The organism is Bacteroides gallinarum DSM 18171 = JCM 13658, assembly GCF_000374365.1.
Classification (GTDB): Bacteria; Bacteroidota; Bacteroidia; order Bacteroidales; family Bacteroidaceae; genus Bacteroides; species Bacteroides gallinarum.
In genome coordinates, this window is record NZ_KB894121.1 from 1 (window position 1) to 57,671 (window position 57,671).

45 protein-coding genes (1 of these 45 running past the window's edge) are annotated in these 57,671 nt (G+C 48.9%); 27 read left to right on the forward strand and 18 right to left on the reverse strand.

The genetic code is table 11. The features are described from left to right. On the reverse strand, nucleotides 1-254 hold a 254-nt coding region (locus tag C233_RS0105325; RefSeq protein WP_018666478.1), incomplete at its 3' end, for an ISAon1 family transposase N-terminal region protein. 885 nt (nucleotides 255-1,139) lie between these two features. Between C233_RS0105325 and C233_RS0105335 the strand changes: the two genes are divergently transcribed. The 9 genes from C233_RS0105335 to C233_RS0105375 all read left to right on the forward strand — a co-directional run bounded on the left by C233_RS0105335 (nucleotide 1,140) and on the right by C233_RS0105375 (nucleotide 13,599). Further along, complete coding sequence (locus C233_RS0105335) at nucleotides 1,140-1,730, forward strand: hypothetical protein (RefSeq protein ID WP_018666482.1); 591 nt, start codon at nucleotides 1,140-1,142, stop codon at nucleotides 1,728-1,730. Between the two features lie 14 nt (nucleotides 1,731-1,744). After that, a complete protein-coding gene (locus C233_RS0105340) occupies nucleotides 1,745-2,584 on the forward strand; it encodes a DUF2764 domain-containing protein (RefSeq protein WP_018666484.1) in 840 nt (279 codons plus the stop codon). A gap of 18 nt (nucleotides 2,585-2,602) precedes the next feature. Further along, entirely contained in the window at nucleotides 2,603-4,357 is a 1,755-nt protein-coding gene (locus C233_RS0105345; protein WP_026314743.1) for a V-type ATP synthase subunit A, read from the forward strand. Between the two features lie 143 nt (nucleotides 4,358-4,500). After that, nucleotides 4,501-5,829: a V-type ATP synthase subunit B gene (locus tag C233_RS0105350; protein WP_018666488.1), complete on the forward strand. Its 1,329-nt coding sequence runs from the start codon at nucleotides 4,501-4,503 to the stop codon at nucleotides 5,827-5,829. Between the two features lie 26 nt (nucleotides 5,830-5,855). After that, complete coding sequence (locus C233_RS0105355; RefSeq protein WP_025068647.1) at nucleotides 5,856-6,461, forward strand: V-type ATP synthase subunit D; 606 nt, start codon at nucleotides 5,856-5,858, stop codon at nucleotides 6,459-6,461. After that, nucleotides 6,458-8,272 (forward strand): V-type ATP synthase subunit I, encoded by a 1,815-nt coding sequence (locus tag C233_RS0105360; RefSeq protein ID WP_018666492.1) that lies wholly within the window; start codon nucleotides 6,458-6,460, stop codon nucleotides 8,270-8,272. The genes C233_RS0105355 and C233_RS0105360 overlap by 4 nt, the downstream gene beginning before the upstream one ends. Before the next feature lie 96 nt (nucleotides 8,273-8,368). Beyond that, on the forward strand, nucleotides 8,369-8,833 hold the full coding sequence (locus tag C233_RS0105365) for a V-type ATP synthase subunit K (protein ID WP_018666494.1): 465 nt from the start codon (nucleotides 8,369-8,371) through the stop codon (nucleotides 8,831-8,833). Nucleotides 8,834-9,330: 497 nt separating this feature from the next. Further along, entirely contained in the window at nucleotides 9,331-10,995 is a 1,665-nt protein-coding gene (locus C233_RS0105370) for a glycogen/starch synthase (RefSeq protein WP_025068648.1), read from the forward strand. A gap of 39 nt (nucleotides 10,996-11,034) precedes the next feature. Beyond that, nucleotides 11,035-13,599: a glycosyltransferase family 1 protein gene (locus tag C233_RS0105375; RefSeq protein WP_018666498.1), complete on the forward strand. Its 2,565-nt coding sequence runs from the start codon at nucleotides 11,035-11,037 to the stop codon at nucleotides 13,597-13,599. A 144-nt stretch (nucleotides 13,600-13,743) separates the two neighbouring features. Here C233_RS0105375 and C233_RS0105380 read toward each other — a convergent pair whose 3' ends face one another. Continuing rightward, complete coding sequence (locus tag C233_RS0105380) at nucleotides 13,744-14,112, reverse strand: DUF2023 family protein (RefSeq protein ID WP_034777427.1); 369 nt, start codon at nucleotides 14,110-14,112, stop codon at nucleotides 13,744-13,746. A 30-nt stretch (nucleotides 14,113-14,142) separates the two neighbouring features. Next, a complete protein-coding gene (gene fldA, locus C233_RS0105385; protein ID WP_018666503.1) occupies nucleotides 14,143-14,649 on the reverse strand; it encodes a flavodoxin FldA in 507 nt (168 codons plus the stop codon). 253 nt (nucleotides 14,650-14,902) lie between these two features. Between fldA and gpmA the strand changes: the two genes are divergently transcribed. After that, nucleotides 14,903-15,649 (forward strand): 2,3-diphosphoglycerate-dependent phosphoglycerate mutase, encoded by a 747-nt coding sequence (gene gpmA / locus C233_RS0105390; RefSeq protein WP_018666506.1) that lies wholly within the window; start codon nucleotides 14,903-14,905, stop codon nucleotides 15,647-15,649. Between the two features lie 257 nt (nucleotides 15,650-15,906). Here gpmA and C233_RS0105395 read toward each other — a convergent pair whose 3' ends face one another. Continuing rightward, the gene (locus C233_RS0105395) at nucleotides 15,907-16,629 is read right to left on the reverse strand and encodes a DUF6064 family protein (RefSeq protein ID WP_018666508.1); all 723 of its coding nucleotides are present in this window, start codon (nucleotides 16,627-16,629) and stop codon (nucleotides 15,907-15,909) included. A gap of 195 nt (nucleotides 16,630-16,824) precedes the next feature. Between C233_RS0105395 and C233_RS0105400 the strand changes: the two genes are divergently transcribed. Then, a complete protein-coding gene (locus tag C233_RS0105400; protein ID WP_018666509.1) occupies nucleotides 16,825-18,156 on the forward strand; it encodes a threonine/serine exporter family protein in 1,332 nt (443 codons plus the stop codon). A gap of 242 nt (nucleotides 18,157-18,398) precedes the next feature. Here the strand turns inward: C233_RS0105400 and C233_RS0105405 are convergent, their stop codons facing one another. The 3 genes from C233_RS0105405 to C233_RS0105415 all read right to left on the reverse strand — a co-directional run bounded on the left by C233_RS0105405 (nucleotide 18,399) and on the right by C233_RS0105415 (nucleotide 21,549). Further along, nucleotides 18,399-19,691: a S28 family serine protease gene (locus C233_RS0105405; protein ID WP_018666512.1), complete on the reverse strand. Its 1,293-nt coding sequence runs from the start codon at nucleotides 19,689-19,691 to the stop codon at nucleotides 18,399-18,401. Between the two features lie 105 nt (nucleotides 19,692-19,796). Further along, the gene (locus C233_RS0105410) at nucleotides 19,797-20,516 is read right to left on the reverse strand and encodes a hypothetical protein (RefSeq protein WP_025068651.1); all 720 of its coding nucleotides are present in this window, start codon (nucleotides 20,514-20,516) and stop codon (nucleotides 19,797-19,799) included. 259 nt (nucleotides 20,517-20,775) lie between these two features. Continuing rightward, nucleotides 20,776-21,549, reverse strand: a complete 774-nt coding sequence (locus C233_RS0105415) for a glycerophosphodiester phosphodiesterase family protein (RefSeq protein ID WP_018666516.1) — start codon at nucleotides 21,547-21,549, stop codon at nucleotides 20,776-20,778. 301 nt (nucleotides 21,550-21,850) lie between these two features. Here C233_RS0105415 and C233_RS0105420 point away from each other — a divergent pair, with 301 nt between their 5' ends. The 5 genes from C233_RS0105420 (at nucleotide 21,851) to carB (ending at nucleotide 29,070) form a co-directional block, all read left to right on the forward strand. Further along, on the forward strand, nucleotides 21,851-22,120 hold the full coding sequence (locus C233_RS0105420; RefSeq protein WP_018666518.1) for a YtxH domain-containing protein: 270 nt from the start codon (nucleotides 21,851-21,853) through the stop codon (nucleotides 22,118-22,120). Nucleotides 22,121-22,494: 374 nt separating this feature from the next. Then, complete coding sequence (locus tag C233_RS0105425) at nucleotides 22,495-22,728, forward strand: hypothetical protein (RefSeq protein WP_018666520.1); 234 nt, start codon at nucleotides 22,495-22,497, stop codon at nucleotides 22,726-22,728. 24 nt (nucleotides 22,729-22,752) lie between these two features. Continuing rightward, nucleotides 22,753-24,636, forward strand: coding sequence for an amidophosphoribosyltransferase (locus tag C233_RS0105430; protein ID WP_018666523.1), 1,884 nt, complete (start codon nucleotides 22,753-22,755; stop codon nucleotides 24,634-24,636). 2 nt (nucleotides 24,637-24,638) lie between these two features. After that, entirely contained in the window at nucleotides 24,639-25,715 is a 1,077-nt protein-coding gene (gene carA / locus C233_RS0105435; protein ID WP_018666526.1) for a glutamine-hydrolyzing carbamoyl-phosphate synthase small subunit, read from the forward strand. A gap of 67 nt (nucleotides 25,716-25,782) precedes the next feature. Then, on the forward strand, nucleotides 25,783-29,070 hold the full coding sequence (gene carB, locus C233_RS0105440; protein ID WP_018666528.1) for a carbamoyl-phosphate synthase (glutamine-hydrolyzing) large subunit: 3,288 nt from the start codon (nucleotides 25,783-25,785) through the stop codon (nucleotides 29,068-29,070). Nucleotides 29,071-29,194: 124 nt separating this feature from the next. On the opposite strand, the gene C233_RS0105445 is transcribed toward carB, so the two are convergent. Then, nucleotides 29,195-30,079, reverse strand: coding sequence for a helix-turn-helix domain-containing protein (locus tag C233_RS0105445; RefSeq protein ID WP_018666530.1), 885 nt, complete (start codon nucleotides 30,077-30,079; stop codon nucleotides 29,195-29,197). A gap of 170 nt (nucleotides 30,080-30,249) precedes the next feature. Here C233_RS0105445 and C233_RS0105450 point away from each other — a divergent pair, with 170 nt between their 5' ends. From C233_RS0105450 to C233_RS0105475, 6 genes are all read left to right on the forward strand, one after another. After that, the gene (locus C233_RS0105450; protein ID WP_018666532.1) at nucleotides 30,250-31,518 is read left to right on the forward strand and encodes a TolC family protein; all 1,269 of its coding nucleotides are present in this window, start codon (nucleotides 30,250-30,252) and stop codon (nucleotides 31,516-31,518) included. A gap of 226 nt (nucleotides 31,519-31,744) precedes the next feature. After that, complete coding sequence (locus C233_RS0105455; protein ID WP_025068653.1) at nucleotides 31,745-32,638, forward strand: HlyD family secretion protein; 894 nt, start codon at nucleotides 31,745-31,747, stop codon at nucleotides 32,636-32,638. Between the two features lie 35 nt (nucleotides 32,639-32,673). Beyond that, nucleotides 32,674-34,134, forward strand: a complete 1,461-nt coding sequence (locus C233_RS0105460; RefSeq protein WP_018666535.1) for an ATP-binding cassette domain-containing protein — start codon at nucleotides 32,674-32,676, stop codon at nucleotides 34,132-34,134. 36 nt (nucleotides 34,135-34,170) lie between these two features. Next, nucleotides 34,171-35,274, forward strand: coding sequence for an ABC transporter permease (locus C233_RS0105465; protein WP_018666537.1), 1,104 nt, complete (start codon nucleotides 34,171-34,173; stop codon nucleotides 35,272-35,274). A gap of 60 nt (nucleotides 35,275-35,334) precedes the next feature. Next, nucleotides 35,335-36,450, forward strand: a complete 1,116-nt coding sequence (locus tag C233_RS0105470) for an ABC transporter permease (protein WP_018666539.1) — start codon at nucleotides 35,335-35,337, stop codon at nucleotides 36,448-36,450. A gap of 174 nt (nucleotides 36,451-36,624) precedes the next feature. Continuing rightward, complete coding sequence (locus C233_RS0105475; RefSeq protein ID WP_018666541.1) at nucleotides 36,625-37,776, forward strand: acyltransferase family protein; 1,152 nt, start codon at nucleotides 36,625-36,627, stop codon at nucleotides 37,774-37,776. A gap of 68 nt (nucleotides 37,777-37,844) precedes the next feature. On the opposite strand, the gene C233_RS0105480 is transcribed toward C233_RS0105475, so the two are convergent. The 9 genes from C233_RS0105480 to C233_RS0105520 all read right to left on the reverse strand — a co-directional run bounded on the left by C233_RS0105480 (nucleotide 37,845) and on the right by C233_RS0105520 (nucleotide 48,543). Continuing rightward, complete coding sequence (locus C233_RS0105480; RefSeq protein ID WP_025068654.1) at nucleotides 37,845-38,288, reverse strand: Hsp20/alpha crystallin family protein; 444 nt, start codon at nucleotides 38,286-38,288, stop codon at nucleotides 37,845-37,847. 245 nt (nucleotides 38,289-38,533) lie between these two features. Then, complete coding sequence (locus tag C233_RS0105485; RefSeq protein ID WP_018666546.1) at nucleotides 38,534-39,001, reverse strand: alanyl-tRNA editing protein; 468 nt, start codon at nucleotides 38,999-39,001, stop codon at nucleotides 38,534-38,536. Nucleotides 39,002-39,069: 68 nt separating this feature from the next. Beyond that, nucleotides 39,070-40,365, reverse strand: coding sequence for a GNAT family N-acetyltransferase (locus C233_RS23475; RefSeq protein ID WP_018666547.1), 1,296 nt, complete (start codon nucleotides 40,363-40,365; stop codon nucleotides 39,070-39,072). Nucleotides 40,366-40,719: 354 nt separating this feature from the next. Next, on the reverse strand, nucleotides 40,720-42,387 hold the full coding sequence (locus tag C233_RS0105495; RefSeq protein ID WP_018666550.1) for a long-chain fatty acid--CoA ligase: 1,668 nt from the start codon (nucleotides 42,385-42,387) through the stop codon (nucleotides 40,720-40,722). Nucleotides 42,388-42,494: 107 nt separating this feature from the next. Continuing rightward, nucleotides 42,495-43,949, reverse strand: a complete 1,455-nt coding sequence (locus C233_RS0105500) for a potassium/proton antiporter (RefSeq protein WP_018666552.1) — start codon at nucleotides 43,947-43,949, stop codon at nucleotides 42,495-42,497. Between the two features lie 93 nt (nucleotides 43,950-44,042). After that, nucleotides 44,043-45,455 carry a sensor histidine kinase gene (locus tag C233_RS0105505; protein WP_018666554.1) on the reverse strand — a complete coding sequence of 471 codons (1,413 nt, stop codon included), beginning with the start codon at nucleotides 45,453-45,455 and terminating at the stop codon, nucleotides 44,043-44,045. Next, on the reverse strand, nucleotides 45,445-46,794 hold the full coding sequence (locus C233_RS0105510) for a sigma-54-dependent transcriptional regulator (RefSeq protein ID WP_018666556.1): 1,350 nt from the start codon (nucleotides 46,792-46,794) through the stop codon (nucleotides 45,445-45,447). The genes C233_RS0105505 and C233_RS0105510 overlap by 11 nt, the downstream gene beginning before the upstream one ends. Nucleotides 46,795-47,018: 224 nt before the next feature. After that, nucleotides 47,019-47,759, reverse strand: coding sequence for a hypothetical protein (locus C233_RS0105515; protein ID WP_018666558.1), 741 nt, complete (start codon nucleotides 47,757-47,759; stop codon nucleotides 47,019-47,021). Beyond that, on the reverse strand, nucleotides 47,734-48,543 hold the full coding sequence (locus C233_RS0105520; protein WP_034777419.1) for a metallophosphoesterase family protein: 810 nt from the start codon (nucleotides 48,541-48,543) through the stop codon (nucleotides 47,734-47,736). Before C233_RS0105520 ends, C233_RS0105515 begins: the two co-directional genes overlap by 26 nt. 2,036 nt (nucleotides 48,544-50,579) lie before the next feature. Here C233_RS0105520 and C233_RS0105525 point away from each other — a divergent pair. Then, nucleotides 50,580-52,895 carry an ABC transporter permease gene (locus C233_RS0105525; protein WP_018666562.1) on the forward strand — a complete coding sequence of 772 codons (2,316 nt, stop codon included), beginning with the start codon at nucleotides 50,580-50,582 and terminating at the stop codon, nucleotides 52,893-52,895. A gap of 29 nt (nucleotides 52,896-52,924) precedes the next feature. Further along, nucleotides 52,925-53,608 carry an ABC transporter ATP-binding protein gene (locus C233_RS0105530; protein WP_018666564.1) on the forward strand — a complete coding sequence of 228 codons (684 nt, stop codon included), beginning with the start codon at nucleotides 52,925-52,927 and terminating at the stop codon, nucleotides 53,606-53,608. Between the two features lie 19 nt (nucleotides 53,609-53,627). Here the strand turns inward: C233_RS0105530 and C233_RS0105535 are convergent, their stop codons facing one another. Next, nucleotides 53,628-54,986, reverse strand: a complete 1,359-nt coding sequence (locus C233_RS0105535; protein ID WP_018666566.1) for an MATE family efflux transporter — start codon at nucleotides 54,984-54,986, stop codon at nucleotides 53,628-53,630. A gap of 96 nt (nucleotides 54,987-55,082) precedes the next feature. Here C233_RS0105535 and C233_RS0105540 point away from each other — a divergent pair, with 96 nt between their 5' ends. From C233_RS0105540 to C233_RS0105550, 3 genes are all read left to right on the forward strand, one after another. Then, on the forward strand, nucleotides 55,083-55,730 hold the full coding sequence (locus C233_RS0105540) for an HAD family hydrolase (protein ID WP_018666570.1): 648 nt from the start codon (nucleotides 55,083-55,085) through the stop codon (nucleotides 55,728-55,730). A gap of 307 nt (nucleotides 55,731-56,037) precedes the next feature. Then, on the forward strand, nucleotides 56,038-56,859 hold the full coding sequence (gene panB / locus C233_RS0105545; RefSeq protein ID WP_018666571.1) for a 3-methyl-2-oxobutanoate hydroxymethyltransferase: 822 nt from the start codon (nucleotides 56,038-56,040) through the stop codon (nucleotides 56,857-56,859). Further along, a protein-coding gene (locus tag C233_RS0105550; RefSeq protein WP_026314745.1) for an MFS transporter crosses the window boundary here: on the forward strand, nucleotides 56,840-57,671 show its 5' portion. It continues 146 nt past the right edge of the window; 832 of the gene's 978 nt are visible here — the first part of the coding sequence; it begins with the start codon at nucleotides 56,840-56,842; its stop codon lies beyond the right edge, outside the window. Before panB ends, C233_RS0105550 begins: the two co-directional genes overlap by 20 nt.

The following is a 57,671-nucleotide window of genomic DNA, read 5'->3' on the forward strand; positions in this document are numbered from 1 at the left end:
CCCTCGTCTTTCAAAATCCACCGGCGACGGCGGATATTCAGGAAAAGATGCTTGCCACGGACGGGGAAGTCCTGAACCACCACAGGAGCGTAGAAGCCTTTGCTTTCCACTTTGACATTCGAATACTCACCGGGAAGCTCATTTTTCTCTTCCAGGTAAATCACGATTTCACTACTGCTTTCCTTTACATCGGAAATGTTGAAATAATCCAAGGTCCCTTCGGGAAGAAGGAGACGGTAACCGTTAGCTTCCATTATTACTGTGCTGTTGTTGCAGGCAAAGATAAGATTTTATCAGATATACTCCTCAGATTTTTACGTTGACCCTTTAAATCTGTCTTGACGACTGGCATAGCCTGAGTGCACGACAGTGTAATTCTTGAAAAATCTTTGCCTTACCTGAAACTACGGTTCGCTTTGTCGGATTTTATCCGGTTTATGGTATAGGGCATAGAGTATGATAAGAGGGTTCCTACACGGTTTGTTTCAGTAGCTGCTCTTGCCTGTGGGATGTTGTTACGTTGCAGTCTGTTCCTTTCTTGTATATGAGGAACAACAGGGACAAACTCGCTGTTGGGGTTATAGGGAACTGTGTGGTATTACGGTTTCAGTGTTGTTCATTTTATCTTCTTTTGTATGTCTTGTGGGGACAGACCTTTAAATCTGTATTGATGACCGGCATAGCCTGAGTGCACGACAGTGTAATTCTTGAAAATCTTATCTTTGCCTGAAACTACGGTTCGCTTTGTCGGATTTTATCCGGTTTATGGTATAGGGCATAGAGCATGGCGGGAGGGTTCCTACATGGTTTGTTTCCGTAATGCTTTTTTATCTTTGAGCTGCTTCTTTTCACACAGTAGTTTCCTATACGGTTTCTTTTTGCATAATTGATTTTGTTTCTGTGTCATTTTTTGCACAGTTTCCATGCTCTTATATTACGCTTTCTTTTGTAACATCATCTTGTTATTTTTCAAGAGAAAGTGGTGAAAAATGATATTTTTTTAGAAAATAGGCTACTTTTATTTCATTCTTCTTGTCTAATATCAAATGCTTTTTCGTAATTTTGGCGTGAATCTAATAAGGACGGAAAAAATCATGCAATTAATATTGTAATAAATCATATAATAACTCCTGTAAAATATGGAAAACAAGATTCAAGAGTTGACCGATAAGATTTATCGTGAAGGGGTGGAAAAAGGTAATGAAGAAGCCCAAAAACTTATCGTAAAAGCTCAGGAAGAGGCCAAGAAAATTGTAGAGGATGCTCAGAAAGAGGCGGATTCTATTGTGGCTACTGCTCGTAAATCTGCTGATGAGTTGGCAGAAAACACTAAGTCAGAGTTAAAACTGTTTGCAGGTCAGGCAGTAAATGCCTTGAAATCTGAGGTTGCTACTTTGGTAACGGATAAGATTGTGAATGCCGATGTGAAAGTATTTGCTGTAAACAAAGATTTCCTCAATGCTTTTATTGTGGCGTTAGCGTCCAAATGGAGTGTAAACGAACCTATCGTAATTTCTACATCGGATGCGGAGAATTTGAAGAAATACTTTGCTGCCCAGGCAAAAGAGTTGTTGGATAAGGGGGTGAAGATTGAACAGGTGAATGGCATCAAAACACTCTTTTCTGTTTCGCCGGCTGACGGTTCTTATAAAGTGAACTTCGGTGAAGAAGAATTTATGAATTACTTCAAAGAATTCCTGCGTCCGCAATTAGTGGAAATGTTGTTTTAAATCCCCACAGGATTATGAGTAAATATTATTACTTGGTAGCCGGTTTGCCCGAACTCACCTTAGAGGATAGCAAATTGAGCTATACGGTAGCCGATTTCAAGACGGAACTGTATCCGGCTTTGTCTAAGGAAGATAGAAAGTTGATAGACTTATTTTATCTTCAATTTGACAATGCGAATGTCTTGAAATTATTGAAGGATAAGGATGCTGCTGTCGATTCACGGGGAAATTATTCGGCAGAGGAGCTGGCTGAGTATATTTCATTGCTGAAAGAAGGCGGTGAGGTATCCGACTGTATATTCCCGTCTTACCTGTCTACTTTTATTTCCGAATACTTCAATTTGTCCGCTGAAGATGATTTTTTGTATGAAGACCGTCTGGCAGCACTTTATTATGCCTATGCCATGAAATGCAAAAATAAGTTTGTATCTGCATGGTTCGGCTTTAATCTTATTATTAATAATGTATTGGTTGCATTGACGGCACGGAAGTTTAAAATGGATGTGGCTCCACTGATAGTAGGAGATACAGAAATTTGTGAAGCCTTGCGTACATCCGGTGCCCGTGATTTCGGATTGAGCGGTGAAGTGGAGTGGCTGGACCAACTGGTGAAAATCAGTGAAACGGAAGAACTGGTGGAACGGGAAAAGAAGATAGACCAGTTACGGTGGAATTGGATGGAGGAGATGACCTTTTTCGACTATTTCACGGTAGAGCGCCTTTTTGTCTTCTTGCTACAGCTTGAGATGATAGAGCGTTGGATTTCATTGGATAAAGAAAAGGGTAGCCAGTTGTTCCGCAGTATTATTGCTGCGTTGAAAGACGAAGTGCAGATACCCGCAGAATTCAGATAAAATAAATTACATAATTATATGGCAACAAAAGGAACTGTTAGTGGCGTAATAGCCAACATGGTAACCCTCGTCGTTGACGGCCCTGTGGCACAGAACGAGATTTGTTATATCTCGACCGGAGGAGACAGGTTAATGGCGGAGGTTATTAAGGTGGTAGGTACCCAGGTTTACGTACAGGTGTTTGAAAGCACCCGTGGGCTGAAAGTAGGAGCCGAAGCCGAGTTTACCGGACACATGCTTGAAGTGACATTGGGACCCGGTATGCTTTCTAAGAACTATGACGGTCTGCAAAACGACCTTGATAAAATGGACGGTGTCTTCCTGAAACGCGGACAATATACGTATCCGCTGGATAAAGAAAGGAAATGGCATTTCGTACCTTTGGCAAAAGCCGGCGACCGAGTGGAAGCTGCTGCGTGGCTGGGACAAGTGGATGAAAACTTCCAGCCGTTGAAAATCATGGTTCCTTTCGAACAGAAAGGCATATGTACCGTGAAGTCAATCGCAGAGGAAGGTGATTACGGCATTGAAGATACGATTGCCGTCCTGACTGACGGAGAAGGTAATGATATTAAGGTGAATATGATTCAGAAATGGCCTGTGAAACGTGCCATGACGAACTATAAGGAAAAACCGCGTCCTTTCAAATTGCTGGAAACCGGTGTACGGGTAATCGATACCGTCAATCCGATTGTGGAAGGTGGTACGGGATTTATCCCCGGTCCGTTCGGTACAGGTAAAACGGTGCTTCAACATGCTATCTCCAAGCAGGCGGAAGCCGATATCGTAATTATTGCCGCCTGCGGTGAGCGTGCCAACGAGGTTGTGGAAATCTTTACGGAGTTCCCCGAACTGGTTGACCCGCATACGGGACGTAAACTAATGGAACGTACCATTATTATCGCCAATACCTCTAACATGCCGGTAGCTGCCCGCGAAGCGTCCGTGTACACAGCTATGACAATTGCGGAATACTACCGTAGTATGGGGTTGAAGGTGTTGCTGATGGCCGACTCCACTTCCCGTTGGGCTCAGGCATTGCGCGAGATGTCCAACCGTATGGAAGAGTTGCCCGGTCCTGATGCATTCCCCATGGACTTGTCTTCTATTATTTCCAATTTCTATGGCCGTGCCGGCTATGTGAAACTGAATAATGGCGAAACCGGTTCCATTACTTTTATCGGTACGGTGTCCCCTGCCGGCGGTAACTTGAAAGAGCCTGTAACGGAAAATACCAAGAAAGTAGCCCGCTGTTTCTACGCACTTGAGCAAGACCGTGCAGACAAGAAACGTTATCCTGCCGTAAATCCTATTGACTCGTATTCCAAATACATTGAATATCCAGAATTCGAGGACTATATATCCAAACGTATCAACGGTGAATGGATTGGTAAGGTAAATGAGGTTAAAACCCGCTTACAGCGTGGTAAGGAAATTGCGGAACAAATCAATATCCTGGGCGATGACGGCGTACCCGTAGAATATCACGTAATCTTCTGGAAATCTGAATTGATTGACTTCGTAATCCTGCAACAAGATGCCTTCGATGAGATTGATGCCGTAACCCCTATGGAGCGTCAGGAAGAAATCCTGAACATGGTAATCGACATCTGCCATACGGAATTTGAGTTCGACAACTTCAACGAGGTAATGGATTATTTCAAGAAGATGATTAATATCTGCAAGCAGATGAACTATTCGAAATTCAAATCGGAAGAATACGACAAGTTCTACAAACAGTTGCAGGAGTTGGTGGCAGAACGCAAAGTCTAAGAGGATATACTATTGTACTATTTACAATTTACTATTTTATCTTGCGGATGCAAGTACATGAAGTGAAGTTGTAGATAGAAAATAGTAAAACCCAAGCGGAGATTAAATTGTAAATAGTAAATTGTCAAATAGTAAATAAGTAAATGGCAACAAAAGCATTTCAAAAGATATATACCAAGATTACTCAGATTACGAAAGCCACGTGTTCGCTGAAGGCTACGGGGGTAGGGTATGATGAGTTGGCAACCGTAAACGGCAAGCTGGCCCAGGTGGTTAAGATTGCCGGTGACGATGTGACTTTGCAAGTTTTCGAGGGTACAGAAGGTATTCCTACTAATGCAGAAGTCGTGTTCTTGGGCAAGGCTCCTACGATTAAAGTGAGCGAACAGCTTGCCGGACGTTTCTTCAACGCCTTTGGCGACCCTATCGACGGTGGTCCGGCTATTGAAGGACAAGAAGTGGAAATCGGCGGTCCGTCGGTAAATCCGGTGCGTCGTAAACAACCTTCCGAACTGATAGCGACCGGTATCGCAGGTATCGACCTGAACAATACGCTGGTGTCCGGACAGAAAATCCCATTCTTCGCCGACCCCGACCAGCCTTTCAACCAGGTTATGGCAAACGTAGCCTTGCGTGCGGAAACAGACAAGATTATCCTCGGCGGTATGGGTATGACGAACGACGACTACCTGTACTTCAAGAATGTATTCTCCAATGCCGGTGCGCTCGACCGTATCGTCAGCTTTATGAATACAACCGAGAATCCGCCAGTGGAACGTCTGTTGATTCCGGATATGGCACTGACTGCCGCTGAATATTTCGCGGTGAATAATAATGAAAAGGTATTAGTGCTGTTAACGGATATGACCTCTTACGCCGATGCGCTGGCTATCGTATCCAACCGTATGGACCAGATTCCGTCCAAAGACTCCATGCCGGGTTCGCTCTATTCCGATTTGGCAAAGATTTACGAGAAAGCAGTGCAGTTCCCCAGTGGCGGTTCTATCACGATTATCGCCGTAACCACTTTGTCCGGCGGTGATATTACACATGCTGTACCTGATAATACGGGTTATATTACCGAAGGTCAGTTATTCCTCCGTCGCGATAGCGATATAGGTAAGGTTATCGTTGACCCGTTCCGTTCGTTGTCTCGTTTGAAACAGCTTGTTACCGGTAAGAAAACGCGTAAAGACCACCCGCAAGTGATGAATGCTGCCGTACGTTTGTATGCCGATGCCGCCAATGCCAAGACTAAACTTGAGAACGGTTTCGACCTGACGAACTACGATGAACGTACCCTTGCCTTTGCTAAAGATTACTCCAACCAACTATTGGCTATCGATGTAAACCTCGATACCACGGAGATGCTCGATGTAGCCTGGGGCTTGTTCGGTAAGTATTTCCGTCCGGAAGAAGTGAATATCAAGAAAGAGCTTGTGGACGAATTTTGGCCTAAAGGAGATAACTGAATCACTAATCATTAATTATTAACGAAGTGGCTATTAAGTTTCAATATAATAAAACGTCGCTCCAGCAGTTGGAAAAGCAACTGAAAGTACGTGTGCGAACGCTTCCTATCATTAAGAATAAGGAGAGTGCCCTACGTATGGAGGTGAAGCGCTGCAAGGCCGATGCTGCCGCGCTGGATGCGAGGTTGGAAAAGGAAATCCAAGCTTATGAAGCCATGTTCGCCCTTTGGAATGAGTTCGATGCCTCATTGATAAAGGTCAACGATGTTCATCTTGGCGTGAAGAAAATTGCCGGAGTAAGAGTGCCGTTGCTCGAAAACGTAGATTTCGAGATACGCCCTTACAGTTTGTTCAATGCACCCAAATGGTATGCAGACGGGCTGCACTTGCTCAAAGAGCTGGCACATACAGCCATTGAACGGGAATTTACCGTTGCCAAGCTGAACTTGTTGGAACATGCGCGCAAAAAGACCACCCAAAAAGTGAACCTTTTTGAGAAAGTACAGATTCCGGGCTATCAGGATGCACTGCGTAAAATCAAACGGTTTATGGAAGACGAGGAAAACCTCTCCAAATCGTCGCAGAAAATCATGAAGTCCCACCAAGAGAAAAGGAAGGAGGCAGAAGCATGATTACGAAAATGAAGAAGCTCACGTTCCTTGTATATCATAAGGAGTACGAAGCATTCCTGAACGGTGTGCGCGACCTCGGTGTAGTGCACATAGCCGAAAAGCAACAAGGCGTTGCCGACAATACGGAATTGCAGGATAGCATTCGCCTGTCCGGTCGCCTGCAAGCAACAGAGAAGATGTTGCAGGCGTTGAAACCTGCCAAGCAGGCGGTAGCAGAAACACCGGCTTCGGCTGCCCGCGGCATGGAAGTGCTGGACGAAGTAGACGGATTGCAAGCTGAAAAGAACAAGTTGCAACAACAGTTGCAGGCCTATCAGAAAGAGAAAGCAGCGTTGGAGCCCTGGGGCAATTTCGAACCGGAAAGCCTGTCGCGCCTGCACGATGCCGGACTGACAGTAGGTTTTTATAGCTGTTCGGAAGGTAACTACGACACTACATGGGAAGATACCTATAATGCAATGGTCGTTAGCCGTTTGTCCTCCCGCGTCTATTTTGTTACCGTAACCGGAAATGCAGAGGAGGTGGATTTGGATGCAGAGCAGGCAAAACTACCGCCTTATTCATTGGAACGCGTGCAAATCCTTTGCGACGAAACAGAACAGGCCTTGGCGGATAATGAGGAGAAGCTGAAAGTACTTGCCGAGAAAGAACTCCCTTCGTTGCATGCCGCTTTGAAAGAGGTGAATACCGACATGGAATTCTCTAAAGTAATGCTGAATACAGAATCTACGGCAGGAGAGAAGCTGATGTTGCTGCAAGGTTGGGCGCCGGTTTCCCAGGTCGGGAAGATTTCCGCATGGCTCGATGCGCAGCATGTATATTACGAGGTTTCCTCACCGGTTCCGGGCGACAACGTACCTATTCAGTTGAATAACAAAGGCTTCTTTGCATGGTTCGAGCCGATATGCAAGCTCTATATGCTGCCGAAGTACAACGAACTGGACTTGACACCTTTCTTTGCACCTTTCTTTATGGTGTTCTTCGGCTTATGCCTGGGAGACTCCGGTTACGGATTGTTCCTGTTCCTGGGAGCAACCCTGTATCGCCTGTTTGCCAAGAATATCAGCGCAACGATGAAGCCCGTCCTCTCGTTGATACAAGTGCTGGCAGCATCCACCTTTTTCTGCGGATTGCTGACGGGCACGTTTTTCGGGGCGAATATCTACGATATAAACCTGCCGTTCTTCCAGAAGATGAAAGCAACCCTATTTATGGATAATAACGCAATGTTCCAGTTGTCGCTGATACTCGGCGTGATACAGATACTGTTCGGTATGGTGTTGAAAGCGGTGAACCAGAGCATTCAGTTCGGGTTCAAATATGCCGTGGCTACGATTGGCTGGATTATCCTGCTGATTTCCTGCGGAGTAGGAGCCCTATTACCGGAAATCATGCCGTTGGGCGGTACGGTGCATCTGTGCATCCTTGCTGTGGCGGCAGCCATGATATTCCTCTACAACAGTCCGGGCAAGAACATATTCCTTAATATCGGACTCGGTTTTTGGGATTCCTACAACATGGCTACGGGGCTGCTCGGCGATGTGCTGTCGTATGTGCGCTTGTTTGCCCTCGGACTCTCGGGAGGTATCCTTGCAGGAGTGTTCAATAGCCTTGCAGTGGGCATGAGCCCTGATAATGTCATTGCCGGACCGATTGTAATGGTGCTGATATTCGTTATAGGCCATGCTATCAATATCTTTATGAATGTGCTCGGTGCAATGGTACATCCCATGCGTCTGACCTTTGTAGAGTTCTTCAAGAATTCCGGATATGAAGGCGGAGGCAAGGAATACAAGCCGTTTAAGAATTAAAAATTAAAAAATAAGAATTAAAGCTACGCGTGAATGGACGCAGGCTTCATCAAGAGAAACAAATAAAAATATAAACAATAAAAAACGAATAAGATTATGGAAATGAATTTATTGATTGCCTATATTGGCATTGCTGTGATGGTTGGTTTGTCGGGTATCGGTAGTGCCTATGGTGTGACAATTGCAGGTAATGCAGCTATCGGTGCATTGAAAAAGAATGATGGCGCGTTCGGTAATTTCCTGGTGCTGACAGCACTTCCCGGTACTCAGGGATTGTACGGTTTTGCCGGTTACTTTATGTTCCAGACCATTTTCGGTATTCTTACTCCGGGCATGACTGCTATTCAAGCTGCCGCTATCCTGGGTGCAGGTATCGCTTTGGGACTGGTAGCCTTGTTCTCCGCTATCCGCCAGGGACAGGTTTGCGCCAATGGCATCGCCGCTATCGGCCAGGGACACGACGTATTCAGCAATACGCTGATTCTTGCCGTATTCCCCGAGCTTTATGCTATCGTAGCCCTGGCTGCTACCTTCTTGATTGGTAGTGCACTGACTGCATAAAGAATATCCGAAATGAAATAAGGGGGCAAAACTCATTTTTTAAGAAGATGAGCTTTTAATTTGAAACCTGATAGCCCCCGGCAACGATAAAAAAGAACCGTATCATTACTCGAAAATGGAGTGAAGTGCACCCCAAAAGTTAGACACAAAACTTTTGGGGGTCACTTCAGTACTCGAAAATAGAGTCCGATACGGTTCTTTTATGTTTGTTCGTTACAATCTGCAACTTTCTTGTATACCCCGTTTAGCTTTGATATACCCTCTTGGGATATTCAGTCCTTGTTTTTTTCTTACGCATCTTTTCTCTTCGGTATTTTTTTCGCCGGGGGGTTATTCTTCTTTATCCCGGTATTGGCGGGGCTTTCGTGGTTAACGATAACATTTATGCAAACGGTTGTTTATGCACATTTAATCAGTTTTTTCGATTAAAAGGCTATTTTTCAAAGAATAATATGTACTTTTGCAACCGTAATTATGATAAAGAGATTATAACATATATGGTGAAAGAACTACTTACCCCCAATTACATCTTCGAAGCGAGCTGGGAAGTATGTAATAAAGTAGGCGGTATCTACACAGTTTTGTCTACCAGAGCAAACACACTGCAGACAAAATTCCGTGATAGAGTATTTTTTGTAGGGCCGGACTTCTGGCGAGGACAAGAGAACCCCTTATTCATAGAGTCCGATAACCTTTGTGCCGCATGGAAAAAATACGCTGTCGAAAAAGATAACCTCTCCGTTCGCGTGGGTCGCTGGAATATTCCGGGCGAACCTATCGTCATATTGGTTGACTTCCAGCCCTTCTTCGCACAAAAGAATGAGATTTATACAGAAATGTGGGAGCATTACCAGGTAGACTCGTTGCATGCCTACGGCGATTACGATGAAGCCTCCATGTTTGCGTACGCCACCGGAAAAGTGGTGGAAAGCTTCTACCGGTATAATCTGACGGAAACGGACAGGGTAGTGTTCCAGGCACACGAATGGATGACGGGTATGGCTGCACTCTATTTGCAGACCGCCGTACCAGAGATTGCTACGATATTTACCACACATGCCACCTCGATAGGACGTTCTATCGCAGGCAACAACAAGCCGCTATACGATTACCTTTTCGCTTACAACGGCGACCAAATGGCGCGCGAGCTGAATATGGAGTCCAAGCACTCCATTGAAAAGCAGACGGCGCATTACGTGGACTGCTTCACTACCGTAAGCCAAATCACCGATAACGAATGCAAAGAACTGCTCGATAAGCCTGCCGACGTAATCCTTATGAACGGTTTCGAAGATGACTTCGTACCGAAAGGCTCTACATTCACCGGCAAGCGCAAGCGTGCACGCTCTACGATGCTGCGTGTGGCGAACTGCCTTTTAGGGCAGGAGTTCGGCGACGATACGCTCATTGTCGGAACCAGCGGGCGCTACGAATTCAAGAACAAGGGCATCGACGTCTTTCTGGAATCGTTGAACCGCTTGAACCGCGATAAGAACCTGAAGAAAAAGGTACTGGCTTTCGTGAATGTTCCCGGTTGGGTGGGAGAGCCCCGCAACGACCTGCAACAGCGGTTGAAGAAGAAAGAAGAAACCTATACGACTCCGCTCGAAGTACCTTTCATCACCCACTGGCTGCACAATATGACGCACGACCAGGTATTGGATATGCTGAAATACCTCGGTATGGACAACGGCCCCGAAGATAAAGTAAAGGTAATCTTCGTTCCCTGCTACCTGGACGGTAAAGACGGCATCCTCAACAAGCACTATTACGACCTGATATTGGGAGAAGACCTGAGCGTCTATCCTTCCTACTATGAGCCGTGGGGATATACCCCGCTGGAGAGCGTGGCTTTCTATGTGCCCACCATTACGACCGACCTCGCCGGTTTCGGACTTTGGGTAAACGGTTTGAAGAACCGGCACGGCATCGACGACGGAGTAGAGGTGCTGCACCGTTCGGACTATAACTATTCCGAAGTGGCAGACGGCATCAAGGACACCATAGCCCTGTTCTCTACAAAGACGGATGCGGAAATCAAAGGAATCCGGAAGCGTGCAGCCCAGGTGGCGGAGCAGGCTTTGTGGAAGCATTTCATACAATATTATTATGAAGCCTACGACCTGGCATTGCGCAATGCGATGAAACGCCAGTTAGGCTGACAGGAAAAGAATTATATTAATCAATCAAGTAATCATACAATGAAGATTAAAGTTAGTAATGTAAACACTCCGAACTGGAAAGATGTGAACGTTAAATCTCACATCCCTGCTGAATTGGAGAAATTATCCGAACTTGCACGAAACATTTGGTGGGCATGGAACTATGAAGCCACCGAACTGTTTAGAGACCTTGACCCTGCACTCTGGAAAGAAGTAGGACAGAACCCTGTCCTGCTGTTGGAACGTATGAGCTATGCCAAGCTCGAAGCTCTTGCAAAAGATAAGGTTATCTTGCGCAGAATGGAAGACGTATACGCCAAGTTCCGTAATTATATGGACGTGAAACCAGACAGCAACCGTCCCTCCGTTGCCTATTTCAGTATGGAGTATGGATTGAATCACGTACTTAAGATATATTCCGGTGGTCTGGGCGTACTTGCCGGCGACTATTTGAAAGAAGCTTCCGACAGCAATGTAGACATGTGCGCCGTAGGTTTCCTGTACCGTTACGGCTATTTCACCCAAACACTGGCTATGGACGGACAGCAGATTGCCAACTACGAAGCCCAGAACTTCGGCCAGTTGCCTATCGACCGCGTATTGGATGAAAACGGCAAGCAGGTCATTGTAGACGTACCTTACCTGGATTACTACGTACACGCCTACCTTTGGAGAGTGAACGTAGGACGTATCTCCCTCTACCTGCTCGATACGGATAACGAGCTGAACAGCGAGTTCGACCGTTCTATCACCCACCAGCTTTACGGCGGCGACTGGGAGAACCGTTTGAAGCAGGAAATCCTGCTGGGTATCGGCGGTATCCTCACTTTGAAGAAATTAGGTATCAAGAAAGACGTATATCATTGCAACGAAGGACACGCGGCGTTGATTAACGTACAGCGCATCTGCGACTACGTAGCCGAAGGCCTGACATACGACCAGGCTATCGAATTGGTGCGTGCCTCTTCTTTATATACCGTACACACTCCGGTTCCTGCCGGCCACGACTACTTCGATGAAGGCCTCTTCGGTAAGTATATGGGCGGCTATCCTGCCAAAATGGGCATCACTTGGGACGACCTTATGGACCTCGGCCGCAACAATCCGGGCGACAAGGGCGAACGCTTCTGTATGTCCGTATTCGCCTGCAACACTTCCCAGGAAGTGAACGGCGTAAGCTGGCTGCACGGAAAAGTATCCCAGGAAATGTTCGCTCCTATCTGGAAAGGCTACTTCCCGGAAGAAATGCACGTAGGTTACGTTACCAACGGTGTACACTTCCCCACATGGAGCGCTACGGAATGGAAACAGCTCTATGCCGCACACTTCGATGAGAACTTCTGGTACGACCAGTCCAATCCTAAGATTTGGGAAGCAATCTATAATGTAGCCGACGAGGAAATATGGAAGACGCGTATGGCTATGAAGAACAAACTGATAGACTACGTTCGCAAGGAATACCGCAAGACATGGTTGAACAACCAAGGTGACCCTTCGCGCGTGGTATCACTGTTGGACAAGATTAACCCGAATGCGCTCCTGATAGGTTTCGGACGCCGTTTCGCCACTTACAAGCGTGCACACCTGCTGTTCACCGACCTGGAACGCCTGTCCAAGATTGTGAACAATCCCGATTATCCGGTACAGTTCCTGTTCACCGGTAAGGCTCACCCGCACGACGGCGCAGGCCAGGGGCTGATTAAGAGAATTATCGAAATCTCCCGCCGTCCCGAGTTCCTGGGCAAGATTATCTTCCTCGAAAACTACGATATGCAGTTGGCACGCCGCCTCGTATCGGGCGTGGATATCTGGCTGAATACCCCGACACGTCCGCTCGAAGCATCCGGAACCTCCGGCGAGAAAGCGCTGATGAACGGTGTCGTAAACTTCTCCGTACTCGACGGCTGGTGGCTGGAAGGCTACCGCGAAGGCGCAGGCTGGGCGTTGACGGAAAAGCGTACCTACCAGAACCAGGAATACCAAGACCAACTGGATGCCGCTACCATTTATAGCATACTCGAACAGGAAATCCTGCCGTTGTTCTATGCACGTAACAAGAAGGGATATTCCGAAGGCTGGATAAGAACTATCAAGAACTCTATCGCACAGATTGCACCGCATTACACAATGAAGCGCCAACTGGACGATTACTATAACAAGTTCTACATCAAGGAAGCTAAACGCTTTAAGACACTGGCTGCCAACGACTATGCCAAGGCAAAGGAAATTGCCGCATGGAAGGAAGAAGTAGTAGCCAAGTGGGACAGCATCGAAGTCGTATCTTGCGAAAAGACGGAAGAACTGGTGAAAGGCTCTATCGAAAGCGGTAAGGAATACACCATTACATACGTTATCGACGAGAAAGGACTGAACGATGCTATCGGTCTGGAACTGGTAACTACCTATACCGCACAGGACGGCAAGCAACACATTTATTCCGTTGAGCCGTTCAGTGTAGTGAAGAAAGAGGGCAACCTCTACACATTCCAGGTGAAACACAAACTGGAGAATGCAGGTAGTTTCAAGGTAGCCTACCGTATGTTCCCGAAGAATGCAGACCTGCCTCACCGTCAGGACTTCTGTTATGTTCGCTGGTTCATCTGAGAACATATAAAAACAGATGATGCGTTCGCTTGAAACGCATCATCTGCCAGTACTGAACGCATCATCCGTATGATGCAGAAAGACCGTCCGTTTCGGGTAAACGGACGGTCTTGTTTTTTGTGCCCGGATTATGGCTATTTTCGCTCACGCACTTGTGGCGCACTTGTTTTTCCGGGCACAATAGCGTTCGCACTGGGCACAAATATCATACCCCAACATTGCTCCGAGTATAAAGTCCTCTTCGGGTGTCAACTGGTTCAAAGGCCTTGTCACCATACACCGGATAGCGTGTATACACTCCGGCCTGCCAAAGAACAGATTGATTTTATACTTGTCTACAGGCTGAATCAGGAACTCAATCTTCTGGCTTTTCAGACGGGCTATGGCGAATTCTTCGTATTTACGGTTTACCGTGTATAGAACCATTTGACGGACTCCTTTCTTGAACTCATAAACATGGTTGAGAAAAACTTTCAGGTCTGCGGGCAAAATGTCGGGGGATGATATTCTCATAAACACATGCAATAAAAATCAGGTTGAAATTTAAATTTTACTTTTAAGCTCTGCTGTCCAGGCGTCGATACGTTCGGCTGTTTTGTCGCTCTCGTTCACTTCGTCGAGGGCGAGGCCTACGAATGCACCGTCGACTACGGCGATAGAAGAAGAATACGAGTAACCGTCCGTGCTGACCTTGTTGCCTATGAAGCTGCATCCGCTGTCTTTCAAATCTTCGTAAAGGATTCCCATGCCGTCGCAGAAAGTATCGCAGTAAGACTCGGAATCGCCGCAACCGAACAGAGCAACGCTCTTGAACGACAAGTCGGCTGCCTTCAGTACTTTTACACCGTCGTACCAGTCGTCCTGCAACTCACCGTCGCCCCAGGTGGAAGTACCTATAATCAGCAGGTCGTATTCTTTCACTAAATCCGCAGTGAGTTTGTCTGCACTATATACATCGGATTGGGAAACCCCCATTTTATCGGCTATCTGATTAGCCAAATCTTCGCATGTTCCGGTACTGGAACCATAAAAAACACCTATTTTCTTCATTGTAACTAATGTAATTAAGTTTGTTTGCTGCAAAGTAAAGGCTTTGCAGGCTATGGTGAAATACCTATTTGTAGGGCTTTTAGGCTGGTGCGTCTCCCTATTTCCGGTTAGCTTGCAGTGACTATATAGATGTTAAATCTACCTATAAATGGGGAGGCGGAACGCTTCCCGGCTGTTGTAGCGTTGCCGCCGGATATGAACAAGGTACGGCGGATAAGTGTTTCCAATAGAAACAGAAAGGAGATAATAGGATATGAAAAAAATTGTTTTGCTTCGCCACGGCGAAAGCGAATGGAATAAAGAAAACCGTTTTACCGGGTGGACGGATGTAGACCTTACGGAGAAAGGCATTGCCGAGGCTTTGAAAGCCGGGGAACTGTTGGCGGAAAAAGGTTTCCGCTTCCGGAGAGCTTATACCTCGTACTTGAAGCGTGCCGTAAAGACGTTGAACTGTGTGCTCGACCGCCTCGGCCAAGACTGGATTCCGGTGGAGAAGTCGTGGCGGCTGAATGAAAAACATTACGGGCAACTGCAAGGGCTGAACAAGGCGGAGACTGCTGCCGAATATGGAGACGAGCAGGTATTGGTGTGGCGTCGCAGTTATGACATCGCCCCTCACGCGCTGGCGGAGGACGACGTGCGCAACCCGCGGTTTGAAGACCGCTACCGGGAAGTACCCGATGCAGAGCTGCCCCGTACGGAATCGCTGAAAGATACGATTGAACGCATCCTGCCGTATTGGAAATGCGTTATCTTCCCGAACCTAAAGACAGTCGACGAGCTGTTGGTAGTGGCTCACGGCAACAGCCTGCGCGGTATCATCAAGCACCTGAAACACATTCCGGACGAAGAAATCGTACATCTGAACCTGCCTACGGCCGTACCGTACGTATTCGAGTTCGATGATGAACTGAACCTGGCGAACGATTATTTTCTGGGCGACCCCGAAGAAATCAGGAAGCTAATGGAGGCTGTTGCCAATCAGGGCAAAAAGAAATGACAGGTGGGCAGGATACGGAGAATCCGTCCCACGGGATGAAAGTATTTGCCTCACGAGATGAAAAAATCCGTTCTATGAGATGAAAATATTTGTCTCACGGGATGAAAACATCCGCCTCGTGAGATGAAAATAGCTATCTCACGAAACGAAAATAACTGCTTCATAAGATGCAAAAAACTATCCCGCGATATGAAACCAATCATATTCGCGGGATAGTTGGTATCGCAGGACGAATGGCATATTACGCACCGGTTTGCCTATTTCCCTAATTCATGGAAAAGGGTCATGCTCAGTAAGACCCCGATAACGATGCAAATCAGAATGAGGAACCAGTTCATGAGGCGGGCGCCCGGTTTCGTTTCCTTATGCAGGTTCTGGGCTACGTAATTCTTGAAGAACAGGTAAATGGCAGGTACGGTAGCGCTTGCCAACAACAGGTCTTCGGGTATCTTGTACACATATACCTTGGAGAAAGCGATAAGCGCCCAGTGGCATAGGAAAAGGATAACGAGCAGGTTGACCTTGCGGGAGAAAGCCAGCAGCAGCCCGATAGTGAATACGGCTACCGAGCAAGGCATCACCGTTGTCGTCATCATGGGGAACTCCATGCCGCGCGCCCACGAAAGGAGGGGGTAGAGGAAGGGCATCGCATAGAGCACTCCCACCAACACCCGGTATCTGGAATTGCGCTCGAACGGAGTGTAGCCGGCAAGCAAGTCCCACAGCCAAATCAAGGCGATTAATCCCCAGAAAAGGGCGAGGATATGGTGGTAGCTGCGTGTGTCGCAGTACATCAGGTAGTACACCAGGGCTATCCAGCCGTTGAGGAATACCATGTATATCTTCATGGAGCGTTTTACCCCTACGGTGGGTCTGCGGTATAACAGCACGGTCAGTACGATACCCGCTATGGTGATGATAATCTGTGCCCACCAGGTGTTCTCATTATACCGTGCGATAGTGTTCCAGAATGTTTCCATTGTAACCGGTTTCCGTTTTTTCGAATTCGTTTTCTAATAGGGGCTGTTTGTTCCCCTTCTTTAAAAATGCGTGCAAAGGTATGGGTTTCCGGCGAGATATGAAATTCTTTTCTATATTTTGCCTATCTTTGCACGCCCTTTCGGACACGGGTAAGATTAAGATATTAGTAAGTAGAAAGTTTGAAGGATAAAACAATGGTTGAACAAGAAATTATCTTGCGCAGGAAGCTTGATTTGTTGCTTCGTACAGGAAAAATATTAGTGGAGAGTGCAGCCGATACCAATCGCATCGTACGCAATATGAATCGCGTTGCGGCCTATCTGGGATTACCCGAGGAAAACCTTCATATCGACGTAACCTATACGATGCTTATAGTGAACCTGAGCGACGAATCGCATTCCTATTCCAAGTTCCAGAAGTGCGAGAAGCACGGAATCAATATGACGGCGATATCCGAAATCAGCAAGCTCTCCTGGCGGGCTATCGAGGAAGACTATTCGCTCGACCGGTACGAGGAGGAACTGGAAAAGATAAGGAACAAGAAGCGGAACTATGCCCCTTACCTTGTAGCCATTGGAGCGGGGTTTGCCTGCGGCGGCTTCTGCAAGCTGTTCGGTAGCGACTGGATTGCTTTTCTATTTGCATCCGTTGCAGCCTTTGCCGGTTTCCGCGTTCGTGCACGTTGCATAGAGTTCGGTATCAACCTCTATATGAGTATTGCCATTGCGGCGCTGGTGGCTACCTGCCTTGCCTATATCACTACTTTTACGGGGCTGTCCGTCACTCCGTATCATCCGTTGCTGGCTTGTGCGCTGTTCATTGTGCCGGGTGTTCCTATCATAAACTTCGTAGACGATATGATAGACAACTACATACAGGTGGGCATCGTACGCGCCGTCAATACGGTACTGATGGTATGTGCCATGGCTTTCGGCATTGTAATGGCCATGCGCCTGCTTGCTATGGAAGATGTGGTGATAGACAAGAAGTTCAGCGAGCTGAGTATGGTTCCCCATGACCCCTACTATATATATGCCATTGCGGCGGCCATATCCGCTATGGGGTTCTCCATGATATTCAATATCCAGCGCCGCCTGCTGTGGGTGGTAGCTGTGGGCGGTATCCTTGCCGTATGTACGCGCAACTTCGTCAATTTCGAGCTGGGACTCGGACCGGTCATCGGTTCGTTCATGGGAGCTATGGTGGTGAGCCTGGTGGCGGTGAAGGCAGTCCATTGGTTTCATGTACCCAACCATGTGCTCACTATTCCTTCCGTTATCCCGATGATTCCGGGGGTGCTGATGTACCGTGCCCTGGTTGCCCTTATCAATATGCACGGGGTGGTAGGTGAGGTTACGGTTGCCGTGTCGAACGGTATCAACGCTTCGCTGATTATCCTCTGTATCGCGTTGGGGGTAGCGGTTCCCAATATCTTTGCCCGCCGCTATATCGCTAAAGACCGGCAGCGTTTCCTGAAAGAAGAATTGCAGAAGCGCAGGGAAAGGGGAAAGTTCCTGGAATGGTGACTGCGATGCGTTGGCTGAAAACCACGACTGAAACGAGAGGGATGCAAGCCCGTTTCTCATAGGCAGCCGGATATGTAAATCCCCTTGTTTTTGTCCCGTATTGTAATAAGCGGGGCAAGAACAAGGGGATTTACTTTAAGGCGGTTTCCGATACAGGATTTTCAGCTTCCGGTTTCTCTCCCGGTACGGCGGTATTTACTATCCGTTTTTATGCGGAACGGTAACAAAGGAGATGTGCGCATTTACTGCAACCACTCGTTCAGCAGCTTTATAACTTCCGCTTTCTCCTTTTCGGGCAGCGTACCGATACGTGCCAGGTGGCTGCCACCGGGTTGGATAAATACACGGGTGTTCTTTTTTCCTTTGAGCCATGTAACTCCTGCTGCCGTCCAGGGGTCGTTTTCTCCGTAGATGAATATCATTTTGGGGGCGTTCTTTTTCAGGAATTTCGTAATTTTCTTGCTTAATGTCTTGTCGAAGGGCATGTCTTTCAGCTCTTCGGGAAGCATCAGGCGGTGCAGGTAACCTTTGGCGGACTTGATAGAGAGGTATTTCTTGAAAGGGTGGATGTCGTATCCGTAGTAACCCAGTTCGCGTGCCGCCTGTACGAAGAAAGAGACGTTGGAACTGTCTGCTGTGAAATAGGACGGGTCGCTGATAGCCAGCAGATGTGCCATAAGCGCCTCGTCGGTAGCCGTAACCGGCGGGATGTTGTCTACCGGAGTACCCCATTGCCAGAGTGCAAACGAGTATTCCAGTACCGAATAGTCGTATATCTCGTCGATAGGGGCATGGAACTTATATCCTTGTTCGGTACAATATTTCTCGAAGCGCGGTAGCAGGGATGTTTTCCGTTTCAGCACTTCCAACTGAAAGTCCGTAATCTTTCGGCGGTCTTTGCCGGTAGATACTTTCCTGAGGAACGGTTCGTGACGCCCGTCCTCCACCGCATAGCAGAGAGGGGCTACGTAAGGAACGGATACATCGACATCGTCCGGATAAAACGTACGGTACAGCAGGGCGGTCTGTCCGCCTTTGCTGATGCCGGTGGCAATCCACTTGCCGGGATAGATGTCCTTGAATGCCGTTGTTACTGCATGCAGGTCGCCGGCAGAGTTTTCGGCGGTGAGGTATTGCCAGTCCTTGGGTTCGGGGGTGGATTCGAGGAAATAACGGTGTTCCACGAATATCATATTGGCATCGAGCAGCTTGGACAGCTCTTCGCGATACTTGGGATTGAGCGCATAGGCGGCTCCGTATCCTTCGGTAACGATAACCGTGGGGCGGTCGAAGCCTACGTGCGAAACAATGACCCGCTGGCAGAAGTTGCCTTTTCCGGGTTGGCGGTGGTCGAGCGGCTGGGTGAAACGGGTTACATACTTTTCGGAAAACTCGGTGGACTCCAACGGTTTTACTTCCGTTATAGCGGAAATCTTACTCAGTTTTTGCTGCAAAGCGGTCTGTGCGGACAGAGATGCCGGTAGCAGCAATGCAAACAGCAGGAGTGCTGTACAATGGGTACGTAGGCTTTTCATAATGCGTTTGTTTAGAATCGGGCACAAAGATAGCCCATTTTCTTCCTCCGCCAACTATCGGCAGGACAAAAAACAGCCCTGCCCTGCCGGGTGTGCACCCCTTCCTCAAAAGCTCAGCCCCACTACCAGGTATGCACCTTCCGAACACGGGTTCCACGTTGCCTTGGCAAACAGCGGCAGGGAGAACGACCGGGTAATGCGGATGTCTTTTGAGGCTCCTAAGCTGATGTCGCATACGGCAAATCCGCTGGCGCCGTAGAAATCCGTTTCCCACGGGGTAGCGCCTGCCTCGGCTGTCCACTCCAGCCCGCCCAGCCGGAAGGGAGCGGCTATGGAGATATAAGATGAATAAGCCCTGCGGCCATTCTCCCTGACACCGTCGGCTCCGGCAAAATTCGTGTACCAGTTTACTGCTACTACGCCGAAGTCATAACCCGCCTGGACTTCGTACAGGTGGGCGGTATTGCGGGCGCCGTAGTGGAAATAGCCTGCTCCGGTATTGAACCAGTAGTCGGTGACCGATATACTGAATCCGCCGGCAGAGTACCCCAAAGCCAAGTCGAACTCTTTGGCATCGTAGCCGTCGGCATCCGTCTTTCCGATACCTGCCGAGCCCCATGCTTCCAGGTAAAAGCCTTTATAGGCAACCGATACGCCGGGTTGCAGGCTTACACCGCCCAAATCCTGGCCGCGCCACACGTAGCCGCTTACGATGTCTACACCTACCGATGCCTCTACTTTGTCCTGCGCCTTGATTGTGAAAGGCATTGCTGCCGATAATAATGTTATTGCCGCTATTCCTGACTTTATGTTTATCGTTTTCATATATTCTTACCCTTGGGGCTGTTCCTTATGTATACTTGTCCGGATTTTTATCCGGTGCAAAGATACACGATTTCATTTCCGGTTAAAAATATATGGTACTATATTCGTAAAGGCGATGACATGCCGACCGTCGTTTCCGTGTGAGAAACGGCAGTGACGGCGGGCTTGCCTGCATCTTACCGCTTTTTTGAAACAAGAAAACCGCTTCGTCATTTGCATGATGAAACGGTTGGTTCCTGTCACTTTTATATACTGCCGCTTAGGGCTTCTGCCGTAATATTTCCTGCAATTTCACGGGTTCGTTGGTGGTGATGAAGTCTATACCCCGGCTTATCAGCCATTTCATGTCTTTGGTGTCGTTTACAGTCCAGGCATTTACTTTCATGCCTAAGTCGTGGCATTCTTCAATCCATTCGGGATGTTTCCTGAATACGCTGAAATGATAGTCGGGTCCGGCGCAGCCCCATTCTTTCAGTTCTTTGGGCGAGAGGTCGCCTTCCAGGTAATATACCGGCGTCCCTTGGGGAGCGAGGCGGATAAACTCTTTGGTGGCATGGCGTGAGAAGGTGATGTATTCCATTCGCTCCTCCAGCCCCATGCCTTTCACCATTTTTACGATACCTTCTACGGCACGTGTCTCCTGCTCGGGCGTTTTGTGCGCTTTCAGTTCCAGGATAAGGCGTGTTTTCAGCCCTTTGGCTTTTTCCAGGTATTGTTGCAGGGTGGGGAGCCGCTCGCCGTTATCCAGTACGACGGCGGTACATTGCCGGGCGGTGGATTTCTGCATGTTCACTCCTTTGAAGATAGCGTCGTGGTTTACTACCAACCGGTTGTCGGCGGTGAGCCATACATCGAACTCGGAGCCGTAGCAGTCTATGGAGTCGGCTTTCACCAGCGAGGCGACGGAATTCTGTGCCGAGCCGCCGGTTTTCCAGAAACCGCGGTGGGCAATGACTTGGGTGGACTGTGCCTGCATATAGCCGCAAACGGCGAGTAGCATGGCGGAAGCGATGATAAGGCTTTTTGATTTCATTGGTTTTGGAGTTGGTTATTCTTTTCAAAGATAGCATAAGCGTTGCAAATATGAAATAGGAGGCGTATTAAAATACTGTTGCATTTATGGTACTACAGCTTTTTTTAATACCGGATTGCCATGTTACGGTGAATGATGAATAGTTGTTAATAATAAAATCCGTGTCCGAACCATATTCCGCCGGCTACGTTGTCTTACCTGCAAGTAGCTTGCGGTAGCGTGTTCCTGCACATGGTACGGTACGGGGCATGCGGCTGCAACCGTAACTCGAATATTTAACCCTAAAAACAGAAACTTGATTATGGAAAGATGTTCTCATTTCTGGATTGGCCTGGGAGTAGGCACAGTCCTCGGAGCAGTAGCTTATCGTTTTTCGTCCTCGGCAAAAGCCGGACGGTTGAAAGAACGGGTAGACCGCGCTTTGCACAAAGTAGGCGGAGAAGCGGAAGAGATGCTGGATGCGGCGAAGGAGAAAGCCCTGAAAGCCGGAACTAAGGTGGCGGATAAGGTGGCGGAAAAAGCGGACGATATGAGGAACAAGGCGCATACGCTTGCCGGCGACGCCAAGTAGCGGGTGCTTTTTCCCGATGTCACGAAAACGGTGCAGCTCCATAACGGGCGGTGGTGCATCCCGTACGGTTACGGGGGGATGTGCCACCAGCTCTGCGGCTGCACTTGTGTTTTGTATACTATCTGCATGTAGCGGATGTGAAGTTATGATTCGATAGGGAATTCCCTCTGTTTTCTTCCGATTTCGCGTTGTATTCCGTCCGTTTGCTTTGGAATTATAAACTATTCCTTTTGTTTCTAAAAGAATGCTTTCCTTGTCTTTTTGATAAAGATACATCTTTTCTCTATTCTTTTGATAAATAAATAGGGAAAAGATTAACTTTATGTTCTCGAGAATATATATCTTTGCAACGCAAAATCAAATATGGATACCTTATGTATGGAATAGCAGGTTATATAGCTCCCGAAGATATTTTCCTTTCTGCAATATCCGTTCTAATCCACTACCTTATCATCGAAAGTAATGCTCCTCCTGCAATGGCTTGCCCGCCGCATGACTGCATGCGGAAGTACGGATACAGTCCGGCCGCACACCCTTGCCGGGAGGGTAAGCAGGCAAAAGCAAGCCCTTTGCAGCCGGGTTTCCTTATAAAGCATTTTAAATTGTAAATCGTCAAATAGTAAATAGAGTAAATGGAACAACTGAAGCATGAATGTGGCGTTGCCATGATACGCCTGCTGAAGCCGCTGGAGTATTACGAAGAAAAGTACGGTACATGGATGTACGGGCTGAACAAGCTCTATCTTCTCATGGAGAAACAGCACAACCGGGGTCAGGAAGGAGCCGGGTTGGCTTGTGTAAAGTTAGAGGCCAATCCCGGCGAGGAATATATGTTCCGCGAGCGGGCACTCGGTTCGGGCGCCATTACCGAGATATTCGGTACGGTGCAGGGCAACTTTAAAGACTTGACGAAGGAGCAACTGCACGATGCCGGTTACGCAAAGCGTGTATTGCCCTTTGCGGGTGAGGTGTATATGGGGCATCTGCGTTACTCCACTACCGGTAAGTCGGGCATCTCGTACGTGCATCCGTTTCTCCGGAGGAATAACTGGCGCGCCAAGAACCTCGCCCTCTGCGGCAACTTCAATATGACGAACGTAGACGAAATATTCGCACGCATTACCGCTATCGGCCAGCATCCGCGCAAGTATGCCGATACTTACATCATGCTGGAGCAGGTAGGGCATCGGCTGGACCGCGAAGTGGAGCGTCTTTTCAATCTTGCCGAGGCGGAAGGGCTGACGGGCATGGACATTACGCACTATATCGAAGACCATATAGACCTTGCCAATGTGCTGCGCACGTCGAGCAGGGATTGGGACGGGGGATACGTGATGTGCGGGCTTACCGGCAGCGGCGAGACATTCGCCGTCCGCGACCCGTGGGGCATCCGCCCGGCATTCTGGTACCAGGACGATGAGATAGCGGTGCTTGCCAGCGAACGTCCCGTGATACAGACGGCGCTCAACGTACCGGTGGAGAGCATTAAAGAGCTCCAGCCGGGGCAGGCCGTACTTATCAATAAGTCGGGCAAGCTCCGTACGGTGCAAATCAACAAGCCGCGCGGGGTGAAGCCCTGCTCTTTCGAGCGTATCTACTTCAGCCGCGGCAGCGATACGGATATCTATAAGGAGCGTAAACTGTTGGGCGAGAAGTTAGTGCCCAATATCCTGAAAGCCATAGATTACGATGTGGACAATACGGTCTTTTCCTTCATTCCCAATACCGCGGAGGTAGCTTTCTACGGAATGTTGCAGGGGTTGGACGACTATCTCAATGAAGAAAAGGTGCAGCAGATTGCCGTTTTGGGGCATAATCCCAGCCATGAAGAGCTGGAACGTATCCTGTCCCGCCGTATACGGAGCGAAAAGGTAGCTGTAAAGGATATCAAGCTGCGTACCTTCATTGCCGAGGGCAACAGCCGCAATGACCTTGCCGCCCATGTGTACGACATCACCTATGGCAGCCTTGTGCCCGGTACGGACAACCTGGTTATCATCGACGACAGTATCGTACGCGGCACTACGCTGAAACAGAGCATCATCGGTATCCTCGACCGCCTGGGTCCCCGGAAGATAGTGATTGTAAGTTCGTCGCCGCAAGTACGCTATCCCGATTATTACGGCATCGACATGGCGAAAATGAGCGAGTTCATCGCTTTCAAGGCGGCTATCGAGTTGCTGAAAGAACGCGAGATGCGCGATGTCATTGCCTCCGCTTACCGTAAGTCCAAGGCACAGGCGGGGTTGCCGAAGGAACAAATGGTGAACTATGTGAAGGAAATCTACGCTCCCTTTACCGACGAGGAGATTTCCGCCAAAATGGTGGAACTCCTGACGCCGAAGGGTACGAGGGCGAAAGTGCAGATTGTGTACCAGCCTCTCGAGGGATTGCGCGAAGCCTGCCCCAAGCACCGGGGCGACTGGTACTTCAGCGGCGATTATCCCACGCCGGGCGGCGTGAAGCTGCTCAATACGGCTTTTATCGATTATATAGAACAAGTATATCAATTCTGAATATGAGAAATGTAACTTTACTCCTCGACGACGGGAGCCGCTTTCACGGCAAGTCGTTCGGTTATGATAAGCCGGTGGCAGGAGAGGTGGTCTTTAACACAGCCATGTCGGGCTATCCCGAAAGCTTGACCGACCCTTCGTATGCCGGGCAGTTGATGACGCTCACTTATCCGCTGGCAGGTAATTACGGCGTGCCGCCTTTCACTATGGAGCCGGACGGGTTGGCTACATTCATGGAGAGTGGACGCATCCATGCCGAAGCCGTTATCGTAAGCGATTATTCCGCGAATTACAGCCATTGGAATGCCGTGGAGAGCCTCGAAGACTGGCTGAAGCGTGAGCAAGTGCCGGGCATTACGGGTATCGATACCCGCGAACTGACGAAAGTACTGCGCGAGCATGGGGTAATGTTGGGTAAAATCCTCTTCGACGACGAGCCGGACAACGTACCCGAAGCTGCCTATGCCGGTGTGAACTATGTGGATAGGGTGAGTTGCAAGGAGGTAATCCGCTATAATGCGGGGGCAGGCAAGAAGGTGGTGCTTGTGGACTGCGGTGTCAAGACAAATATTATCCGCTGCCTCCTGAAACGTGGTGTGGAGGTTATCCGTGTGCCCTGGGATTACGACTTCAACGGACTGGAGTTCGATGGGCTGTTCATTTCCAACGGTCCCGGCGACCCCGATACCTGCGATGCCGCCGTACAGAATATCCGCAAGGCGATGAAGAACGAAAAGCTGCCTATCTTCGGTATCTGTATGGGTAACCAGTTGCTTTCCAAAGCCGGAGGAGCCAGGATATACAAGCTGAAGTACGGACATCGCAGCCATAACCAGCCTGTGCGCATGGTGGGTACGGAACGGTGTTTCATCACTTCGCAGAATCATGGCTATGCAGTGGATAACGATACGTTGGGGGAAGATTGGGAACCACTTTTCATCAATATGAACGACGGTTCCAACGAAGGTATCCGCCATAAGCGTAATCCTTGGTTCTCTGCACAGTTTCATCCCGAAGCTGCCAGCGGGCCGACGGATACGGAGTTCCTGTTCGACGAGTTTGTGAAATTATTAAGGTAAAACATGTTTGTCGGTGATAGCTGTTTTCTGATAATACTATCACCATATCTTTAAAAACGGATATATAATGAAAGAAAACAATATAAAGAAAGTCTTGCTGCTCGGTTCCGGCGCACTGAAAATCGGTGAGGCGGGAGAGTTCGACTACTCCGGTTCGCAGGCACTCAAAGCATTGAAGGAAGAAGGTATCCATACCGTCCTTATCAACCCGAATATCGCTACGGTGCAGACTTCGGAAGGCGTTGCCGACCGGATTTACTTTCTGCCCGTTACCCCTTATTTCGTAGAGAAGGTTATCGAGAAAGAGCGTCCCGACGGTGTCATGCTCGCTTTCGGCGGGCAGACGGCGCTGAACTGTGGTGTGGCGCTCTATAAGGAGGGAGTTTTTGAGAAATACGGAGTAAAAGTGCTCGGTACTCCCGTGCAGGCTATCATCGATACGGAAGACCGTGAGATATTCGTGCGGAAGCTGAACGAAATCGATGTAAAGACTATCCGGAGCGAGGCGGTGGAGAATGCTGCGGATGCCCGTCGTGCCGCCGCGGAGTTGGGTTATCCGGTCATTGTACGCGCCGCCTATGCGCTCGGCGGACTGGGTTCCGGTTTCTGCGACAACGAGGAGGAGTTGAATGTGCTGGTAGAAAAGGCTTTCTCTTTCTCCCCACAAGTACTGGTGGAGAAGTCGTTGCGCGGTTGGAAGGAAGTGGAGTATGAGGTTGTCCGCGACCGTTTTGACAACTGTATCACGGTATGCAATATGGAGAACTTCGACCCGCTGGGCATCCATACGGGAGAGTCTATCGTGATTGCCCCTTCGCAGACATTGAGCAATACGGATTATCATAAACTGCGCGAACTGGCTATCCGAATCATCCGCCACATCGGTATCGTGGGAGAGTGCAACGTGCAGTATGCCTACGACCCGGAAAGCGAGGATTACCGGGTAATCGAGGTGAATGCCCGCTTAAGCCGTTCGTCCGCACTCGCCTCTAAAGCAACGGGTTATCCGCTGGCATTCGTTGCTGCAAAGCTGGGGTTGGGCTACGGGCTTTTCGACTTGAAGAACTCCGTTACCAAGACTACCAGTGCGTTCTTCGAACCGGCACTGGACTATGTGGTCTGTAAGATTCCCCGCTGGGATTTGGGTAAGTTCCACGGGGTAGACAAGGAATTGGGGTCGAGCATGAAATCCGTGGGCGAGGTCATGGCTATCGGGCGCACCTTTGAAGAGGCTATCCAGAAGGGGTTGCGCATGATAGGGCAGGGTATGCACGGTTTCGTGGAGAACAAAGAGCTCGTTATCCCCGACATCGATAAGGCGCTGCGCGAGCCTACCGATAAGCGCATCTTTGTTATTTCCAAGGCTTTCCGAGCCGGATATACCGTAGACCAGGTACACAGGTTGACGAAGATAGACCGTTGGTTCTTGGAAAAGCTGATGAACATAATGAATACCAGCAGGGAGTTGCATGAGTATTCGGAGCGAAACGGGGAAACTGCTTCCTTGAAAACGCAAGGGGCAGACATTCTTCGCTCCGTTCAGAATGATAAAACAGCGCAAGAACTGTTGCGCAGAGCCAAGATACAGGGTTTCTCCGATTTGCAAATAGCCCGCGCTCTCGGTTTGGAACGTTATATGGATAGCGAGGACGGTATCCTTGCCGTACGTGCGTTGCGTAAGAGCATGGGTATTCTGCCCGTAGTGAAGCAAATAGACACGCTTGCCGCCGAATATCCCGCCCAGACCAACTATCTGTACCTGACGTACAGCGGCATTGCCAACGATGTGCATTACCTGGGCGACCGCAAATCTATCGTTGTCCTCGGTTCGGGGGCTTACCGCATCGGTTCTTCGGTGGAGTTCGACTGGTGCGGCGTACAGGCTCTGAATGCTATCCGCAGGGAAGGATACCGCAGCGTTATGATTAACTACAACCCGGAAACCGTGTCTACGGATTACGATATGTGCGACCGTCTGTATTTCGACGAGCTTACCTTCGAGCGTGTCATGGATATTCTCGAACTGGAAAATCCGCACGGGGTAATCGTTTCTACCGGCGGCCAGATACCGAACAACCTCGCCCTGCGCCTCGACGCGCAGAATGTGCCTATTCTCGGAACAAGCGCCAAGAGTATCGATAATGCCGAGGACCGCGACAAATTCTCCGCCATGCTGGACCGTATCGGGGTAGACCAGCCCGAATGGCGTGCGCTTACTTCACTGGAAGATATCGATGCTTTTGTGGATAAGGTGGGCTTTCCGGTATTGGTACGTCCCAGCTACGTGCTTTCGGGGGCGGCAATGAATGTCTGCTCTAACCGGGAGGAGCTGGAACGCTTCTTGCAACTGGCAGCGAATGTATCGAAAAAGCATCCGGTGGTGGTGAGCCAGTTCATAGAGCATGCCAAGGAGGTGGAAATGGATGCCGTGGCACAGAACGGCGAAATCATCGTGTATGCTATCAGCGAGCATATCGAGTTTGCCGGTGTGCATTCCGGCGATGCCACTATCCAGTTCCCGCCGCAGAAGCTCTATGTGGAGACGGTACGCCGTATCAAGCGTATCAGCCGTGAGATTGCCCGCGAACTGAATATCTCCGGTCCGTTCAATATCCAGTATCTGGCGAAGGACAACGACATCAAGGTGATTGAATGTAACCTGCGCGCCAGCCGTTCGTTCCCGTTCGTGAGCAAGGTGCTTAAAATCAATTTCATCGAACTGGCTACGAAGGTGATGCTCGGTATTCCCGTACGGAAGCCGGACAAGAATCTTTTCGACCTCGATTATGTGGGAATCAAGGCTTCCCAGTTCTCCTTTAACCGCTTGCAGAAGGCAGACCCCGTGCTGGGGGTGGATATGGCGTCTACGGGTGAGGTGGGGTGCATAGGTAGCGATACGTCCTGTGCTATTCTCAAGGCGATGCTTTCCGTGGGTTACCGCATTCCGCAGAAGAATGTGCTGCTGTCTACCGGTACGCCGAAACAGAAGGTGGATATGCTTTCGGCCGCCCGCATGCTCCGGAAGAAAGGATACCGGATTTTTGCGACGGGCGGTTCGAGCAAGTTCCTTACGGAGAACGGGGTGGAGAATACCCGCGTGTACTGGCCGAGCGAGTGCGGCATGCAGCCGCAGGCTTTGGATATGTTGCATAGGAAAGAGATAGATATGGTGGTAAATATTCCGAAGAATCTTACCGCAGGCGAGCTGGATAATGGTTACAAGATACGCCGTGCCGCTATCGACCTCAATATCCCGCTGATTACGAATGCCCGGCTGGCAAGCGCCTTTATCAATGCGTTCTGTACGATGACGCCGGACGATTTGGCTATCAAGTCCTGGGAGGAATATAAATAGGGAACCTGCCGTAAAGACGGAAACGGAAGTCTCGGAATAAATAGGATTGGGCAATCCTTGTATTCCGGTACTTCCGTTTTTTTGTACCGTCCGGGGATAGGACAGAGGTTTCCGGAGATGTGCTTCAGGTTCTCTGGTATTCGGCAGGGGTCATTCCCGTTATCCGCTTGAAGAATTTAGAGAAGAAGGAAGGATTGGGGAAGTTCAGCTCATCCGATATCTGGAACACTAACAGGTCGCTGTGTTTCAGCAGTACTTTCGCTTCGAGGATAACGGACTGGTTAATCCATTGCATCACCGTTTGCCCGCTTGTTTCACGGATAACCGTGCTCAGGTAATGGGGTGTCAGGCACAGTTTGCCGGCATAGAAGTCTACGGAGCGTTCGTACTTGCTGTACCGGTTTACCAGGGCTATGAAGCGGCGGAAGGTTTCTTCCCGGCGCGATGCGTAGGGGCGGGAGGTACATGTCTGCTCGTAGGTGTATTTGAGGTGGTAAAGCAGGGAAACGATGAGGTGCTGTATTGTTTCGCGGCGATAGGGCGAACTGTGGAGCACGTTCCACAGCAGGGAGAAGAACATGCCGGTTTGTTCCCATTCCTGCTCGTCGGGCGACAGGAGGATGCCGTTCCTTGTGTAGGCTTCCGAAAGGATAGAACCGGGCAGGGCGGGCAGGAAGTTGCAGGTGGGCACTATAATCTGGAAATCGTAGTCGGGACTTATCTCTATCAGCTCTATCAGTGAATTGTCGGGAGCGATGATGATTTTGCGGGCGGATACTTCATACTCGATAAGGTTGACGGAGATTCGTCCCGTACCTTGCAGGATGCGTATGATACGTCCTTCTTTGGCACGGTAGGGCTGTCCGGTAGTGAACAGCCTGCTGCCCATTTGCCTGAAGCTGACAACCATGCCTAAATCGTCGTTTATAAAGCGGTATTCGTGGTTGACAATATCCAGCTTGTTGCGGATGTCATCGAATGCAACGCTTATGGGTTTGTTCTTTTCCATATTTATAAGATAGTAGGTAATTCTGTGGCAAAGATAATAAAGTATCCCTATTATTTATCTTTTCCTGCACAAAGTCGTACTATCGGGACATCTTTGCGAATAAATGGATTGTAAACATACCGGGGCATGTCTCTATCTTTGCACTGTGCAAAATAAATAAGAAAACAGATATGGATATGAAACAAGCAATTCTCTCTTTAGTCTTTCTTCTTGCCGCTACGTTGGCACATGCCCAGCTTACACTGGATGAGTGCCAGCGGGAGGCACAGGCTAACTATCCGCTGGTGCGACAGTACGGGCTGATAGAAAAGGCGCGCGAGTACGACCTTTCCAATGCCGGCAAGGGTTACCTGCCCCAACTTTCGCTGTCGGGCAAGGCCACGTATCAGAGTGATATAACGGAGTTGCCCATTGAAATACCGGGGCTCGACATAAAGACCGCCCCCAAAGACCAGTACCAGGTGATGCTCGAATTGCAGCAGACCATTTGGGACGGCGGGGATATACGCAACCGGAAACGGCTGGCGTGTGCCGCTTCGGATGTGGATATGGAAAAACAGCAGGTCGATATGTATGCGTTGAACGAACGTGTGAACCAGCTTTTTTTCGGCATCTTGCTGCTGGACGAGCAGTTGGAGCAGAACCGGCTTTTGCAGGAAGACTTGGAAAGGACGTATAAGCAGGTATCGGACTATATTGCCAACGGCATAGCCAGCCAGAGCGATTTGGATGCCGTAAGCGTGGAGCGGCTGAATACCGGCCAACGCCGTATCGAGCTGGAAACGACGCGCCGGGCATACGTACATATGCTTGCCGCTTTCATAGGAAAGGAAATCTCCGGGGAAACCGTTTTTGTGAAACCTGTTCCGGAAGATGCCGGCGGCATGGGGATAGAGATGAATAACCGTCCGGAACTTCGTTGGTTCGATGCCCAGGGCGAACAGCTCCGGGTACAGGAGGCGGCTTTGAATGCAAGGCTGATGCCGCGTTTCGGGCTTTTCGTACAGGGGGCTTACGGCAATTCGGGGTTGAATATGCTGAAAGATGAATTCGACGCATACTATGTGGCAGGGGTGCGTATGTCCTGGAACTTCGGCAGCCTGTACACTTTGAAGAACGACCGCCGCCGGATAGACAATAGTCGCCGGCAGATAGAAACGGGTAGGGATGTGTTTCTTTTCAATACCCGCCTGCAAGCTACGCAGCAGGATGCCGCCGTCGTGTCCATGCGCAGACAAATGGCGGATGATGATGAAATAATCCGCTTGCGTGGAAATATTCGCCGTGCTGCCGAAGCCAAAGTGGAGAACGGCACGCTGACCGTTACCGATATGCTTCGCGAGATAACGAACGAGAACCTGGCACGCCAGGCAAAAGCATTGCACGAGGTACAGTTGCTGATGAATATCTGGCAATTGAAGTATACGTTGAACAGGTAGAGGGTTGTTTGCCGGTTCGCTGCTTCACCGCGGATTATACGATAGGTTACCTACTTTCCCCGGTTAACCTTTATTATTCAAAAAGGCAATATTGCAACCCTATTTTTTATGATGTGCATACTAAAGGAGTTACATGAGTTTTGATTTTGAAATAATGGCGGGTCGTGCGGTTTTGCACAGTCCACGGTGAGAAAAAAAACATGGAATAATAATAAAACTATATGATATGAAACCATTTAAATTATTTCCGATTCTGTTTATGCTTGCTGCTTGCAGCAGCGGTATTCCCGAATATGACGCTACGGGAACTTTCGAAGCTACCGATGTGATAGTCTCTGCCGAGGCCTCCGGGAAAATACTCAGTCTCGAGGTGGAGGAAGGTACGGTGTTGAAGGCCGGACAAGAAGTCGGTATCATCGATACGGTGCAGCTTTACCTGAAGAAGCTCCAGTTGGAGGCAAGTGTAAAGTCTGTAGAGGGGCAACGTCCCGATATATTGAAACAGGTGGCTGCTACCAAGGAACAAATCGTCCAGGCGCAGCGTGAGCGTAACCGGGTGGCTAATCTGCTTCGTGTGGGGGCAGCCAACCAAAAACAACTGGATGATGCCGAATCGTTGCTCGAGGTACTCCGCAAACAACTTGCGGCACAGAACTCCACTTTGCAGAACAGTGACCGGAGCTTGACGTGGCAAAGTTCGTCGGTAGGCATCCAGGTGGCTCAGATTGAAGACCAGTTGAGAAAATGCCATATCGTTTCTCCTCTCACAGGGACCGTTCTTGCCGAGTATGCGGAAGCTGGGGAACTGGCAGCACCGGGTACTCCGCTGTTCAAGGTGGCCGATATGGAACAGATTTACCTGCGTGCTTATATCACTTCCGAGCAGTTGTCGGAAGTGAAGCTGGGGCAGAAAGTGACTGTCTATTCGGATTACGGCAAGGATGTGCGCAAGGAATATCCCGGTATCGTTACCTGGATTTCGGACAGTTCCGAGTTCACTCCGAAAACTATCCTTACCAAGGATGAACGTGCCAATTTGGTATATGCCGTTAAGGTGGCGGTGAAGAACGACGGCATGCTGAAAATAGGGATGTACGGAGGGGTAAACTTCGGTGATTGACAACAGGCGTTTCGTACTTAATAATATGATAACCGATGAAGTATGCAGTAACTGTAAATAATGTCTTTAAACGTTATGGCCGGGTGGAAGCCCTGCGGGGCGTTTCGTTGTCCGTAGAGCCGGGGGAGCTTTTCGGTATCATAGGACCCGACGGAGCGGGAAAGACATCGTTGTTCCGTATTCTCACCACTCTACTGCTTGCCGACGGGGGTACGGCTACGGTCTGCGGTTTGGATACGGTGAAGGACTATAAAGCTATCCGCCGGCGGGTAGGGTATATGCCCGGGCGTTTTTCTCTTTATCAAGACCTGACGGTGGAGGAGAACCTGAGTTTCTTCGCTACGGTTTTCCATACCACCATTGAGGAGAATTACGATTTGGTGCGCGACATTTACCGGCAGATAGAGCCTTTCCGTAAACGCCGTGCCGGAGCATTGTCCGGTGGTATGAAGCAGAAGCTCGCCCTTAGCTGTGCGCTTATCCATAAGCCGGATGTGCTTTTCCTGGACGAGCCGACCACGGGGGTAGACCCGGTTTCACGCAAGGAGTTCTGGGAGATGCTGCGCCGCCTTAAGGAGCAGGGTATCACTATCATCGCTTCCACCCCGATTATCGACGAGGCACGCCAATGCGACCGTATCGCCTTTATCAACGAAGGGCAGATACAGGGTGTCGATACGCCCGACCGTATACTGAAACGGTTTGCGGATATACTTTGTCCTGCGGGGTTACAGCACGGAAGGACGGACAACTGCGAAGATTATGTAATCGAGGTGGACGGACTGACTAAATGTTTCGGTAATTTTACGGCTGTAGACCATATTTCTTTCAAGGTGCGCCAGGGCGAGATATTCGGTTTCTTGGGCGCCAACGGAGCCGGTAAGACCACTGCCATGCGTATGCTTACCGGGTTGAGCCGCCCCACCGGAGGCAAAGCCCGGGTAGCCGGTTTCGATATTGCCGCCCAGGCGGAGGATGTAAAGAGGAACATCGGCTATATGAGTCAGAAGTTCTCTTTATACGAAGACCTTAAGGTGTGGGAGAACATTCGCCTTTTTGCCGGTATCTACGGAATACCCGAAGCCGAAATCGCTCCGAAAACCGATGAATTGCTTTTGCGCCTGGGACTGGAAAAAGAGCGCGATACACAGGTTAAGAGCCTGCCGTTGGGGTGGAAACAGAAGCTTGCCTTCTCCGTTTCCATATTTCATCATCCTAAGATTGTTTTTCTGGACGAACCTACGGGTGGCGTAGACCCTGCCACCCGCCGCCAGTTCTGGAAACTGATTTACCAGGCTGCCGACCGGGGAATTACCGTTTTCGTCACCACTCATTTTATGGATGAGGCGGAGTATTGCGACCGTATCTCTATCATGGTGGACGGTGTAATCCGTGCACTCGATACGCCCGAGAGGCTGAAACGGCAGTTCGGAGCCGCTACTATGGACGATGTTTTCCAAAAGTTGGCGCGGCAGGCTGTGAGAACGGCGGACTGATACAGATAGTAAGAATCAAAACAGATTGATATAACCATGAAACAATTCATAGCTTTTGTCCGGAAAGAGTTCTTTCATATCTTCCGCGACCGGCGTACGATGCTGATTTTGCTGGGTATGCCTGTTGTGCAGATTATTCTTTTCGGCTTTGCCATTACTACGGAGGTGAAGAATGTGCGGGTTGCCATTCTCGACCCGTCCAATGATGTCGTTACCCGGCGCATCATAGACCGCGTGGATGCCAGCGAGTACTTTATCGTTACTTGCCGCCTGCATTCTCCCGGGGAAGTGGAACATTCTTTCAGGAGAGGCGATATCGATATGGCTATCGTGTTCGGCGAACGTTTCTCGGACAACCTGTATACCGGTGAGGCCGGAGTACAGATTATTTCCGATGCTACCGACCCTAATATGGCTACCATGCAGGCAGGGTATGCAACGAATATCATCTCTATGGCCGGGCAGGAGATGCTTCCGCCCGGAGTACATGCATCGGCAATCGTGCCTCAGGTCAAGCTGCTTTATAATCCGCAGATGAAAAGCGCCTATAATTTCGTGCCCGGCGTCATGGGGCTTATCCTGATGCTGATTTGTGCAATGATGACTTCTATTTCCATTGTACGCGAAAAGGAGACGGGGACTATGGAGGTGCTGTTGGTTTCTCCGGTGAGGCCGTTGCTCATTATCCTTGCCAAGGCGGTTCCGTACTTCGTTTTGTCTTTTGTCAACCTGATTACGATTTTATTGCTTTCGGTCTATGTGCTTCATGTGCCGGTGGCAGGCAGCTTGTTCTGGCTGGTGACCGTATCGCTGCTTTTTATCTTCGTGTCATTGGCTTTGGGTCTGCTTATCTCCACCGTTACCCATACGCAGGTTGCCGCGATGCTGGTATCGGGATTGATGCTGATGATGCCCACAATGTTGCTTTCGGGCATGATATTCCCGATTGAAAGCATGCCTGCCGTCCTGCAAGGTGTTTCTACCGTTATCCCCGCGCGCTGGTATATCCAGGCTGTGCGTAAGCTGATGATAGAAGGGGTGGATGTCTCTTTTGTCCTGGCTGAAATCGGCATACTGGCTGTAATGGCTGTGTCGTTGATAACGGTCAGCTTCAAGAAATTCAAGAATCGGTTGGAGTAAAGCGGTTTCAGCCGTGATAGTAAATTGCCGATAATCAATCATCGAATAGCAAATAGCCTTATGATTAAGTATTTGATAGAAAAAGAATTCAAGCAGCTTTTCCGCAACTCGTTCTTGCCCAAGCTGATTTTCATATTTCCGTGTATGATTATGATACTGATGCCCTGGGCAGCCAATCTGGAGATAAAGAATATCAACCTGAATATCGTGGATAACGACCATAGCGCCGTGTCCCGGCGTCTGGTGGATAAGATAGGGGCTTCCACTTATTTTCGCACGACGGCGCTCCCCGCTACTTACGATGAGGCGTTGCTTGCTGTTGAGGCCGGTACGGCGGATGTGATTTTGGAGATTCCCCGTGATTTCGAGAAAGACTGGATAAACGGCAAGGCTCCCCGCCTGCTCGTTGCCGCCAATGCGGTGAACGGCACGAAGGGAAGCCTGGGCGGGTCTTACCTGTCTTCTATCATCAGCGACTATACCCGTGAGCTGAGGGCGGAATCGCCTTTGAAGATGTCGGTTGGCAAACCGCTTCCCCGTGTGGGTATTTCTACCCGGAATCTTTATAATCCTACTCTGGACTATAAGCTGTTTATAATTCCTGCGCTTATGGTTACGTTGCTGACTATGATTTGCGGCTTTCTCCCCGCCCTCAATGTGGTAGGGGAAAAAGAGGCGGGCACTATCGAACAAATCAATGTGACGCCGGTCAACAAATTCACGTTTATTGCCGCCAAGCTGATACCTTACTGGTTAATCGGGTTTGTCGTACTTACCATTTGTTTTGTCCTTGCCTGGTTGCTTTATGGCGTTTTGCCTACCGGACATTTTCTTACTATCTACGGTTTTGCACTGATATTCCTGCCGGTAGTTTCCGGCTTCGGTCTGGTTATATCCAACCACTCGGCAACGTTGCAACAGGCGATGTTCGTTATGTGGTTTTTCATGCTTGTCCTTATTTTAATGAGCGGCCTGTTTACCCCTATCCATAGTATGCCCGAATGGGCACAATGGATTACCCGTATTAACCCGTTGAGGTATTTTGTGGAGGTGATGCGTACTATTTATCTTCGCGGTGGCGGTTTCGCCGAACTGCTGCCTCAATTGGGTGTCTTGCTTGCGTTGGCAGTAGTTGCCAATGCCTGGGCGGTAAAAAGTTACAGAAAAAGCAATTGAATACACGCCGGTTGGGGAGTAAAATGATGCAGTAATGGTAGACGGTAAAACGCGATAAGGTGATAAAGCGATAGGGCAGTAAGGCGGTAAGTCGATATTCCCTTATCATTTTGCAGCTTTATTACATTTTTTTATATCTTTGTGCCCGGAATAAACAAACATCTGATACCTGAAATGAACACGCAAAACTCTTATCTTGCATCGAAGCCGCATTATGAAATACTCGACGGGCTTCGTGGCGTAGCTTCCGTAATGGTCGTTGCCTTCCATTTGCTGGAAGCGCACTCCGGCGGTAGTCACCTGGAACAAATTATCAATCACGGTTATTTGGCGGTAGATTTCTTCTTTATGCTTTCTGGCTTTGTCATCGGCTATGCTTATGACGACCGCTGGAACCGGATGACTGTCGGTACTTTCTTCAAACGCCGTATCATACGCTTGCATCCTATGGTTATAATAGGGAGCATCATAGGAGCAATATTCTTTTATTTCCAGGAATCTCCCTGTTTTCCGTCCATTCAGGATACATCGGTGGGCACTATGCTGTTGGTGATGCTGTTGGGATGTACCTTGCTCCCGCTTCCCTTGAAATGGGATATCCGCGGCTGGACGGAGATGCATCCGCTGAATGGGCCGGCATGGTCGCTTTATTACGAATACATAGGCAATATCCTTTATGCACTGTTTATTCGCAGGTTCAGCAAGACAGCCTTGTCCATTTTGGTTTTAATAGCCGGATGCTTTACGGTGCATCATTGCCTTACTGCACCTACGGGAGATATTGTAGGCGGTTGGGCATTGAACTGGGAACAACAATATGTAGGCCTTGTCCGGTTGATGTATCCTTTCTTCGGAGGTTTGCTGCTCTCCCGTTTGGGGTGGCTCATTCGTATCGAGAAACGTGCGTTCTGGTGGTGCAGCCTGATGATTGCGGTTGTTTTAGCCTTTCCCCGCTTGGGCGGTGAGCAACATTTCTGGATGAACGGGTTGTATGAGGCTTGCTGTATCCTTTTCATCTTTCCGGTGATTGTCTCTATGGGAGCGGGTGGCAAAGTCTCCGGTAAACGCTCTGTTGCCATATGTAAATTCTTGGGAGATATCTCATATCCGGTATATATAACGCACTATCCGTTGGTATATACATATACGGCTTGGGTGTGCAATAATGATGTAACTATGGCAGAAGGCATTCCTTATATGATACTGGCCTTTATCAGTGCTTTTGTACTTGCCTATGCTTGTTTGAAACTTTATGACGAACCTGTACGCAGGTGGCTGACAGACCGTTTCCTGAAGGGAAAAAAGAATACGGTAACCAAACGCTGATTGGCTGATACGAAAGATACCCCGATGCAAAGTACTGCACCGGGGCATCTCCTTGATTACCGATTACTTTATTTTACGTCGATTACTTTTTTGGCTTTCTCTTTTTCCTGTGCGGTGAACTTCGGCAAATCGATGTTCAGCACACCGTTTTCCACTTGAGCGGAAATCTTTTCTTTGTCTACATCGTCCGGAAGAATCATTGTCTGTTGGAACTTGGAGTATGAGAACTCGCGACGCAGATAACGTCCTTCTTTCCTTTCATCTTTGCTGTTCCCTTCCTTGCTTTCCGTTTTCTTTTCCATGCTGATGACCAGGTTGTTTTCTTCATCGATATGAACGTTGAAGTCTTCTTTCGTCATTCCGGGAGCGGCCAGCTCTACTTTATATTCTTTTTCTGTTTCAAACACGTTGATAGCAGGAGCGGTAGCATTTGCTTTCACCATCCAATCGTTATCAAAGAAATCGTTAAAGATACTTGGTAACCAATTCTGAGTTCTTCTTACAGGCATCATAATTATAGTCTCCTATCTTTTAAAGTTATACATTCGGTTTGTTCCGAACTTCGGTTCTTACCACTCCGGTTGTCCGTCTTTCGACTTCCACCCTTCGTTTTCCGAACCGTCGTTCACTTACTATCTTGCAAACCGTATGCCAACTGCTTTTGGCTAACTTTATTGACTAATTGTCATTGAATAGCTGACTATTTTACCTGTATGATGCCAATATTGCTATCTTTTTATTTAATTTTGATTGATTTTCATACTAATTTAAAACGCATTCGCCAGCGCTTGGTTTCTTCGTCCCAGTCGTGGCTGATAATCTTGAAAGTTCCTATCTCGGAAGTATTGGCTACATGCATACCGATGCAAAGACATTCGTCATAATCGCCTACTTTTACTACGCGCACGGTTTCCGAAGCATCTTCCGGCAGCCGCTCCAAGTCGAACCTTCCTTTAGCTTCTTCTTGGGTGATATACTCGGTAGTAACAGGCAGATGCCGTGCTATTACCTCATTTACCGTTACCTCCAGGTGCTTTATCTGTTCCTCTGTGGGACAAGCCTCCAGCCGATAATCCAATTTGCTTTTTTTACGTTCTATATGAGCGGAAGTGGAGCGTCCGCAACCGAATAATCTAATCATTGTTTGATTGATGATGTGTTCGGTGGTGTGCATAGGAGGATACTCCTGTTTGTTGTGTTCGTTGAGTTGAATTTGTCGTTCCATAAGAATTATTTCAGTAACCTTTTATACGATATATAATATATATTATCCCGTTCGCATCATTTATACAGTCAGAATAACGCCTCTACCTCTTCTTTCAAGATACTATATACATGTATGTCCGTGTATTCTCCCGAAGCCAATAATTCCCCGGCGCGCTCTGTCCCTTCCAGACGGAAGCCGAGCCGAATGGGGATGCCGTTGCTTGCGGTATTACCCGTGGCACAACGGATTTGTATACGCTTTATGTCCTTGGCTTCGACTACCCAGCGGCATAAACGGCGGACACAGGCAGTCATGATACCCCGGTGCTGATATTCGGGTAGTAACCAATAGCCGATTTCCGTACGGCGGTTGGCGAAATCGGAGAAATGAAAACCTGCCAACCCGCAGATTTCATTCCGTTTGTTCCAGATGCCGAATACCGGTTCGTAACGCTCGGCAGGGGCGGAGAGGACGCCTTTGAGGAAGTTCTCTTCATCGGACACGGATTTCAGATTGTCAACGAACGGTAGCCAGGTGCGCATGTAATCGCGGTGGGTGTCGATAGCGTGGTATATGGCAGCCGCATCCCCTATCGTCACTTCACGCAACAGTATATCCGGAAGCACCTCGAAAGATATACCCGGACGGTTAAAAGGAGCCGCCTCCGCTTGCCCGCCTTGCATTCTCTCCCTAACCTTGCTCCATGCATGCGTATCGAACAGGCAACTTTCGCGCATGGTGCGGTACATCTCTCTGAACCGGGACATCGGAATGGTGAAACTCAGTAAATCCGCTTCAAAATAAGGCCGGACGGACGGGTCGAAAAATCCCAGGAAAGTCCTGTATCCTTGCCTCCGGTTTTCGAGAACGGCTTGCGTTACGACAGAACAACAACCGGAACCGAACGGAGCCGATACGGTGTCCGGTGCATTGTTGTCGAAAAAAGCCCACGCAGCCAATCCTGCCAGTATGTCGGGAGTGGCGAGGAATAGCACGCCCTCCACCTTGTCGAAAGAGGCTATTTTGTCGATACGTGCAAAGTGAAGATAGGTCTTTTCCGCTTTAGATACTTGGGTTTTCTGTATAAAGTCGATTACCGCTTCGGGTGTCTTTTTATACTTCTCTTTCAGGGAGACGAAAGCGGGAACATGCTCCGGCATATCTGCAAAACCCGTATAGAACTTGCCGCCACCGCAGCCTATTGTCTCTGCACTGAGGCTGATTACCTCCCCGTTTCTGACCTGCGCCATACTCTTGAAAAAACAACCGTTTACTTTCCCGGTCGGAGCTTCTAAGCGGTCGGAGTACCAGAAAGTGACGGGAAGCTCGGCCTGCTGCCCGAATGCCTCCCGATAATTACTGATAAACGTACATACATCCATTTCTTTTTATTTTTTCGTAAAGATAACCAATATTCCGGTAATTCCGTTTTCCGGAAGAAAGAAACGGGGTTTCGGGATAGTTCCGATGACATCATATAGAGTTATTATAGAGGCTGAATGAAGGGCGGAATGAGAGGCTGAATAAGAGGCTGAATAAGGAAAAACGACGCGTACGGGCATAAAAAAAGGAGTACCGCTGTACTCCAACCTTTGTTAACCTTAAATCTAATACTATGAAAAACACATTGCAAAGATACGGACAATTGGGAAATCTGCAAATTATCCAAGAAAAAAAGTATGTTTTATAACACTTCTTATGGATTTCTGTTCCCGCTTATATCTTTTTTAAGAATTTCAACCTTTAGCCTCTTGGTACATGAAGCGTTTGATGCTCTTTTTGGCAGTCTTTTCAAACTCCTCGAAGTATATTTTCACTTTGGTAATCTGGCAATATGCCGGCAGCAGCAAATTCAGTTCGTTCCGGTTGGCTTCCATAGCCTTCTCTATATCGGCTTGTTGCAACCCGTGGGCAAAAGCATCGTCGAAGTCGGGATATATCAAGGCTACGAGTTTGTCGTGCTGCAATACGATTAGTGATTCCGATACATAAGGCATGTTGTTCAGCTTACTCTCGATTTCTTCGGGATAGATATTCTGTCCGCTGGAAGTGAGAAGCATATTCTTGCTGCGTCCGCGTACGGTAACGTAGCCGTCTGCATCCATTGTGGCAAGGTCGCCGGTGTGCAGCCAGCCGTTTACGTCGATGATTTGGGAGGTGGCCTCGGCATTTTTGTAATACCCCAGCATCAGGTTGGTTCCCCGGCAGATGATTTCGCCCGCCACGTTCTGAGGGTCCGGAGAGTCTATCTTTACCTCCATGCGGGTAGTGGCCTTTCCGCAGGAAGCGAGTTTCAGGGTTTCCCAACGGCTGGAACAGATGATAGGACCGCATTCCGTCATACCGTAAGCAATGGTGTAGGGAAAACCTATCTGCTTGAGGAAACGCTCCACCTCGGCATTGAAAGGTGCGCCGCCGATGATGATTTCATCGAAGTTACCCCCGAAAACATCCATTGCCTTCTTGCGCATGTCGGCTTTTATCTTGTCGTTGACGATAGGCATCCGCAGCAACAGTTTGCCGATTTTATTGTCTATGAGGGGCAGGATATTTTTCTTGATAATCTTCTCTATGATAAGCGGCACGCAGGATATGACGCGCGGCCTGATTTCCGAGAACGACTGTGCGATAATTTTGGGCGACGGCATGCGGGTAAGGAAGTAAAGGTGCGCGCCTGCCGAGAAACCGTACAGGAAATCATAGACCATGCCGAACACATGTCCCAGGGGAAGCATGGATACGATGTGGTCGCCGGGGCGTACGGGCAGCATTTCGTGGCAATAGGCAATGTTAGACCACAAGCTGCGGTAGGGCAGCATCACACCCTTGGAATAACCGGTAGTGCCGGAAGTGTAGTTGATAACCGCCAGTTCCTCGGGCGACTGCTCTTTGCGGTAACAGATATGCTCGGGGCGGAAGTTGCGGGGATAGCGTGCGCCGTAGATAGCGTTGCGGTGTTCGAACGCCTCCATGAGCCGTTCGTTCCGGCATACCACCGGCGTGAAGTCCGTGAGCAGCACGACCCCCATTAGCAGCGGCATCGCCTCCTCGTTCAGGTTTTCCCAAGCCTGGTCGCCTACGAAAAGCAGCTTGGCTTCGGAATGGTTAACGATATTGTGTATATTGTCCGCCTTGAATTCGTGTAGGATAGGAACAATCACAGCGCCATAGGTTACGGTTGCCAGGAAGCACACCGCCCAATGCGCACTGTTCCGGCCGCATACGGCAATCTTGTCGCCGGGACGGATGCCGGCACTTTCCAATACGATATGGAATTTTGCGATTTTGCGGGCGACATCTTTATACTGTAAGGTAATTCCTTTGTAGTCCGTCAGAGCGTTTTTGTCCCAGTTTTGTACGATGCTTTGTTCTATGTAGTCAATGAACCGTCGGTTTTGTTCCATTCGTATTTTTGCACACTTTAGTTAAAACTGCGCAAAGATAGGGCTTATAGTGATGCAAAACAAATGGTTTGAAGTTTTTTTCGCAGGAGAGCATTCTCCCTTATCTCTTATTCTTTGGTCTTTTCAGAAATGAGGAGCAGCTTGTCTCCCACATGAAGTTTCAGAGTACCGTTGGGAATCAGGTATTCGTCGCCGCGTTTCACTATCATGACAAGAGTTCCCTGGGGCAGGTTCATATCCTTCAACGTATCGCCTTTCTTGTCGAGCATTTCCCGGGTTACGGTAACATCGCGCAAGTCGGAATCTATCTCCTCGGGCAGTTCCACGCCGAAGTCGTTGCCCGTCTTTTCCATGGGGGTGGAAAGTTCCAGCATACATGCCACCCTCGATACGGTAGTACCCTGGATAACCAGCGACAGAATCGTGATGAAGAATACGATGTTGAAGATTACATCCGCGCCGGGTACACCTGCCACTACCGGGTAAGTGGCGAAGATAATGGGAACCGCGCCGCGCAACCCCACCCACGAAACGAATAATTTGGATTTCAGGTTGACGCGCTTGCCGAAAGGCAGCAGGCAGAGGAGTACGCTGAGCGGACGCCCCACGACAATCATGAACACGCCGATAAGCAGTGCGACGACGGCTACCTCCAGCATCTCGTGCGGGTTGACGAGTAGGCCGAGGCAAAGGAACATGATGATTTGAAACAGCCATGTCAGCCCATCCATGAACGTGTAGATTTCCTTACGGTGCATGATTTTGTTGTTGCCTACCATTATGCCGGCGATGTAGACGGCGAGGTAACCGTTGCCCTTCATCAAATCCGTAACGGAGAACGTGAAGAATACGAACGACAGCAACAGAATGGGGTAGAGCGCCTGGTTGTCGATATTCAGTCTGTTCAGCATAAGGATAGCCAGCTTTCCCAGTAAATAACCGGCAGCGGCGCCTACGATAAACTGTATCACGAAAGAAAGGGCTATCTGGGGAACCCCCATGCCCGAGGACTGGATAAACTGAATCAGTACGATAGTCAGCATATACGCCATAGGGTCGTTGCTGCCGCTTTCCAGCTCCAGCATGGGGCGCAGGTTATGCTTCAGGTTCATCTTCTGCGAACGCAAGATAGCGAATACCGATGCCGAGTCCGTGGACGACATGGTAGACGCCAACAGCAGGGAAGTGATGAGCGGCAGGTGGATATTGGTCCAGCTCATGCCCGACAGCCACCATATGAATAATCCGGTGAACAGCGCCGTTAGCAACACGCCCAGGGTAGAGAGTACGATACCGGGAGACAGGATAGGCCTGATTTCGTTGAACTTGGTATCCATGCCGCCGGAGAACAAGATGATGCTCAAAGCCACCATACCGATAAACTGCGCTTCTTTGGCATTATGGAATTGCAGCCCGAGTCCGTCGCTGCCGAAAAGCATACCCACCACGAGGAAAAGCAGTAAGGCGGGAACTCCGAAACGGTAACCGGTCTTGCCTACGATGATACTGACGAAAAGTAAAATGGAGCCTACGAGTAGAATGTTTTCTGCTGTAAATATCATAAGTCTTGTGTTATAAGGTTTATTACGGAATGCTGTTTGTACCTTGTGTGCAAAGGTATTTGTTATAAATAACAAATACAAAGCCCGGTTGGTTCAATTGAATTTCAGTATGAAAGTCGTTTCTTTGCCGGATACCAGGGAGATGCTTCCTCCGGATAAGCGCATGATTTGCCTGGAGATGCTCAAGCCGATGCCGCTGCCGTTCGTCTTGGTGGTGAAGAAAGGTATGAAAATGTGCCCGGCGACGTCCGGGGGAATGGCAGGACCGTTGTTGGATATTTCAATCAGTACGGCCTCCTCGCTGTTGCAATAGGCGCGTATGCCGATGCGCCTTTCCCCGGTAGAGGCGGGAGACGCCTCGAAAGCTTGTATGGCATTCTTCAACAAATTGGTTACCACCTGCGAAACCAGGTTCTCGTCGGCATAAAGTATCAAGTCGCCGGGAACGATAGAGGTGTGGAAAACCACAGGAACATCGGGGTATTGGTGACGTGCCAGCTCCACCATGCGGTCGATGAATCCTTTGAGGTAGAACAAAGACGGTTCGGGCGTAGGGATGCGGGTAAATTTACGGTAAGACTCGACGAATGCCAGCAACCCTTTGCCCGTACTGCTGATAGTTTGCAGACCGTTGCGTATCTCCTCTTTCGAAATTTTCTCCCCGGTCAGTTCCAGTAGCGTGTCGCTCAGGGAGGTGATAGGAGTTACGGCATTCATGATTTCGTGGGTCAGCACACGCGTAAGGCGTATCCACGAATCTATTTCCTTCTCATCCAGCTCGTTGTTGATGTCGTTTAGGGCGAGGATACGCAGGTGCTCCCGGCGTACGGTAATGTCGCTCACGCGGATAGAGAGGTTTACCGTGCCGCGTTCGTTACCGAATGCCACCTGGAGCTTGTCGCCGGGGTTGCATGCAGCGAGCGTGTTCATCAGGTGCTCGTCCACACGCGCCAGTTGGCAGATATGGGTGAAAATCTCCAGGCCGAGCAGGCGCAGGGCTTCGCTGTTCTTCTGGTAAACCGCCCCGTTGTCGTTCAGCACTACGATGCCGGTGTTTACGCAGTCGAGGATAAGCTCATAATATTTTTCCTGCTGTGCCGTTTCACTCTTTACATTATATAAGATACGGGCTACGCGGTTCAGTGCGCGGTTTACCAGGCGGTTGTCTTCAGTACCGTCCGTTTCGGAGAAGTGAATGGCGGTATCGTTGTTTTCAATGGCATCGAGCATGAAAAGCACTTTCCGCGTGTGGCGGCGGTACGACCGTTGCTGCCAGTGTACGGTCAGGGGAAGCAGCAGCGTGAAGAATACAGCCCAAAACAAAGGCTCCCCGAAACCGGGCGATACCGGGACATGGAGAAAGAACAAGGTCCACATCGCTCCGGCTGCCGCAGCGATGAGCAGGCTGACAGTCGTCCGGAAAGCGTGACGTCCCCTTATATCCTTATACCCCGTACCGCTTCGCAATATCCTACCGGTTTTGTCTTTCCATTCCTTAAACCCCATACTTTTTCATCTTGTTGTAGAGTGTCTGGCGGGTAATCCCCAGTTGCGATGCCACTGCCGAGAGATTACCGCCGCATTTGTCCAGTGTACTACGTATCATCTGCCTCTCCATATCTTCCAGAGTGGAGGCAGGCATCTCCGGCGTTTCGCTCCGGTGTTGCAACTGGAATAACCCGGCGGTAAGGAATGCGCCGTCGCAGATGATGACCGCCTTTTCAATAGCATGTTCCAGCTCGCGGATATTGCCGAACCAGGGATGAAGCGTCAGCTTTTCGCGCGCAGCATTGTCTAAGCGTAAAGGCGTTTTCCCGTATTGCCGGCAAAAGCGGGTTATGAAACGCTCCGCCAACGGGATGATGTCCTCCGGTCGCTCCCGCAGGGCGGGAATTTCCAGGTGAATGGTATTGATGCGGTAGAGCAGGTCTTCGCGGAACTCCCCCTTGTCTGCCATTTCGAATAAGTTGCGGTTGGTGGCGCAGATAAGGCGGATATCCACCGGAACGGGCGTATTGCTTCCCACCCGTACGATACTGCGGCGCTGAATCGCCGTTAGCAGCTTGGCTTGCAGGTGGTAGGGCAGGTTGCCGATTTCATCGAGAAAGAGCGTGCTGCGGTCGGCAGCCTCGAACTTGCCGGGACGGTCGGCGTGGGCATCGGTGAATGCCCCTTTCATATGCCCGAAAAGCTCACTTTCGAAAAGGCTCTCGGTAACGGCCCCCATATCCACGCTTACCATTTCGTGCCCGTGGCGTGTGGAGAGGGCATGTATTTCGCGGGCAAGCATCTCCTTGCCCGTACCGTTTTCACCGGTAATGAGTATGTTGGCATCGGTTGCCGCCACTTTTTCTACCAGTGCGCGGAGCTGCTGCATGGCGGGGCTTTCTCCCCAATACATGGAAGATGCGGCGTCGGTTGGTGCAGCAGTGCCGCCAGCCGTTTTCTTTCCGGATGCCGGGAGGCTCTGTGCGGCATTCAGCAGGGTTTCCACCAGCTTGGCGTTGTCCCAGGGCTTGACGATGAAGTCTGTTGCTCCTTCTTTTATTCCCCGCACGGCAAGGTCTATGTCGGCATAGGCGGTGAACAGCACTACGGGCAGTGCCGGATACCGTTTCTTTATTTCGTGCAGCCAGTACAGCCCCTCGTTTCCGGTGTTGATGCCGGACGTGAAATTCATGTCGAGCAAGACCACCTGCCATGTTCCCTCGCGCAACGCGCCGGGAAGGGTAACCGGTGAGGAAAGGACGGTTATCTTGTCGAAGTAAGGCTTCAACAGCAGTTGCAAGGCGGTGAGTACACCCCGGTTGTCGTCGACGATGAGGATGTTTCCGGATTTCTTCATGTGTGAACTATTATAAATGCTGGGGCAAATATATTCTATTTTCTCCAAAAAGCAGGCAAGATGAGATAATAATTGCAGTGCCGGGACAATGCCATGTTTTGGTACGAGGCGTACCACAATAGGGTATATCCCGTACCAAAGCGAAGTACATTCCGTACCCGTACAGGGTATGTCTTGTACTGCATGCGGCATGCCTTATGCCCCGTAGGGTGTAGTGCGTACGCTTACAATAGCTGTAGTTTCACTCCGAAGGATAGACACAAGTAGTCCTTGGGCTTCAGGTACTTGTTGGTAAAGGCGCTTACGATGTACAAGTCACAGGTACTTATTTCGTAGAATAATGTAATGGCTTTTGCCGTAAACCTGCGGCGGGGGTCGATGTCGTAAGTGATACGCTGTCCCAGAAAAGCATGGATGCGTACCTTGGACGAGAAGCCGTAGTAGCCTTTCGGATAACGGTCTGGTTCATGTACCCAGAATTCATCGCCGAAAACAGTGTTGAAGTACATACCGCAGGTGAGGGGTTCTGCCGAGAAACGGCTCTCTTTGATTTGCAGGCTCCAGGGGATATAATTCTGTTTCAGGGTGAATGTCAGTTTAGTACAGTCGGACTGGTATTTGGGGAGGATACCGAGGAAGATATCCGTTTCCCATTGGTTACGCTTCCCGTAGTCCCAGCCGGTTCCGAAGGAGAGCAGCCCCATATTGCCGGCGAACTGTATCTTGGTATGTGTGGGAATCAGCACTTCCCACCGTTTGCGGTAGCGGTGCACGCGCCGGTCGTAGCGGCTAGGACGTATATCGCTGGCAACGACGGTGTCCGGATTGTGTTGCAGGTAAACCGTATCGTGTTTTACGATGACCACCGTATCCCTTTCCTGGGCGGAAAGCGTGCCGCACCACCCCAGCAGCAGGCATACTACGGCAAGTGCCGGCAGCTTAGAAATAGACCACTTCGCGTTCATATCCGTAAGGTGTTATGGTGAATACATAGTAGTTACGGTTCTTCATGCAGTCGCTCATGTAGTACATGATACCGTCCTCGAAGAGGTTCTCCTCGAATACGTGGTGTTCGTGGGCTGCGGTGCAGAACTGTATGCCGGGAAACTCCGTTACGTAGCGGTGAAAGACACGTGCCACATTGTTGTTGAACTGGTCGGCATAGGGGCGGACGTGCATGGATACCACGGTTTTGTCGAATTCGTCCCGGCGGTTGGTGAGTTCTTCTTCCAAGAAGGTGAAGTCGGGAATGGGGCGGGAGTAGTCGAACTCCATGGCATTGGTATTCAGGCATACGAACTTTACCCGTCCGGCAATGAACGAGAAGTTAGGGTCGCCGAATACGGCACGGTATGTCTCTTCTCCCGTGCCGAGGCAGTCGTGGTTGCCGATAAGGGTTACATAGGGCACGCGGAGTTTGTTCATGATGTCGCGCTGCCAGAGAAATTCGTCCGTAACACCGAAGTCGCTCATATCGCCGCCGTGGATAACGAAATCTATGTCATCGCGCTTGTTTATCTCTCCTACGAAATCCAGCGTTTCGTCGTACCAGCGTTGTGAGTCGCCCATAGTTACGAATTTAATCGTTGTCTTGTCCTTGCAGTTCTGCTCTATCTCGGCGATGTTATGAGCATTGACATCGGTTTCCCCGCTGATGCGTACATCGTACGGATGATAGTCTATCATGTCGCAACTGCCCATAAGCAGGCAGAAAAATGATAGGAATAAGGGTTTATATGGCTTTATCATATTTATTTGTTTTGTTATATGAGTATATGTTTATGATAGTTGGTTATGTATATATGCTTATGAAAGTTGATTATGTATATGTGCTTATGAAATTTGGATTATGTTTAAGTGTATGTCTATGAAAGTTGATTATGTTTAAGTATATGTCTATAAAAACGGAATTATATCCAAGTATATATCTATGGAAACTGAGGGCAAAGGTAAAGTTTTCATCCGATAGAAAAGTTGTCCTATTTTCCGTTTTTCTGTCCTGTAAATGATAATTTGGTTTATCTATTCTATTCTGTAAATGCCATTGTCCAATCTGTAAATGCTGCCGTCTAATCTGTAAATGTCGTTGTCTAATCCGTAAATGTCATCATTTAATCTGTAAATATTATCATTTAATCCGCAAATGTATCTTTTAAGGCTGAAAGCTTTTTATTTTCAAGTCCGGAGTAACATCCCGGGGGCATGTATATGGTTAACGTTGCGCCCTGTAAGGGCAGAATCCTTGTATGTACCCCTTTTGCCTTTACAGTGCATAGTCAGATAAGAGAGCTTTTTATTCCCTGTAAATGTCATCGTCTAATCCATAACTGCTGTTGTCTAATCTGTATATGTTATCATTTAATCCGTAAATGTATCTTCTAAGACTGAAAGCCTTTTATCTTCAAGCCCGGGGTAACACCCCGGGGGCATGTATATGGTTAACATTGCGCCCTGTAAGGGCATAATCCTTGCATACAACCCTTTTGCCTTTACAGTATGTAGTCAGATAAGGGAGTTTTTATTCCCTGTAAATGTCATCGTCTAATCCATAACTGCCGTTGTCTAATCTGTATATGTCCTCATTTAATCCGTAAATGCTATCTTTTAAGGCTGAAAGCCTTTTATCTTCAAGCCCGGGATAATACCCTGGGGCATGTATATGGTTAACATTGCGCCCTGTAAGGGCATAATCCTTGTATACAACCCTTTTGTCTTTACAGTACGTAGTCAAATAAGGGAGCTTTTATTCCTTGTAAATGTCATTGTTTAATCTATAAATATTAAATATTGTCGTCTAATCTGTATATATCATTATTTAATCCGTAAATGTATCTTTTAAGGCTGAAAGCCTTTTATCTTCAAGCCCGGGGTAACACCCCGGGGCATGTATATGGTTAACATTGCGCCCTGTAAGGGCATAATCCTTGTATACAACTCTTTTACCCTTATGGGGCGTAGTCAGATAAGGGGGCTTTTATTCCTTGTAAATGTCATTGTTTAATCTATAAATATTAAATATTGTCGTCTAATCTGTATATGTCCTCATTTAATCCGTAAATGTATCTTTTAAGGCTGAAAGCCTTTTATCTTCAAGCCCGGGGTAACACCCCGGGGGCATGTATACGGTTAACATTGCGCCCTATAAGGGCAAAAGAGTACAACAAGGATTATGCCCTTACAGGGCGCAGGTAGATAGAGGCGGATTCTTATTCCCGGGGCGTTGCCCCGGGCTGTATGCTTCAAGCCTTTCAGGCTTTGGATTGAAAATCTTTAAATACCTGTTTATCTAAATTATTAAGCAGGCTAAGCAGGCATTAATTAGGTAGGTGGGTGTCTAATTATTGGACGGGCTGTGTCTAATTTTTAGACATTTGTGTATAGGTTGTTTATTTATGAATTGTTGATAATCAATGCTATAAGTGTTTTGGCACGCTTTCTGCATTATTATAGGTGGGAAAAACATTGCAATATAAACATAGCGATATAAATATGGCAATATAAATATATTAATATACATGTAGCAATATATAATATAACAATATAAAATGATAATATACATATAACTACAATGATAATATACACATATAACGATATAAACATACCAATATAAACATAACAATATACATGTAATTACATAATACATATAGCAATATAATATAGCAATATGAACATAACAATATACATGTAATTACATAATACATATAGCAATATAATATACCAATATAAACATAATAATATACATATAACTACATACAACGATATAAACATAACAATATAAATATATTATGAAACAAATCTATTATGTCATTCAAACTTTGCTTCGTGGACGTGGCTCGAACATCATCAAGATAATCTCTTTGGGATTAAGCCTGACGATGAGTATTTTGCTATTCTCCCGCGTGGCATACGAGCAGAGCTTTGACACCTGCTACAAAGACTACGACAATCTTTATCAAATCTGGTCTGTATTTACCGTTAATGGCGAGAAGTATCCGCCGCAAGAGCAGAACTGCGGTCCCGTGGCAGGCGCCATACTGGAGAACTTCCCGGAACAGGTAGAAGCTGCCACCAGCACTTGTCATTGGATGAATGCTCCGCTGTACAATGAAAACGCTCGTTTCGACGAAAAGAAAACGGTGGCGGATTCACTTTTCTTTAAGACTATGGGCATCGAAGTGCTGAGCGGTAATCCGGTGCAAGACCTTCAGCAACCCGATGTGATTTTCCTGAGCGACCGCTTTGCCAAGAAAATATTCGGCGGAGAAAATCCGGTGGGAAAGACCGTCAACTACAACCATGAGAAAGACTTTATAGTAAAAGGTACATATAAGGCATTGCCTGAAAACGCTACCGTCAATCCGGAAGCCGTTATCTCTATGCCTACTTTGTGGAATGGCGGAGGAGGTAACTACTCATGGCGGGGCGGGGACAGCTATCCCGAGTACATCCGTTTCCGCCCCGGTGCGGACAAGTCGGTGGTGAATGCACGTATAGATGCTATGATAGAGAAGTATCGCCCGGAAGAGGACAAAAAGAGATATGGCTATACAGCGTTTGTAAAACCTATTCGCGATACTTACCGGAATTACGAAAGTGTGGAGCGGATGCGTAATATCATGACCGTTCTCGGTCTTGCCATTCTTTTCATTGCGGCACTGAACTATGTATTGATTTCCATTTCCTCACTGACATATCGTGCCAAAGCGGTAGGTGTGCATAAATGCAACGGCGCAAGCGGCGGCAAGATATTCGGAATGTTCCTTTTGGAAACAGGCATTATCATTGTGGCGGCATTGCTCTTAATGGTTTTGATATTACTGAATTTTCGGGAATTCTTTGAAGATACCGCTGCGGCAAAACTCTCTTTGCTACTTGCCCCGGAACGAATCTGGGTTCCGTTGACGGTAGTCGGCATACTGTTTATAGTGGGCGGAGTATTGCCGGGACGCTTGTTTGCCCGTATTCCCGTATCCCAAGTGTTTCGCCGTTATACCGAGGGTAAGAAAGGGTGGAAGCGTCCGCTGCTTTTCATCCAGTTTGCAGGGGTAGCCTTCATTTGCGGGCTGATGTGCGTGGTAATGGCGCAGTATCAATATGTGCTGAACAAGGATATGGGATATGACCCGCAGCGAATGGCGTTTGCTGATGCCTATTGGAACAAGGAAAAAGAGAGCGACGCCGCTTTCCAATTCTTTAAAGGACTTCCTTATGTAGAAGCTGTAACCAGCGCCAATAATACGCCTATCAACGGATATAGCGGTTCTATGATTCGTGATGCATCGGGTAATGCGCTTTTTTCCACACGTGCTTGCTACTATATGCGTGAGGACTATCCGGCTATGATGAGGATGACATTCAAGGCCGGCCGTATGGCGCGTACGGAAGATGAAATAATAGTGAATGAAACATTCGCAGACATGATGCATTGGGGGGACGATGTTGTGGGACGTACTGTCGACGTTGACAATACCGCACAACTGAAAGTCGTGGGCGTGCTGAAAGATTTTCAGATACAAGATTTCACGGCAGCCAAGATGCCTTTCATCGCCTGCCATAATAAATATTTCACGGGAACGATACATGTCCGCCTGAAAGAACCTTTTGCACAAAATCTACGGCAACTGAACAAGGATGTAGCCGATGCTTTCAGCAATAAGACTATCGATTTCGTGAGCTATGAAAAGAAAATTACCGATGCTTACAACAGTGTCCGCGTATTCCGTAATGCCACTTTAATGGCAGCCATAACAATGTTCTTCGTTATGTTAATGGGGCTGATAGGATATACCACCGATGAAGTACGCCGCCGCAGCAAGGAGATTGCCATTCGCAAGGTAAACGGTGCGGAAGCATCCTCTATCCTGGAACTGCTTTCCAAGGATGTACTTGTCGTGGCATTGCCTGCGGTTATTCTCGGAAGCCTTGCATCGTGGTACATCAACGGCATTTGGATGGAACAGTTTGCCGAGCAGATTCCCCTCAGTTGGATTGTCTACCTGCTGGTGGTAATCGCCAACCTGGTGATAATCGTAGGTTGCGTCCTTTGGAAATCCTGGCGGATAGCCAATGAGAATCCGGTGAACAGTATTAAGAGTGAGTAAAAAAGATAATATATAGAAAATAGAACATTATGATTGAGATTAATAACATCAGCAAAGTATTCCGTACCTCGGAAGTAGAGACAGTAGCATTGAACCACGTAGACCTCGAAGTGAAAGAGGGAGAGTTCGTAGCCATTATGGGCCCGTCCGGTTGCGGGAAGTCCACTTTATTGAACATACTCGGCCTGTTGGATAACCCTACGGAGGGCAGTTATAAACTACTCGGACAGGAAGTGGCGGATTTAAAGGAGAAGGAGCGTACCCGTGTGCGCAAGGGTAAGCTGGGATTCGTGTTCCAGAGCTTCAACCTAATAGACGAGCTCAACGTTTACGAGAATGTGGAGCTTCCTCTTACATATCTGGGAGTAAAGGCGGGGGAACGCAAACGTATGGTAGAAGATATTTTGAAACGGATGAACATCAGCCACCGTGCCAAACACTTTCCGCAACAGCTTTCCGGCGGTCAGCAGCAGCGTGTAGCCATTGCCCGTGCTGTGGTAACGAACCCGAAGCTGATTCTTGCCGATGAGCCTACCGGTAACCTGGACTCCAAGAACGGAGCGGAGGTAATGAACCTGCTGACGGAATTGAACAGGGAAGGTACTACCATTGTCATGGTGACGCACTCCCGGCACGATGCCTCGTTTGCACACCGCACGGTACACCTGTTCGACGGCAGCGTGGTGGCAAATGTGGCGGCACACGAATTATAACGGGATTGATAGGGCAATTTTAAGACGGAAGTTGGGGAGACGGCAGCCTCTTCAACTTCTTTACATATATCCACAGGGCAATAACCGCCGTAACGAATGCGAAGAAGTCCGATACCGGCATGCACGCCCAGATGCCGTCCAGCCCCATGTAGCGCGGCAGGATAATCAGCCCCGGCAGCAAATACAGCAGTTGCCGGGTAAGGGATAAGAATATGCTTATCTTCGCCTTGCCGATGCTTTGGAAAAAGTTGCCGATAACGATTTGCGCACCTACCAGCGGGAACATGGCTATGCCGATACGCACTCCCCTGGAAGCCATATCTATCAACTGCCCGTCGCTCGTAAAGATAGCCGATACGGCATGCGGAAACAGTTCGCAGATAATGAACCCCGTGCTGGTGATACATACGCCCGTAATGATGCTCAGGCGCAACGTCGCCTTTACGCGGTCGTGCTTCTGCGCTCCGAAGTTATAGCCCACGATAGGCTGCATGCCCATGGTAAGCCCCAGCACAATCATTACGTACAGCACCAGCAGCCGGTTCATGATGCCGTAGGCGCCGATAGCCATGTCGCCGCCGTAATGTTGCAGGCTGTTGTTGACGATGATAACGATGACGCACGCCGTTACATTCATCAGGAACGGCGACATCCCTATGGAGAATATGCTGCTGATGATACGTTTCTTCATTTTCCAGAATCCCGGTTGCAGCCTTACGATGCTCGTCTTTTGCAAGAAGTGGCTCACCACCCATACCATGCCGATGAACTGCGAGATGACCGTTGCCGTTGCCGCGCCGCGGATGCCCCAGCCGAAGTGGAAGATGAATACGGGCGCCAGCGCGATGTTGCATACTACCGTAACCATGGAGGTAAGCATCGCCTTCTTGGGATAGCCCGTGGCACGCATGATGTTATTCAGCCCAATCATCGTATAGGTAACGGGAGTACCCAGCAGAATTACCTGCATGAAGTCGCGCGCATAGGGCAGGGTGTCGTTGCTGGCCCCGAAGAAACGCAGAATCTCGTCCAGGAAAAGGAAGGAGATACCGCCGAACAGGAATGCGTTGACCAGGCAGAGCATCAGGGTATTGTTCAGCACTTCCGTTGCCCCGTCCATATCTTTCTGCCCTAACCGTATGGATGAAATGGCGGAACCGCCTGCCGAAACCAGCGTACAGAAAGCAACGACCAGGTTCATCAGCGGAAAGGTAATGGCAAGCCCCGCAATACCCATGGCGCCTACGCCATGACCGATGAATATGCTGTCGATGATGTTGTACAGTGAGGTAATCGTCATGCCGATAATGGCGGGGATAGAATATTGTACGAGGAGTTTGCCGATTCGTTCGCTCCCTAAAATATGCGGATTATTCATTTGATATATGTCAATTAAGCTGGTGCAAAGATACGAAATATTTGCTCAGTTCGATGATTATTCAGACCTTTGCACCCGAATATTATACTTGTTTATATGGATACAACAAAAACAACAGCCGTCCTTTTCGATTTCGACGGAGTGATAATGGATACCGAAACGCAGTATTCTATCTTTTGGCATAAAGCGGGTGTAGATTATCTGGGCATGGACGATTTGGAAAGCCGTGTAAAAGGCCAGACCCTGGCTTATATCTACGATACCTTCTTTACCGGGAAAACGGAGCAGCAGCGGGAAATCACCGCCGCCCTCGACCGCTTCGAACAGGATATGGACTATGAATACATCCCCGGAGTACTCGACTTCATCGCCGATTTGCGCCGTAACCATGTTAAAATGGCGGTCGTTACCAGCTCCAACGACCAGAAAATGGCTGCCGTTTACCGTGCCCGTCCCGAGGTGAGGACTATGTTCGACCGGATTCTTACGGCAGAGATGTTCACCCGTTCCAAGCCGGCTCCCGATTGTTTCCTGCTGGGTATGGAGGTGTTCGGCACGACTCCCGCCACTACGTACGTATTCGAAGATTCCTTCAACGGGCTGAAAGCGGGCATGGCATCCGAGGCCGTAGTTATCGGGCTGGCAACAACGAATCCACGCGAGGCTATCGCTCCGTTGTGTCATTGTGTTTTGGATGATTTTACGGGCTTTACCTACGATAAAATGCTCCGGGTGCATAAGTAACGGGAAAAAGCGCTAACTTTGCGCACGGTTTTACCGCCGGATTATGCGGTTTTACACCGGTTGTTCCTTTTTAGGCAAGGTATGTAGCCTGCCGATAGAGCGGTTTCCTACGAGGGAATAACTTGTGCGCATCCGTGTAATCCGCAGCGTTCGGATAAGTACAACAAGGATTATGCCCTTACAGGGCGCAATGTTAACCATATACATACCCCCGGGGTGTTACCCCGGGCTTGAAGATAAAAGGCTTTCAGCCTTAGAAGATAGCATTTACGGATTAATATTACTAACAACTAAAAACAGAAATAAAATGGCTGGATATATTTCAGACGACACTCGTAAAGTAACTACGCACCGTCTTATCGAGATGAAGCAGAGAGGTGAAAAAATATCGATGCTGACCTCTTACGACTATACTATGGCACAGATTGTAGACGGCGCCGGTATGGACGTTATCCTGGTGGGCGACTCCGCCTCCAATGTAATGGCGGGCAACGTAACCACGTTGCCCATAACACTCGACCAGATGATTTATCATGCCAAGTCCGTTGTGCGCGGCGTAAAGCGTGCAATGGTGGTGGTGGATATGCCTTTCGGCTCTTACCAGGGAAATGAAATGGAGGGGCTTGCCTCCGCTATCCGCATCATGAAAGAGAGCCATGCCGATGCCTTGAAACTGGAAGGCGGGGAAGAAATCATCGGTACGGTAAAACGTATCCTCAGTGCCGGCATCCCTATTATGGGACACCTCGGGCTGATGCCGCAGTCTATCAACAAATACGGAACCTATACGGTACGCGCCAAAGATGATTCGGAAGCCGAGAAACTGGTACGCGACGCCCACCTGCTGGAAGAAGCCGGATGCTTCGCCATTGTGCTGGAAAAGATTCCCGCTGCCCTGGCGGAACGTGTGGCGAGCGAGCTTACTATCCCTATCATCGGCATCGGCGCCGGTGGCGGTGTAGACGGCCAGGTGCTGGTCGTTCAGGATATGCTGGGCATGAACAACGGTTTCCGTCCCCGTTTCCTGCGCCGTTATGCCGACCTTCATACGGTAATGACGGATGCTATCAGCCATTACATATCCGATGTGAAGAACTTAGACTTCCCGAATGAGAAAGAACAGTACTAACGGGCTGATGACGCTGGATTTCGGGCGGATGTGTGCAGCGAACCTGTTGCTGTTCGCATCCGTCTACATGCTTTTTCCCGTACTTTCGTTCGCCATGCCGGAGCAGTTGGGGATATCCGTCCCCCGAATGGGGAGCGTATTCCTGCTGTTTGCAGCAGCGATGTTCGCGGCAGGACCGTTCCACGCCTATCTGTGCGACGAATACAAGCGGAAGAATGTACTGCTTGTCTCCACCCTCGTCATGCTGGCGGCAACGCTGGGGTATGCCTTTGCAGACAGCTATCCGAAACTGTTGCTGCTTGCACTGGTACAGGGGGCTTGTTTCGGAGTGGCAACCACGGCAGGCATTACGGTGGCTATCGACATCACAGTGTCGTCGCGGCGCAGTGCGGGGAATATGATTTATGCGTGGTCTGCCCGGTTGGGCATGCTGATAGGGGCGGGCACAGGTATCTTGCTGTACGACCTCTACGGTTTCCGCACGGCCGTTTACCTGGCGGTTGCTACCGGAGTTGCCGGCATGCTTTTCGCTTCGGGAGTATATGTAGCTTTCCGTGCGCCTATCGGCATGAGGCTGTGCAGTTTAGACCGCTTCCTGCTGCCGCGTGCATGGGTTCCTGCATTGAATATGCTCCTGATAGCTTTTGTACCGGGAGTGCTGCTTCCCTTGTTGTATATAGGGGATTACATCGCATTTTCAGCCCTGGCGGTATTGGCGCTCCTGGCGATACCGTTCATAAGGATGTTCGTGAAATTGTCGCATCATTGCCAACGGGGAACGGGTAATACGACCTGCTACCTGGCTATGGAAA

Coding starts and splice junctions, on each gene's coding strand:
- C233_RS0105485 (WP_018666546.1), bottom strand. CDS start 39,001: ATGGAACGACAAATTCAACTCAACGAACACAACAAACAGGAGTATCCT.
- C233_RS0105510 (WP_018666556.1), bottom strand. CDS start 46,794: ATGAAGAAATCCGGAAACATCCTCATCGTCGACGACAACCGGGGTGTA.
- C233_RS0105515 (WP_018666558.1), bottom strand. CDS start 47,759: ATGAACGCGAAGTGGTCTATTTCTAAGCTGCCGGCACTTGCCGTAGTA.
- C233_RS0105470 (WP_018666539.1), top strand. CDS start 35,335: ATGATTAAGTATTTGATAGAAAAAGAATTCAAGCAGCTTTTCCGCAAC.
- C233_RS0105350 (WP_018666488.1), top strand. CDS start 4,501: ATGGCAACAAAAGCATTTCAAAAGATATATACCAAGATTACTCAGATT.
- gpmA (WP_018666506.1), top strand. CDS start 14,903: ATGAAAAAAATTGTTTTGCTTCGCCACGGCGAAAGCGAATGGAATAAA.
- C233_RS0105395 (WP_018666508.1), bottom strand. CDS start 16,629: ATGGAAACATTCTGGAACACTATCGCACGGTATAATGAGAACACCTGG.
- carB (WP_018666528.1), top strand. CDS start 25,783: ATGAAAGAAAACAATATAAAGAAAGTCTTGCTGCTCGGTTCCGGCGCA.
- C233_RS0105380 (WP_034777427.1), bottom strand. CDS start 14,112: ATGAGAATATCATCCCCCGACATTTTGCCCGCAGACCTGAAAGTTTTT.
- C233_RS0105445 (WP_018666530.1), bottom strand. CDS start 30,079: ATGGAAAAGAACAAACCCATAAGCGTTGCATTCGATGACATCCGCAAC.
- C233_RS0105365 (WP_018666494.1), top strand. CDS start 8,369: ATGGAAATGAATTTATTGATTGCCTATATTGGCATTGCTGTGATGGTT.
- C233_RS0105540 (WP_018666570.1), top strand. CDS start 55,083: ATGGATACAACAAAAACAACAGCCGTCCTTTTCGATTTCGACGGAGTG.
- C233_RS23475 (WP_018666547.1), bottom strand. CDS start 40,365: ATGGATGTATGTACGTTTATCAGTAATTATCGGGAGGCATTCGGGCAG.
- C233_RS0105460 (WP_018666535.1), top strand. CDS start 32,674: ATGAAGTATGCAGTAACTGTAAATAATGTCTTTAAACGTTATGGCCGG.
- C233_RS0105535 (WP_018666566.1), bottom strand. CDS start 54,986: ATGAATAATCCGCATATTTTAGGGAGCGAACGAATCGGCAAACTCCTC.
- C233_RS0105410 (WP_025068651.1), bottom strand. CDS start 20,516: ATGAAAACGATAAACATAAAGTCAGGAATAGCGGCAATAACATTATTA.
- C233_RS0105525 (WP_018666562.1), top strand. CDS start 50,580: ATGAAACAAATCTATTATGTCATTCAAACTTTGCTTCGTGGACGTGGC.
- C233_RS0105405 (WP_018666512.1), bottom strand. CDS start 19,691: ATGAAAAGCCTACGTACCCATTGTACAGCACTCCTGCTGTTTGCATTG.
- C233_RS0105335 (WP_018666482.1), top strand. CDS start 1,140: ATGGAAAACAAGATTCAAGAGTTGACCGATAAGATTTATCGTGAAGGG.
- C233_RS0105420 (WP_018666518.1), top strand. CDS start 21,851: ATGGAAAGATGTTCTCATTTCTGGATTGGCCTGGGAGTAGGCACAGTC.
- C233_RS0105340 (WP_018666484.1), top strand. CDS start 1,745: ATGAGTAAATATTATTACTTGGTAGCCGGTTTGCCCGAACTCACCTTA.
- C233_RS0105480 (WP_025068654.1), bottom strand. CDS start 38,288: ATGATGCCTGTAAGAAGAACTCAGAATTGGTTACCAAGTATCTTTAAC.
- C233_RS0105500 (WP_018666552.1), bottom strand. CDS start 43,949: ATGATATTTACAGCAGAAAACATTCTACTCGTAGGCTCCATTTTACTT.
- panB (WP_018666571.1), top strand. CDS start 56,038: ATGGCTGGATATATTTCAGACGACACTCGTAAAGTAACTACGCACCGT.
- carA (WP_018666526.1), top strand. CDS start 24,639: ATGAGAAATGTAACTTTACTCCTCGACGACGGGAGCCGCTTTCACGGC.
- C233_RS0105415 (WP_018666516.1), bottom strand. CDS start 21,549: ATGAAATCAAAAAGCCTTATCATCGCTTCCGCCATGCTACTCGCCGTT.
- C233_RS0105465 (WP_018666537.1), top strand. CDS start 34,171: ATGAAACAATTCATAGCTTTTGTCCGGAAAGAGTTCTTTCATATCTTC.
- C233_RS0105530 (WP_018666564.1), top strand. CDS start 52,925: ATGATTGAGATTAATAACATCAGCAAAGTATTCCGTACCTCGGAAGTA.
- C233_RS0105400 (WP_018666509.1), top strand. CDS start 16,825: ATGGTTGAACAAGAAATTATCTTGCGCAGGAAGCTTGATTTGTTGCTT.
- C233_RS0105450 (WP_018666532.1), top strand. CDS start 30,250: ATGGATATGAAACAAGCAATTCTCTCTTTAGTCTTTCTTCTTGCCGCT.
- C233_RS0105345 (WP_026314743.1), top strand. CDS start 2,603: ATGGCAACAAAAGGAACTGTTAGTGGCGTAATAGCCAACATGGTAACC.
- C233_RS0105475 (WP_018666541.1), top strand. CDS start 36,625: ATGAACACGCAAAACTCTTATCTTGCATCGAAGCCGCATTATGAAATA.
- C233_RS0105455 (WP_025068653.1), top strand. CDS start 31,745: ATGAAACCATTTAAATTATTTCCGATTCTGTTTATGCTTGCTGCTTGC.
- fldA (WP_018666503.1), bottom strand. CDS start 14,649: ATGAAGAAAATAGGTGTTTTTTATGGTTCCAGTACCGGAACATGCGAA.
- C233_RS0105505 (WP_018666554.1), bottom strand. CDS start 45,455: ATGGGGTTTAAGGAATGGAAAGACAAAACCGGTAGGATATTGCGAAGC.
- C233_RS0105520 (WP_034777419.1), bottom strand. CDS start 48,543: ATGATAAAGCCATATAAACCCTTATTCCTATCATTTTTCTGCCTGCTT.
- C233_RS0105360 (WP_018666492.1), top strand. CDS start 6,458: ATGATTACGAAAATGAAGAAGCTCACGTTCCTTGTATATCATAAGGAG.
- C233_RS0105425 (WP_018666520.1), top strand. CDS start 22,495: ATGTATGGAATAGCAGGTTATATAGCTCCCGAAGATATTTTCCTTTCT.
- C233_RS0105370 (WP_025068648.1), top strand. CDS start 9,331: ATGGTGAAAGAACTACTTACCCCCAATTACATCTTCGAAGCGAGCTGG.
- C233_RS0105430 (WP_018666523.1), top strand. CDS start 22,753: ATGGAACAACTGAAGCATGAATGTGGCGTTGCCATGATACGCCTGCTG.
- C233_RS0105375 (WP_018666498.1), top strand. CDS start 11,035: ATGAAGATTAAAGTTAGTAATGTAAACACTCCGAACTGGAAAGATGTG.
- C233_RS0105495 (WP_018666550.1), bottom strand. CDS start 42,387: ATGGAACAAAACCGACGGTTCATTGACTACATAGAACAAAGCATCGTA.